The sequence below is a fragment of the Flavobacterium columnare NBRC 100251 = ATCC 23463 genome (genome assembly GCF_002530675.1).
GTDB classification, from domain to species: Bacteria; Bacteroidota; Bacteroidia; order Flavobacteriales; family Flavobacteriaceae; genus Flavobacterium; species Flavobacterium columnare.
In genome coordinates, this window is the sequence record NZ_PCMX01000006.1 from 1 (window position 1) to 57,671 (window position 57,671).

Genomic DNA, 57,671 nt, shown 5'->3' on the forward strand with positions numbered 1-57,671 from the left:
AAAAAAAACTCTTGCTAAAATATTTTTAATTTAATTTTTCTTAATTTATAGCAAAATTTTTAATAAAAAACCTTTTTATTTCAACAAAATAAAAAAATATCGGCTTTTAAGCGAAAAAAAATACATATTTCACAACAAAAGATATTATTTTTTTTAACTTAGCAAGAAAAAAAGGTAATGAGCTTACAAACTATAAGTGACATTGAAATAATTAAGAGCACTTCTTCCAAAATTAATCAAATTGATTTTGATGCTTTAACTTTTGGTAGTGTATTTACAGATCACATGCTTGTTTGTGATTACAGGAATGGTTCTTGGGAAAAACCTACCATTCAACCTTACCAACCTTTTACATTAGATCCTTCTGCAAAAGTCTTTCATTACGGACAAGCTATTTTTGAAGGTATGAAGGCTTATAAGGCAGAGGACAATTCGGTTTGGTTATTCCGCCCACAAGAAAACCATATTCGCATGAATAAATCAGCTGTACGTATGTGTATGCCTGAGGTTCCAGAATTTATTTTTATAGATGCTTTAAAAGAATTGCTAAAAATTGATGAGGCTTGGATTGAAAAAGGAATAGGTAATACCCTTTATATTCGACCATTTATGATAGCTATAGGTAGTGGAGTGATTGCACAACCTTCTTCTCAATATCGTTTTTGCGTTATTCTATCACCAGCTAGAGCTTATTATTCAGGCGATGTGAAAGTAATGATTGCTGATTATTACAGTAGAGCTGCTAATGGAGGAATAGGTGCAGCAAAAGCTGCTGGGAATTATTCTGGGCAATTTTACCCTACTAAACTTGCAAATGAAGCTGGGTTTCAGCAAATAATTTGGACTGATGATGCTACACACACACAACTAGAAGAATGCGGTACAATGAATGTGTTTTTTAGAATTAACAACACATTACTTACAGCCCCCACTAGCGATCGTATCTTGGATGGAATAACTCGTAAAACCTTAATTACCTTAGCTGAAAGTAAAGGTATACAAGTAATGGTACGTCCAGTATTTGTTTCTGAATTAATTGAAGCAGCAAAAGACGGTAGTTTACTTGAAATTTTTGGAGCGGGTACTGCAGCTGTTGTAAGCCCTATAAAAGGTTTTCAATACAAAGAAGAATATTACGAACTGCCTACTATTGACAATTCTTATGCAAAACAATTAAAAGAATCACTAACTTTTATTCAGCATAAAGTAACTAATGATCCTTTTGGATGGACTGTTAAGATCTAATTGCTTATTATGTAAGTCTTTCTTTTAAATTTAAATAAATCATACCTCCTGTTTTTTAAAAATTAGATATCTTTAAAAAGCAGGGGGTCGTTTTTTAAGGTATTTGATTTCTTTTCTAGTGTTTTATATTCTATTTTTGTTTAGAAATATATACAAGTATTAGTTAACTCTTCTTTTTTGGAACCTTTTTACTGTGGTAACTTACAAAGATCTACTAAAAGTACATCTTCTTTTCGTAATTATAGGATTAAAGTTTTTCCAAAGATTTTGTATCGCTACATTTTCTTCTAGTTCAGGTGTCCTGATGCATTTAGTTACCCCTCTTTTAGTAAAAACCTTGTGATACTCTTCAAATATAACCGCTGTTACTCCCTTGCTTTGGTATTCAGGTGCTATTCCTATTAAGTAAAAAACGGCTTCCTTATTATTTTTCTTTGCTTGAAGCATTTTTAAAAAACCAAAAGGAAAAAGTTTTCCTTTTATTGCTTGTTGAGCTGGAGCATAATTAGGCATAACAATAGCAAAAGCAATAATATTTCCATTTGCATCCTCTACAAATTTTATATATTCAGGATTCACAAAGGGGATGTATTTTTTCTTAAAATAGTCAATCTGATCTTTAGTAATAACAACAAATGACTGAAGTTTCACGTATGACTGATTAAACAATTCAAACATTCGATCTACATAGGGTTCTATTTCTTTTGTATTAGTAAAATTTATAGATTTAAAACCGTAACGTTTTTTTACAAGATCCGAGGCTTTTTTTATGGGTTCATAAGGAACCCCATCAAAACTAAATTCACTTTCTATGTATTTTTTTTCCACCTGAAAGCCTAATTTTTCAAAATGGTTTATATAATACGGTTGTGTATGCCAGCCTATAGCAGTACTCAACTGATCAAATCCTGTGGTAAGAAATCCTACTTTATCTAAATTAGAAAATCCCATAGGTCCTTCTATATGATCCATTTGTTTTTTGGTCCCTAATTCTGTTACTTTTTCAATTAATAGCTTGGTAACTTCTATATCATCAATAGCTTCAAACCAACCAAAACGTGTTTTTTTTCTACTTAATTGTTCTACTTCGTCCCAATTAATTATGGCCGCTACACGTCCTACTATTGTATTGTTTGAATAAGCTAGATAAAAGTAGGCTTCTGCATTTTTAAAAATGGGATTTTTCTTTTTATCAAAGGTTTCCATTTCATCACTAATTAATGGTGGTACCCAATAGGGGTTGTTTTTATATAATTGAAATGGAAATTTTATAAATTCCTTTAGTTGTTTTTTTGTTTTAGCTTCAATAATTGTTATCATATATAAAACCGCTTAGTTACCTGAATCTTCTAAATCATCAACACGTTTTTTCTTTTCTTCTACAGGCTTTACTTCTTCTATTTTATTTTTTTCGTTTTTTCGTTTTTGTTTTTCTGCTTTTTCAGCGGCTTTATCTAATTCTTCTTCTGACAAAATACCTTTTTTTGATTTTCTTTTTTCTTCTTTTTTAACTTCTTTAACCTCTTTGCCGTTTTTAATTTTTGGATCTTGATGCTTTTTATCAAATCGCCAAGAAACTCCCAATCCTCCATATAATAAATCAGGTGTGCTTTTTATATTTTTACTAATAGAAGCGTCTAATTGGAGGTTTTTATTTAACAAATAAGTTACCCCTGTAGTAAAAATACCATCTGAGTAATAATTCCCTTTAATTCCTTTATTTTCAAGCATTGCGGACCATTTTTCGTTAATCCCATAGGTTACAGTTATTACATAACCATAATTAAATGCTTTGGAAATAATTTTATCGGCAAAAAAGTTAGTCACGATTACCCATCTTCTATCCAGATGATGCTGTGTAATCAAAACTGCTTTAGGAGAAAAAGCTAATTCATCTGGTATGGCATAATCATTATTCATAGTATAATTTACACCTACATATCCTGATATAGCAGGGATTAATCGTTTCCAATCAAATTTATGATTGGCCCTCCAACTATATATGTTAGGTTTTTTTTCACCTTTTTTAAATGGATCATAAAAAAGATATTTGGCTCCTAGGTTGTTTGACGTAAACCCTTTCTATTCTTATTAAAGATTCCAGCAGTATAGTGATCTATTTGATATTGCAAATCAAGAGATACCTCTAATTGTTCTTTTAAAAGTCCGTAACGAGTGGTTAAGTCTGCTCCAAAACCATTGGCCTCATAATTTAATACTGAATGTGATTCGTTAGCATAGTATAAACCTCCTTCTATCTGCAAAACGTTTTTCCCAACCGAAAAAGCACCTGCTGAATTACCGGGTCTATTGGTATTAATTTCATCTGTATATTGCGCAATTATCTGATTAGAAACGACTAAACAAAGCGCTATAAATAAATATTTGATTTGCTTCATGACCTATATTCTATAGTTTCAAAAGTACTATTTTATTTTAAAGAAAAAAGATTTTTTAAAACAAGGCTCTTAAATTATGATAGTATTTCTAATTCTGCTAAAAAATAAGTTAAAACCGTTCAAACGTGTAATGAATCTTTTTATTTTTGAAAAAAAAATAAAAATGCAAGAGGCTTCTATATCTGGTTTATTCAAGACCATTATTTACATTTTAGGTTTTTATTATCTGATAAAAATTCTAAGTCGTATTTTTCTACCGATCATCATGCGAAAAGTGATGGACAAAGCTCAAGAAAACCTTAATCGTCAGTATCAAAAGGGAAACTTTGAACAATCTGAACAAGAAACAACCTATAGACAGGAGGGATCTAATCGGGATTTCAAAAAACCAACGAAACAAGTAGGCGAATATGTGGATTATGAAGAAGTAGAATAGATTTTACTATTTTTAATATTGGATGTTATACATATATAATTAACACGTTTTCTTTTAACGATCCCATAAATTGGACTAATAGGCTGGAATTGCTTAAAACCATAGGCTTTTATTGTTTCTTTATACAAACGGATTAAGACTTGCCTTGGAAATATAGTTAATGAATATTAGCAATAAGTTTGGTTAAATGAATTTCTAACCCCAAAAATCTAAAATTTTACTATCTTCACGCCTTATTTTGATTGACTTTCATTTATGAATAATTTAAAACGTTTTTATCCGCACGCACTAGCCATTATAGGTTTTGTACTGATTGCTATTATCTATTTTTATCCTGTTTTAAGTGGTAAAAAAATTCTGCAATCTGATATTGTTCAATATACGGCAATGGCTAAAGAACAAAATGATTTTAGGGCACAATACAACGAGGAACCTTATTGGACTAATAGTGCTTTTGGAGGAATGCCTACTTATCAATTAGGTGCTAATTATCCACATAATTATATTAAGAAAGTTGATTCTATTGTACGCTTTTTACCTAGACCAGCTGATTATTTGTTCCTTTATTTTCTTGGTTTTTATGTTTTATTAATGGCATTAAGAGTAAAACCATTAAAAGCTTTTTTTGGTGCATTGGCTTTTGGTTTTTCTACCTATTTAATCATTATCTTAGGAGTTGGGCATAATGCAAAAGCTCATGCAATTGCTTATATGCCTATGGTAGTAGCTGGTGTATTAATGGTTTTTCAGAAAAGATGGATTATTGGTGGAGTTCTAACAATGATTGCTGCAGCATTGGAACTTAATGCCAATCACTTTCAAATGACCTATTATTTATTCATTTTCTTATTGGTTTTAACTGCTTATTATGTTTACAAAGCTATCAAAGAAAATGATTTAAAAGAATTAATCTATAGTTTTGGAATATTTGCAGTAGCAGGCGTTGTTTCAATTGGAGTAAATGCAACGGGTATATTAGCTACTCAAGAATATGCTAAGGAGAGTACACGTGGTAAAAATGAATTAACTTTTAGCCCTAATGGCAAAAAAAATAATGCTGAAACCTCTATGACTTACGATTATATAACTGAGTATAGTTATGGATTAGCCGAAAGTTTAAATTTAATATCCCCTAGAATTTTCGGGGGTTCTAATAGCGAAAATATAGGAACCAAATCAGCTATGTATAACTTCGTTTTATCGCAAGAAGTTCCTGAGGATCAAGCTAAAGAAATAGTAAAAGGATTGCCTACTTATTGGGGAGATCAACCCATAGTTGCGGCTCCTGCATATATAGGTGCTATTGTGTTCTTTTTGGCTGTTTTGGCTTTATTTATTGATAAGAGAAACATTAAATATGCTTTTCTAACAGGTGCTATCGTTTCATTAGTCCTATCATGGGGCAAAAATTTTCCTTTATTAACGGATTTTTTCATCTATCATGTTCCTTTTTATGATAAATTTAGAGCAGTATCTTCTATACAAGTGGTTTTAGAACTTTGTATGCCTGTGTTGGCTGTATTAGGACTACAGGCTTATTTTATATCTGAAGAAAAAGAACAAAAAGAAGGTCTTATGAAAGCTAGTTTGTTCAGCATAGGAACGCTTTTATTAATATTACTTTCTAAGTCGTTATTTAGTTTTTCAGGTTCAGGAGATAGTTATTTCATTGATTCTTATGGCCCTGGATTTGTTGATGCTTTAAAAGAAGATAGAAAAGCACTTTTTACATCGGACTTATTACGTTCCATGGTTTTAATCCTATTAACTGCTGGAACATTGTTTTTAAGTTTTAAAAAGACTATTTCTCATAAAGCAGCCACTTGGGTTGTAGGTTTATTAATGGTAACTGATTTATTTTTGATTGCTAAAAATTATGTAAATTCATCGGATTTTGTTAATGCTTCTGAAGTAGATACCCCTTTTATCATGGCTCCTTTTGATGAGGCCATCTTACAAGACAAATCGCATTACAGAGTTTTTGAAGTTTCTCAAAATGTAATGAGTGATCCTCGTGCATCCTATTTTCATAAATCTATCGGAGGATATCATGCTGCTAAACCAAGAAGAATGCAAGAGCTTTTTGATTATCAAATTGCAAAAAACAATATAGAAGTATTAAATATGCTCAATGTAAAATATTTAATACAAAAAAATGAAAAAGGAGAACAATTTCCTATTCGTAATCAACAAGCAAATGGTAATGCTTGGTTTGTAAAATCAATTAAATTTGTTAAATCAGCAGATGAAGAAATGAAGTCTTTAAACAACTTTAATTCAAAATCGGTGGCTATTTTAAATACCATTTCTGAAAAAAATCAACAATTTAAAGAGGCTAAAACGATTTCAAACGAAAATGCTAAGATTACATTACAATCATACAAATCGAATGATTTAAAATACGAGTCCGTAAATCCAAAAAATGGTTTTGCGGTATTTTCTGAAATGTATTATGGCAAAGGTTGGAATGCTTATATAGATGGAAAATTAGTTGATCATTATCGTGTAGATTATATTCTAAGAGGCTTGCCTATTCCTGCGGGTAAACATAGTATAGAATTTAAGTTTGAACCTCAAGTTGTAAAAACAGGTAGCATTATAGCATTGGTAAGCTTCATTTTAATGATAGGACTTATCATAGGGGGTATTTATTTAATTAAAAAGAAATCAATAAACTGAAATCAATATTTTATATAGGACTTGGAGGAGGCATAGGTAGCATTTTACGCTATCTAGCCTCTCTTTTTTTTAATCGGTTTGTTGTAAGTGGTTTTCCTACTGGAACTTTTATGGTAAACAGTATAGGTTGTTTTTTAATTGGCCTTTTTTTTGGTTATTTTGAAAAACAAATCTATCATACAACTGAATTGAGATTTTTTTTTATGACTGGAATTTGCGGTGGTTTTACTACATTTTCTACCTTTTCTAATGAAACCATTCAACTATTACAAAATAATCAAATAGGAATTGCTTTCTTGTATACTTTTTTAAGTATAGCCCTTGGTTTTGGCATGACTTACCTAGGTATTTATTTAGTAAAAAATTAGCCCTCTTTTTTAAAAAAGTATTGTAATGAAAAAAGTATTAATCATAACTTATTATTGGCCTCCTGCTGGTGGCCCAGGCGTTCAAAGATGGTTGAAATTTGTAAAATATTTACCCGATTTCAATATTAAACCCATTGTATACATACCTGAAAACCCTACTTATCCTTTACTAGATAAAAAGTTAATAGAAGAAGTGTCTTCTACTACAACCATCCTAAAAAGACCTATTATAGAACCTTATACATGGGCTTCTCTTTTTTCGAAAAATAGTACCCAAAAAATAAGTTCAGGAATAATTCCTACACAAAAAAAACAGTCATTAATACAGAAACTATTGTTATGGATCAGAGGAAATGTATTTATTCCTGATGCACGGGTTTTATGGGTAAACCCTTCTATTACTTATTTATCTGAGTACATACAACAAAATAATATAGATACTATAATTACCACAGGTCCTCCTCATAGCCTACACTTAATTGGATTAGGACTTAAGGAAAAACTAAATATCAAGTGGTTAGCTGATTTTAGAGATCCTTGGACAACTATTGGTTATCATAAAGCATTGAAATTAACTAAGAGTTCTGCTAAAAAACATAAAAAACTTGAACATAAAGTCATGAATGCGGCAGATGAACTAATTGTTACTAGTCCGACTACTAAAAAAGAATTTCAATCTATTACAACAAAACCTATACATATAATTACAAATGGTTATGATGTAGAAAGAATAAATAAACAGACTTTAGATAAAAAATTTTCATTGGCTCATATAGGTTCTTTTCTATCCGATAGAAATCCTCAAATTTTGTGGCAGGTTTTAAAAGAGCTAACTACTGAAAATTTTATTTTTTCTAAGAATTTTGAATTAAAATTAATTGGCGCAACTAGTCAGGAAGTTCTTAATTCTATAAAAGCATTTAATCTAGATTCGTTTGTAAATAATTTAGGCTATGTTTCCCATGAAGAAGCTATTGCTCATCAACGGAAATCTCAAGTTTTACTTTTAATTGAAATAGACTCTGAAGATACAAAAAGTATTATTCCAGGGAAAGTTTTTGAATATATAGTTTCAGAACGACCAATAATAGCTATTGGTCCAAAAGATTCTGATTTTGCATCTATCATAACAGACACTAATACTGGTAGTTTTTTTACGTATAACGAAAAAGAAGCTCTTAAAGAAAAGATACTAGTGTATTTTAATACTTATTTAGAAAACAATTTAAAGGTATATGCTGTAGGATTGCAACACTATTCTCGTAAAAATTTAACAAAAAAACTGGTTGATATTTTGTAAGGTGTTTTAGAAAAAATACTCTAATTTTTTTTAAAGGGCAGTTTTGGGCGTAATGTGTGAAAATAGTACTTAAAAATATTTCAAATTCAAATAAAATAGAAGAAGGTGTTTGAAAAATAAAAACACAACCGCTGATCATGTCACTTCTCCTATCGTTGACGTGACATGACCAGCGTTGTGCGATGTGATTTACTTCGCCTGTTCCTTTAGTCGAAGGACCAGATTACCCCCTTTTCAGACAGCCCTTCTTTGTTTTATCCCAGATTCCGTGTTAGGCCCTTATTATAGATGAAAACAATGTATCTAAAACTAAATCCATACGAAAATTTTTCTTGCATCATTTTCGTTACAAAATCTAACACATAATCCGAATGTTTGTAAAAAACAACAATTCTTTTAATTATTTTATAGAAGATATTGGTTTAACCCATAAAAAAAGTTGTTCTTATTTTCAGAGAACAACTTTTTTGTACATTTAAATATTTTTTTATGTTTTTATAAACTACTTTTATTTAGCTTACTGTTTTTAAATCCGTATGAAAAATAAATTACTAATCCTATTAGTAACCAAACACCAAACCATTTCCAGTTAGACACAGCCATCCCTGTTAGCAAATAACAACAAGATATTAATCCTAATAATGGTATAAGTGATAAATTTTTTAAGAAAGACAAAACAGCCATAACTAAAGTAAATATAAAAAACACTATAAAAGGTAAGTTTGTTGTTAGATTAGTCTCATTTAAACTGAAAGTGGTACTAAAATAATCAGGCAATAAAAAGTTTATAGTTCCTAAAGACAAAACAACTATGATTGGAAAAATCCATTTTGAATTTATATATGGTATCCTAAATTTTCCTTTGGTTGGATTATTCGCTTCTTTTTCATTATGAGGTGCTAACATGAGAACGCCTCCACAAACTAATACAAAAGCAAACAAAGTACCTATACTAGTAAAATCTAGAACAAAATTTTCATCTGTAAAAAAGATTGGTAATCCGACTACGATTCCTGTTACTATGGTAGCAAATCCTGGTGTTTTGTATTTCGGATGTATAGAAGCAAATTGTTTAGGCATTAATCCATCACGACTCATAGTCATCCAGATACGAGGTTGGCCCATTTGAAAAACTAACATAACGCTAGTCATTGCAGCTACTGCAGCAATCGATACGATGAACAACATCCATTTTATTCCTTTTAAGGCAAAAATTTCAGCTAAAGGATCACTAACCCCTAATAGATCGTATTTTACCATTCCAGTCAATACTAGTGCTAAAATAATATATACTATGGTACAAACTACTAATGAATAAATCATTCCTCTAGGCAAATCATGTTGCGGGTTTTTGCTTTCCTCTGCTAAAGTAGAAACGGCATCAAAACCTATATATGCAAAGAAAACGGCTGAAACTCCTGCCATGACGCCTTTAAAACCATTAGGCATAAAAGGAGTCCAATTATCAATATCTATATAAAATGCACCAACTGCTATTACTAGTACTATAACAACTAATTTCAGATATACCATAAAGTTGCTTACATTTTTTGATTCGCTGGTTCCTCTATAAATTAAATAGGTTATTAATACGTTTATTAATACAGCTGGCATATCAAAAATAATTTTTAACCCTGCGATTTCTGGAGCATTTTGCCAAGCTAAGTATCCTTCTCCTGTTTTATTTTCTAAAAAAGCTACATGTGCTGATTTATAGTTTATTGTTAACCATTCGGGTAAATGTAATCCAAAGGATTCTAAAAGGTTAGTAAAATATCCGCTCCATGAAAAAGCAATATAAATATTTCCTATTGAATACTCCATTAATAATGCCCAACCGATGATCCAGGCAAACAATTCTCCAAAAGAAACATAAGCATACGTATAAGCACTACCTGAAACGGGAACTCTTGAAGCAAACTCAGCATAACACATAGCTGTAAAACCACAGGCTATAGCACAAATAATGTATAACAAAATGACACCTGGGCCTCCTGAAAAACAGGCATTGCCTATAGCCGAAAAAGTACCTCCACCAATAATAGCTGCTATCCCAAAAAAGGTTAAATCCTTAACTGTTAACACCTTATTTAATCCCGAGTGTTCTCCATCACCTCCTTGTTTTAAGATTACGTCCAGTGATTTTTTTCTAAATAATCGTGTTAATAACATATTTTTTGATTGATTTTTTTTATTAAGACGAACAAATATATAAAACTTGTAGAATTTTTTTTATTTATCTGTTTTTTTTTATGTTTTTATTTGGTTTTGCATAAAACAGGTTTTGTAATCAAAAAAAAATACATTTTAAGTTAACTACTAACTGAAATGAATACATCTAGAATAGACTCTTAAAAAATATTTTTAGAAAAAATATCTTTATTTCTATTTTTCTATATGCCTTAGACCTCCTTAACTGTGGTATTTTTACATTAGTTTTAAGAATAGAAATAACCCTATCCTTTGTGGTTTTGTTTAAAAAAAGTACTCAACCGTTTTTATTAGATCTCTTTTACTATTTACCCAACATACTTGCGTTGATCTAAAAACGATTGAATACTGAAATTTATTTCTAGAAACAGTACAAAATATTTTTACATATACAAAATAATTAAACCCCTGCTAACTGTTTTAATTCACTCACAAAGCGCTCTGCCAAAATATCGGCTTCTTTTTGTGAAGGTGCTTCTGTATAAATACGGATAATAGGCTCTGTATTTGATTTTCTTAAATGCACCCATTCCGTTGGAAAATCAATTTTTACTCCATCAATTGTTGAAATATTTTCATTTATATATTTTTCTGCTATTTGGTTCATCACTCCATCAACATCTATTTGAGGTGTCAATTCTATTTTGTTTTTACTCATAAAATATTGAGGAAAATCGGCTCTCATTTCGGCAACTGTTTTGTCTTGATTAGCCAGATGAGTTAAAAACAAAGCAACTCCTACTAGCGCATCGCGTCCGTAATGAATTTCTGGATAGATGATTCCTCCATTTCCTTCTCCTCCTATAATTGCCTGTGTAGCTTTCATTAGTTCTACCACATTCACTTCTCCTACTGCGCTGGCTTGATACGTTCCTTTATATTTTTCTGTAACATCTCTTAAAGCACGAGACGAGGACATATTAGAAACTGTATTTCCAGGTGTTTTACTTAAAACATAATCTGCTACGGCAACTAATGTATATTCTTCACCAAACATTTCGCCATCATTAGAAATAAAAGCTAAACGATCTACATCTGGATCTACCACAATGCCAAAATCAGCTTTTTCTTCTACTACTAATTTACAAATATCTCCTAAATGTTCTTTTAATGGTTCTGGGTTATGCGGAAAATGGCCATTAGGTTCGCAATATAACTTAACTACTTCTACTCCCATTTGCTCTAATAATTTAGGAATAATAATTCCTCCCGAAGAATTAACTCCGTCAACTACTACTTTAAACTTTTTTTGTGCAACCGCTTGAGTATCTACTAAAGGTAAATTCAACACCTCATCGATATGAATATCCATGTAAGCATCATTTTCTATGATTTCCCCTAACGAGTCAACCTCTGCAAAATCAAATGCTTCTTGTTCTGCAATTTCTAAAATCTTAGCTCCTTCTGAACCGCTCAAAAATTCTCCTTTCGCATTTAATAATTTTAATGCGTTCCACTGTTTAGGATTGTGAGAAGCGGTTAAAATAATCCCTCCATCTGCTTGTTCTAAAGGTACTGCAACCTCAACTGTAGGAGTAGTAGACAAGCCTAAATCAATTACATCAATTCCTAAGCCTATTAATGTGTTAACTACTAAGTTATGAATCATAGGTCCCGAAATACGAGCATCACGACCAATACATACTTTTAATTTATCTTTTGAAATATTTTGTTTTAGGAAAGTTCCGTAAGCTGAAGCAAATTTTACTGCATCTACTGGAGTTAAATTATCGCCTACACTCCCTCCTATGGTTCCTCTAATTCCTGATATTGATTTTATTAAAGTCATTTTTGTTATATTTATAATTGTAAAACAAATATACTTTAAAGATTTAAGTAAAAAAACTATATTTATAACACTTCTAAAATGATTAAAACATAATAATCTTGAATTTTTTAGCTCATATTTATTTATCTGGTGAAAATGAATTACTCAAAATAGGTAATTTCATGGCTGATGGTATACGCGGAAAAGAGTACACCAAATTTGATATTGAAATCCAGAAAGGTATTCTTTTGCATAGGTTTATAGATTCTTTTACAGATGCACATCCTTTATATAGGAAGAGTAAACATAGACTTCATAAAAATTATGGTCATTATGCTGGTGTTATTATGGATATTTTTTATGATCATTTTTTAGCAAAAAATTGGATCAATTACCATTCTATACCATTAGATCTATATGCTCATGCTTTTTACCAATTACTAAAAGACAATTATAATCTATTGACTCCTAAGACACAAAATATGCTTCCTTATATGATAGCTAATAATTGGCTTGTAAGTTATAGCACACTCACAGGAATTGAAATGATCCTTTTTCAGATGGATTATAGAACGCAACATAGGGTAAATATGCCACAAGCAATATGTGAATTAAAAGAGTTTTATCTACTTTTTGAAGAAGAATTTACTGCTTTTTTTCAAATTCTCATGAAAGAATCTGAGTTAAAACTAGCTACCCTTTAAACGGATTGTTATGATTAAAAAAACAGAAGCTGTTTTTAAGTAATTATTTACCCCAGATTACGCATTAGACTTCGTTGTGAAATCTAAAAATACAATAAAAAGGAGTAAGTGCTTATTTTTGAAGTCGTTTTAGGTTGGAATAGATTTCTAATGTGTAATTTAGTTTAACGTTATTGTTCGATTAACTAGAAAAGGAATCAAGTTATAAGCGTTATGTAACTTGTTTTAGGTGTTCTTTTCTGATTGAGATTACATTTTTTGGGAGCCTTTTTTTATTAAAGCACTACAGAAAAGTATTATGTCAAGACACTTTTCTGTAGTACTTTAGACAATTAAAGTGTTTTTAAAATTTGAGATGTGTGCTCTTTTGTTTTTACTTTTAGAATAATGTCTTCTATGTATCCTTTTTCATCAATTATAAATGTGGTACGATGAATACCGTCAAACTCTTTTCCCATAAATTTTTTAGGTCCCCATACTCCGTATGCTTGAATTATTTCTTTATTTTCATCTGCCAATAAAGGAAAAGGGAAACTAAATTTGTCTGAAAATTTTTTTTGGTTTTTAATATTATCTGCACTCACTCCTAGCAGTACATAATTAAGAGAGGTGAATTTTTCAAAATTATTACTTAAATCACATGCTTCAGCAGTACAGCCTGGGGTATTTGCTTTTGGATAAAAAAATAACACTATTTTTTTACCATTATATTTTTTTAATTCATGCAAATTTCCATTTTCGTCTACAACTGAAAAATCAGGAGCTTTGTCTCCAATTTTTAAATTTATCATTGTTTTACTTATTTTTGGTAAAAATAAAGAATAATGAACAAAGCAGAAAAAGTTAATTTTGTAATTAACACTCTTAAAGAACTCTACCCTACTATACCTATTCCTTTAGATCATAAAGATCCTTATACTTTATTAATAGCTGTCTTACTTTCTGCTCAATGTACTGATGTTAGAGTTAATCAGATTACACCTCTTCTTTTTGCAAAAGCGGACAATCCATACGATATGATTAAATTAAGTGTTGAGGAAATTCAAGAAATCATAAGACCTTGTGGACTATCTCCTATGAAATCAAAAGGGATTTTTGGATTATCTCAAATTTTAATCGAAAAACACGGAGGAATGGTACCTGCTTCTTTTGATGCGCTAGAAGCTTTACCAGCAGTGGGACATAAAACAGCCAGTGTTGTTATGAGTCAAGCTTTTGGTATTCCTGCTTTTCCAGTTGATACTCATATTCATAGATTAATGTATCGTTGGAATCTTTCAGATGGTTCTTCTGTACAACAAACTGAAAAAGATGCTAAACGGCTTTTTCCTAAAGAAACGTGGAATGATCTTCATTTGCAGATTATATGGTATGGTCGAGAATATTCTCCAGCAAGGGGTTGGAGACTTGAAAATGATATTATTACTAAAACGATTGGAAGAAGTAGTGTTATAAAAGAGTACCATAAAAAAAAGGGATCCTAAAAGTAATAAAGATTTAGTTTGTCATTCCAAGAGAAGGAATCGGATAATTGGGGTAGTGTCTAATCCCTTCATCTGTTCACTTGGTTCAGTCAAAGACCTGAACGAAGTGAAATGACAAGATTACAGTTTTTGGGGCTCCCTTTTTAAAAACATTGCCTAATCAAGTACTAGTTGGTAACTAACTCAAATTTATTACCCTCTATTTTTATTATTTTTAAAGCTTTTGAATAACTCAAAATAAAATTTACCGTTTCTCTTTTTGGCATTATTTTAGGAAATTGAGGTGCTTTATTTGTATAAAGTTTCTCCATAATTTCTTTTTATAATTGTTTGGATTATAACGTAAATTTTATCTGTTTTATTATCCTAACTGGCTAAAGTAATATTGTTTTTTTCTATACTTCTTCTCATATTAAGCAAAGCATAGCGCATACGTCCTAGAGCTGTATTGATACTAACTCCGGTTATTTCTGCTATTTCTTTGAAGCTCAAATCATCATATATACGCATTTCTAATACTTGACGTTGATCCTCTGGTAGTTCTTCTATCAAACGGATCAGATCATTCTCTACCTGCTCTGCAATCATCTTCATTTCAATATTAGGTGATCCATCTGTAATTAGAGAGAAAACAGAAAATTCTTCTGTATCTCTACATTTAGGCATTTTCTTCTCTCTTCTAAAAGTATCTATAATTAAATTATGAGCAATTCTCATAACCCAAGGCAGGAATTTTCCTTCTTCATTATAATGTTTTCCAGTTCCTTTTAAAGTTTTTATAACTTTAATAAAGACATCTTGAAAAATATCATTTGCAATTTCGTTGTCTTGTACTTTGGAGTAGATAAAACCGTAAATTTTAGTTTGATGACGATCGATCAATTGAGCTAAGGCATTCTCGTTACCTTCTATATAGCTCTTTACTAAGAGTGCATCTGAAATTGAAGTAGTAGCCATAAACAATACTTTTTAAAAGTTATTCTGATAAAAAACTATAATTAAAAGTATTGTTATTCTATAAGCTCTGGTTTAAATATTAGGTAGCAAAGTTATGACTTTTTTCCTCATAACAATAAAAAATATATTTTTTTAACATATTTACAAAAATATAGTTCTAATTTTATTAAAGTTGCTTTACTATGTTTTAAATATATTATGCCGCAAGCAATGTAAAAATCCAAACGGCTAAGACACTTCCTAGAATAGGTCCTAACACAGGAATCCAGCTATAAGTCCAGTCAGCACTTCCTTTATACCTAATGGGTAAAATAGCATACATAATACGAGGTCCTAAATCGCGTGCAGGATTAATAGCATATCCGGTGGCTCCTCCTAATGAAAGTCCTATTCCTAAAACCAATAAAGCAACGGGCAATGCGTCTAAACTTCCCAAAGAATTTTCTGCTCCTGTTAAAAACAACACTCCTATAACTAAAACAAAGGTGGCTATTATTTCTGAAATTAAGTTGTGTAAAACACTTCTAATTGCTGGTTCATTACAAAAAGTAGCTTTTACCAATCCAGCCTCTTCTGTTTGATCATAATGTTGTTTATAAACTAAATAAACGAGTAATGAACCAAACATAGCTCCCAAAAACTGGGAAAGAATATAAAAAGGCAAATTGGACCACGCTAGTTTCCCTAGAATGGCTAGTGCTAATGATATTACAGGATTTAGGTGTGCTCCACTACTTGAGGCTGTCATATATACTCCTACGAAAACAGCTATTGCCCATCCAAAAGTAATTACAATCCATCCTCCGTTATTTCCTTTTGTTTTATTTAAAACGACGTTGGCTACTACTCCATTACCTAATAATAATACGATCATAGTTCCAATAAATTCTGCTAAAAAAGGATTTATCATTTTTATTTTGTTAAATATTGTTTGGTTAATTGTTTGAATTCTTGTATTTCTTTTTGCATATTTTCAATTGTTATTCCTTTTTCCGTAGCTATTATTTCTGCAACTACTTCTACACATTCCAAACAGGCGAATGCGTCTAAAAATAACAATCGAATACGTCTTGCTAAAACATCTTCTACCGTTTGAGCCATTTCATTACGAAGAAACCATACGACTTCTGCTTTTGTGTAGGGATATTTAGGATGTAACCGAGCGGCTAATCCGCTATTCTTTTGCAGTAATTCTTTTATTTTAGGTCCATCTGCTCCATAAATAGACAAATGAGTAGAATCCTTTAGATGAGTCCAACCATGAATTTTAAGTGACTTGGTTCGGCATTTTTTAAACGGTAAATTAGCTGTTTGAATAGCTACATTTATAGTATGTTCAGCCATGCTCCTATAAGTTGTCCATTTTCCTCCAATAATATGAATTAGTCCAGAAGGAAGAACCGTTATTACGTGATCTCGGGGCATTACTTTAGTAGCAGTTACATCATCTTTTTTTACTAAAGGTCTTAATCCTACAAACACACTCTTAACCTCTTTTCGAGTTATTTTATTTAAAGAATATTTATTAAAATGATTTAAAACAAATTGAATTTCTTCTTCTAAAGCTAAAGGTTCGGCTACAACTTGGCTAACGGCTGTATCTGTAGTCCCTAAAATTATTTTATCATACCAAGGAATTATAAAAAAAACTCTACCATCATCTGTTTTAGGCATCATTAGGGCATGATGTCCTTTAAAAAAACAGGAATCAATAACTAAATGAATTCCTTGAGATGGTGCTATTGTTTTAGAATTAGTATTTTCAGCTAAAGACAAAAGATCATCGGCAAAAACGCCTGTGGCATTAATGACTACTTTTGATTTAAAATAATATTCCTCCTGAGTCAATACGTCTTTTATCTTAACTCCTTTTAGGCAATTTTCTTCCTTTATGAAATCAATTACTTCAAAATAATTAACAATTATTGCTTCTTGTTCAATAGCTGTTTGTGCTAAATTTATTGCTAATCGACTGTCATCAAACTGACCATCATAATACAGTACTCCTCCAAATAAATCTTTTGAATCTAAATCAGGTAGAAATTCTTTTGTTTGTTTTTTTGATAAAAATTGAGTTGTTCCTAGACTTAATTTACTTGATAATAGTTCATATATCCATAATCCAATTCCATAAAACCATTTATCATACCAATGATAAGCAGGCATTACAAAAGACACTTTTTTACAAACATGAGGTGCATTATTTAACAATCTTCCTCTTTCAAGTAAGGCTTCTCTTACTAATCGTATATTTCCTTGGGCTAAATATCGAACGCCTCCATGAACTAGTTTTGTAGCTCGACTTGAAGTCCCTTTGGCAAAATCGTTTTTTTCTATTAATAATGTTTTATATCCACGAGAGGCTGAATCTACAGCACATCCTAACCCTGTTGCTCCCCCTCCGATTATAATAATATCAAAATCATTGGTGGATTTTAGTTTTTGGATTTGATCTTGTCTATTCATCTATATAAATGCTACGGATGCGTTAATAGCTTTTTTCCAACCTTCGTTCAAAGAATTTCGTAATTCAGGTTCCATTGTGGAGGTAAATACTTTTTCTACTTGCCATTGTTGTTGTAATTCCTCTATACTTTTCCAAAAACCAACGGCTAAACCAGCTAAGTAAGCAGCTCCTAGGGCTGTGGTTTCTGTAATGATAGGTCTTATTACTTTGCTATTTAATACATCGGCTTGAAATTGCATAAGTAAATTATTAACTGTAGCACCTCCGTCTACACGTAATTCTTTTATATAAATATGGCTATCTGCTTGCATTGCTAATAATACATCGCGTGTTTGATAGGCTATGCTTTCTAAAGAAGCTCTGGCTATATGAGCGGCTGTAGTTCCTCTTGTCAATCCTGCAATAGTTCCTCTTGCATGCTGATTCCAATAAGGTGCTCCTAAACCAGCAAAAGCAGGCACTACATAAACCCCTTCTGTAGTTGGTACTTTTTCAGCCAATGTTTCTACATCTTCTGAAGATTCTATAATACCTAAACCATCGCGCAACCATTGAACAACGGCACCCGCAATAAAAACGCTTCCTTCTAATGCGTAATGTGTCACTCCATTTATTTTCCAAGCAACGGTTGTTAACAAATGATTTTGGGAAGGAATTAATTCTTTACCTGTATTCATTAACATAAAACATCCTGTCCCGTATGTATTTTTGACCATTCCTGGTTGAATACACATTTGACCAAATAAGGCTGCTTGTTGATCTCCTGCTATTCCTGCTATTGGAATAGTAATTGCTGAATCTAAAACATTTGTATAACCATAAATTTCGCTACTGCTACAGATTTGAGGCAAAATACTCGTTGGAATATCTAATATTTCCAATAATTCTTCATCCCATTCGCAATTATGAATATTACAAAATAGGGTACGGCTTGCGTTACTTACATCGGTAGCATGAACTTTCCCTTGAGTTAAATTCCAAAGTAACCAAGTATCAATAGTCCCGAATAAGATTTGTCCTTGTTCAGCCTTTGTTCTTGCTCCTTCAACATGATCTAGAATCCATTTTACTTTAGTTCCACTAAAGTAGGAATCAACTACTAAACCTGTTTTTTGTTGAATTATATTATTGAGTCCTCTAGACTTCAAGTCATCACAAAAAACAGCTGTTCTTCTATCTTGCCAAACGATTGCATTATAAATAGGCATCCCTGTGGTTTTATCCCATAATACTGTGGTTTCGCGCTGATTGGTTATACCTATGGCTTTTATTTCTGAACTTTTAATTTGTGCTTTTTCTAACACTTCAAAAATAGTTGTAAGTTGTGATTCCCAAATTTCTATAGGATCATGTTCTACCCAACCTGGTATAGGATAAATCTGAGAGAATTCTTTCTGAGATACCGCTACAACATTTCCTTTTAAATCAAATAAAATAGAGCGGCTACTTGTAGTTCCTTGATCTAATGATAAAATATAATTTGACATAATATGCGCGCATAGTTTTATCAAATATAACAAAATCAAAATCTAGTTTTTGAAAAAATATTAAAAAATGTAGTTTTTGTATTTTTATAACTTTTTTTTATATCTTAAAACCCTTTTAACCCAGATTACGCATTAGAAATGTATTCAGATAAAAATGACTTTGAATCTAAATTTGATCTTCATCACAAAATCTAACACATAATCTGGATTTGAAATAATTAATTTCCTTTAATATTATCCTGATTTCTGAAAACCAAATGATTATCAAAACAATCTAAAAGAATCATACTTTCTGTGGTTATTTTTCCTGCTAAAATTTCTTTAGATAATTGATTTAAAACTTCTCTTTGCACCACTCGTTTTACGGGTCTTGCACCAAATTCTGGATCAAATCCTTTTTCTGATAAGTAAGTAATTGCTTCAGGCGTTGCATCCATTGTTATATTTTGATGTGCTAACATTTTGGTTACACTTTTCAACTGTAAGGCTACAATTTCTTTAATATTTGCATTGGTTAATGGTGTAAACATAATGATTTCATCAATTCTATTAATAAATTCTGGACGAACTGTTTGTTTAAGCAAGCCTAACACTTCTATTTTTGCTAACTCTGTAGCGGCTTCTATGGATCCTCCTAAATTTTCAAATTTTTCTTGTATTATTTGACTTCCGATATTAGAGGTCATGATAATAATGGTATTTTTAAAATCGGCTAGTCGTCCTTTATTATCGGTTAATCTCCCTTCATCTAGAACTTGTAGTAAAATATTGAAAGTATCTGGGTGTGCTTTTTCAATTTCATCTAATAATACTACAGAATATGGTTTTCTTCTCACAGCTTCTGTTAACTGTCCGCCTTCATCGTATCCTACATATCCTGGAGGTGCTCCAACGAGTCTACTTACACTATGGCGTTCTTGGTATTCGCTCATATCTATACGAGTCATGGCGTTTTCATCATCAAAAAGATATTCGGCTAATGCTTTTGCTAATTCTGTTTTTCCAACGCCTGTTGTACCTAAAAACAAAAAGGATCCAATTGGTTTTTTAATATCTTGTAAGCCTGCTCGGCTTCTGCGTACTGCATCACTAATAGCTTGTATTGCTTCTTCTTGTCCTACTACTCTTTTATGCAGTTCGTCTTCTAATTTTAACAGTTTTTCGCGTTCGCTTTGTAACATTTTTACGACTGGTATTCCTGTCCATTTAGCTACTACCTCTGCAATATCATCTTGTGTAACTTCTTCTTTTATTAAAGAATTATTCCCTTGTTGGTTTTCATTTAATTCTTTTTGTAAGTTATCTAATTTTTCTTGAGCTTCTTTAATTTTTCCGTATCTAATTTCGGCTACTTTTCCATAATCGCCATCTCTTTCGGCTCTTTCGGCTTCTAACTTGAGTTCTTCTATTGTTCGTTTTACAGTTTGAATAGCATCTACTAAATCTTTTTCTGATTTCCAACGGGTAAAGATCTCATTTCGTTCTTCTTTTAGATTAGCTAAGTCTAAACCTAATGATTTTAATTTTATTTCATCATTTTCTCTTTTTATGGCTTCTATTTCTATTTCTATTTGCATAATTTTTCGATCCAAAACATCTAATTCTTCTGGTTTAGAATTGATTTCCATACGCAATTTTGAAGCCCCTTCATCCATTAAATCAATTGCTTTATCAGGTAAAAAACGATTTGTAATATAACGTTGAGACAATTCGACTGCGGCTATAATAGCATCGTCTTTGATACGTACTTTATGATGTGTTTCATATTTTTCCTTAATTCCTCGTAATATAGAAATAGCACTTTCAGTATCAGGTTCATCAATATTTACTTTTTGAAAACGACGTTCTAATGCTTTATCTTTTTCAAAATATTTTTGATATTCATCTAAGGTAGTGGCTCCAATGGCTCTTAATTCTCCTCTTGCCAAAGCTGGTTTTAAGATATTCGCTGCATCCATTGCTCCTTCTCCTCCTCCAGCACCAACTAATGTATGTATTTCATCTATAAATAATACAATGTCTCCTTCTGCTGAAGTTACTTCTTTCACAACGGACTTTAGACGTTCTTCAAACTCTCCTTTGTATTTAGCTCCTGCTATAAGAGCTCCCATATCTAAAGAATAGACTATTTTATCTTTTAGATTTTCAGGGACATCTCTATCTACTATTCGGTGTGCTAATCCTTCTGCTATGGCTGTTTTTCCTACTCCAGGTTCTCCTATAAGCATTGGATTGTTTTTTGTTCGTCTGGTTAGTATTTGTAATACTCTTCTTATTTCTTCATCCCTTCCAATGACTGGATCCAATCTTCCTGTTCTAGCTAATTCATTTAAATTTTTAGCATATTTATTTAATGAATTATAGGTTTCTTCTGCAGATGCGGATGTAACACGTTCTCCTTTTCGAATTTCAGCAATAGCACTTTCGAGCCCTTTTTCAGTAACACCTTGGTCTTTTAAAATCTGAGCTACTTTACTTTTTGATTTGAAAATAGACAAAATTAGGTGTTCTATTGAAACGTATTCATCATTCATTTTTTTAGCTATGTTATTTGCTTCAATTAATGATGTGTTTGCTTCACGAGAAAGCATTAGATCACCACCTGATACTTTAGGAAAATTCTGAATTGTATTTTCTAATATCTTTTTAAAAAGGGCTAAGTTTACATTTAGTTTTTTTAATATAAAAGGTGCTACATTTTCATCAACCTCTAGAATTCCTTTAAAAATGTGTTCATTTTCTAGTTGTTGTTGCCCATTGCCTTGCGCTATTTGTTGTGCTTGTTGTAAGGCTTCTTGCGATTTAATTGTTAAATTATTTAAGTTCATTCTATCTTTGTTTCAAGTTCAACATTTTAAGTCCAATCTTCCTCTTGATCTTAGAAGGTATTTTTAAACTTTTATTTGTTTTCAAACAAACAATTTATATTCCATTGTAAATCTTAAGACAAAATGTCTTTTATTGAAACATATAGCTTGTATAAATCGGTAAAAATGACAGAATTGTATTCTTTTTTTTAAAAAAACAGGTAATTATAACGAAATTAGGTAAGGGGTAAAAACAAGATGAATTAACAAAAATGAGTTTGACAAGTGTTATTTTGAATAAAAAAAGTATGTTCTCTTTTCAAAAATAGTAGAAACTCTATTGCAAAAAGAAAAAAGCTCTCTTTTTCGAAAAGAATGATGTTTTAGAAAAAGAAGTAATTTTCTTGAATTGTTTAAAATAAGTGAAAAATGTTTTATTTTTAAAAATTAGTCGTTTTTAATATACTTCCAACTCTTTTTAGCAATAAACAATGGGCATATACTTATACGTACCGAAGCCCATAGAAATAAGAAGCTTGAATGAACGAATGCAAATAAAATTCAATTTACATTAAACATCTAAATCAAACAGTTTTCTTAAGGTATCTAAAGCTGGATTTATATCACGCATTAATTGATATTTTTCTTCTGCTGTAAATGCTTTTTTTGATTCTATAGTTTCGTTAAGCTTAACTTCTAAATTAATGGTATGGTTATGTAGCTTTCCTCTTAGATATCCTAACAAATCGTGTTTTTCTCCTTCAAAATCTATTTTCGAACTTTCATTTGGTAATTCATGAATAATGGTAGTCCCTTCTAAGACAGGATCATTAATCAACATTAAGGCTTCTAAAATCTTATATCCTTTGTTCCCTAATTTCTGGGCATACTTTAACCATTGTTCCAGCATTTCTGTTTCAGTAAACGGCTCTACTGGCAGTTCGTCATGATGCTTTTGTTCGGGTTTTAACTGAGCTTCTAGATCTTTTTTTACCTTGATACTAGACAATGATAAAGAGGATACTTTAGGTCCTGTATTCTGACTAGGTGCTAGTTTAGATTCCGCTTCTAGTTGAGGTGATGAGCTCTTTTTTTGTTCGTTTTCTAAATTATTTCCCGTATTCGTAGAATCAGATCCCTGAGCCGTAATAACTGGTTTTAGTTCTGTAATAGAAAAACTAGAATTTCTATAATAAGTGGGAGGAATTATAAATGAGTTAGCTTTTTTTTTTCTCCATCAAAAGTGATAGAGGCTAACTGCATTAAACACAATTCAACTAAAAGACGTTGATTTTGGGAAACTTTGTATTTTAAATCACAATCATTAGCTAATTCAATGCCTTGCAATAGGAAATCTTGTGATGCTTTTTGAGCTTGCTCTCCATAAAGTTTTTGCGCATGTTCCCCTGCTTCTAGGAGTACTAGGGTTGCTGGATTTTTGCAAACTAACAAATTCCTGAAATGAGAAGCTAAACCTGCAACAAAATGATGACTATCAAATCCTTTTGCTAAAATTTCATTATAAGCTAACAGCAGATCAGGAATTTTGTTTTCCAAAATTAGATCTGTTACCTTTATATAATATTCAAAATCTAGGACGTTTAAATTTTCAGTAACAGCAGTCCTTGTTAAATTTTTCCCACAGTAAGAAACCACTCGATCAAAGATAGACAAAGCATCGCGCATAGCACCGTCTGCTTTTTGAGCGATTATATGTAAAGCATCGTCTTCAAATACTATATCTTGACTTTTTGCTACTTCTGCTAAATGTTCTTTAGCATCTTTAACTGTTATTCTCTTAAAATCAAAAATTTGGCAACGAGATAAAATCGTGGGTATAATTTTATGTTTTTCGGTTGTAGCGAGTATAAATATTGCATGTCTAGGAGGCTCTTCTAATGTTTTTAAGAAAGCATTAAAAGCCGCAGTAGACAACATGTGTACCTCATCTATAATATACACTTTATATTTACCAGTTTGTGGAGGTATTCGTACTTGATCAATCAAATTACGAATATCATCTACCGAGTTATTAGAAGCTGCGTCTAGCTCGAATACATTAAAGGCAAAATCTTCATTAGGATCATCATATCCTTCTTGATTAATTTTTCTTGCTAAAATTCGAGCACAAGTTGTTTTTCCTACTCCTCTTGGCCCTGTAAATAATAATGCTTGGGCTAAATGATTATTATCAATGGCGTTTAATAAAGTATTAGTAATAGCCTGTTGCCCAACAACATCTTTAAATGTTTGGGGCCTGTATTTACGAGCCGATACAATAAACTGTTCCATAGATCAAAATGAGTTACAAATATAGTAGATTAAATTTGTAGTTTCCAAAGGGAAACTTCTATTTATTTCTATAAACTTTTTTGATTTGAAACGATAAATACTATTTTAAAAAATTAAGTTTTTTTTAAGAGAGAAAGTAACGATTATGTCTTTACTATTTTTAAATTTGCAGAGCAGGTCGCCTTATCGCTTCCCAAACTTATTTAGGAAGAGGAAAGTCCGGACACCATAGAGCAAGCGTAGCGGGTAACACCCGTCACTTTGAAGTAATTCAAGGGAGGACAAGTGCAACAGAAAGAATGTACAGGTAATGCTGTAGTGAAATCAGGTAAACTCTATGCGGTGAAATGCCATGTATATCAGTAGTTAAGGGTTGCTCGCCCGTTGCTGAGGGGTAGGCAGATGGATCAAATTAGTAATATTTTGACTAGATAAATGATAAGGACATATTTTTTATGTACAGAATCCGGCTTACAGATCTGCTTTTTTTCTTTTTAATAAAATTGATTTCAACCGAAGTCTGCATAATTCCCAACTTTTGTCCTTGATCCCTTTTGTATTTGATCCATAATAAATCACTACAAAACCATATTGAACTATTTTGATAATAGAAACGCATCAGCAGAATCTTTCAACGCTAAAATAAAAGCTTTTAGAAGTAAATTTAGAGGTGTTAGAAATATAGAACTATCCTTTTTAGAGCAACCAATTTGTTTGCTTAATTTATCAATCCCACAGGTTTTTGACCTGATCCCCATTTTTCAGCTAAAGATAAGTACCGCCCAAAAATGAAAGAAAGCACCTCTATTCTTGGGGATAAGAGGCACTTCTCAATCAAATAAACAAACTAAAAAACTAAACTATCATGAATTTATTTTCAGATCTTTAAAACTCTAAAAACAAATATTGTTTCGATTTCTTTTACAAATATAGAAAAAGTTTCGATTAAAGAGCAAATAAAATCGACAAAAAACGTGTTTTTTATTAAAAAATAAGAAAAAACTTACAATAATGGTCGTTTTTAAGGAGATAAACGATTTATTTCCCAAGTAAAATCTTCTTGTAATTGGTATCTAATTCGATCATGTAAACGATTGGGACGTCCTTGCCAAAATTCTACTTCTTTGGGTTCTACTAATATTCCTCCCCAATAGTCAGGTCTAATAATATTTTTTCCTTCTAAACTTATTTCTAATTCTTGCAATTTTTGATCTAAAAATTCTCTACTGGGTATTATTTCACTCTGCTTTGACACTATAGCTCCTAATTTACTCCCATCGGGTCTTGAATCAAAATAAGCATCGGAAACAGAAGATGTTACTTTCTTGGCAATTCCTTTTATAATAACTTGACGCTCCATTGAGTGCCAAAAAAAAGAAAGACATATATGAGGATTATTAGCTATTGCTTTTCCTTTTTCTGATAAATAATTGGTATAAAAGATAAATCCTTCTTCATTGTACTTTTTTAACAATACAACCCTAGCTTTTGGAAAGCCATCTAAACCTATTGTAGAAACGGTCATAGCATTTACTTCATCTATTCCTCCAAAATCTTCAACTTCATGAAACCATCGATGAAAAAGATTAATTGGGTCTTCTGGAATGTTTTTTTCTAATAACTCACTTTTTTGATATACTTTTCTATAATTACTTAGATCTTCCATTTTTTATCTTTATTTTTTTTAGTTAAGATAAATAGTTTCATTTATAAAAAAATTACCCCTTTTTTTTATTATTCCTTAGTTATTCATTGACCGGAATAACTCCATAGGAGCTAATTAGTTTTACAATGGACTCTATTCTTTTCTATAGCACTCTTTTTTATGTCATAAAAAGTAAGGATAGAAATCCTAAAATCATTAAACTTTTTAAATTATTGAATGAATTTTATAAAAAAACAGTTAAAGCTTTCGTTTTATCTAATTTTAATTTAGATTCCACCTTACAGATATTCGAGTAGGGTGTATATCGTTAACAGATTTAAAAACGACTCACCCCTTCTTGCTTTTTTAAATTTTACTATTTAGATGGCGAATATGTATTTAAAAGAAGGTTTTTTTTCAGAACGTATATTTAGGAATTAACAGGAACTCTGCTATTTTTTCGAGTAAAATTTCCTATATTTATTTCTTTTCAGGATTAATTTGCAATTCTTTTGTTTTAAAATTCAAAATTAGCTCCATCATCTCCCAATAAAACATTTTTAAATACTAACTCTGCTTCTTTTTTAAAAAGTTTTATAGATTCGTAACGAGTGGAATAATGTCCTAGAATGAGTTTTTCTACATTCGCTTGTTTAGCTATTAATGCCGCTTGTTTAGCTGTTGAATGCATTGTTTTTTCTGCTAAGTGTTCTTCTGCATTTAAGAATGTAGATTCATGATAGAGAATTTGTACGTCTTTTATAAGGGGGACTATGCTTTCGTCGTATTGTGTATCTGAACAAAAAGCGTAACTTTTGGGTTTGGGTGGATCAAAACTTAAAATATGATTTGGTAGTACTCTCCCATCGTCTAAAGTTATATCTCGCCCGTTTTTAATATTTTGAAAATAACAACTTTCTATTCCGTATTCCTGTACTTTGTCTATATTTAGTTTTCGTTCTTTCGTTTTTTCTGTAAATAAAAAACCATTGGTATAGACTCTATGCTTCAAAGGAATTGTTCGCACTATTACTTTTTTATCTTCGTATATAATTTCAGATTTTTTAGACTTGAGTTCTACAAAATTTAATTCATACTGAGGCCATGAGTTTGCCAAACGGAGTTGCAATTTAATAACCTCTTTTATACCTACAGGTCCATAAATAGTTAATGGATTATGCCTGTTTAGTAAGCTAAATGTAGAAATTAATCCAATCAATCCATAGAAATGATCTCCATGCAAATGAGATATAAAAATTTGATTAATAGCTGTAAAGCGAATCTTTTTTTTTCTTAATTGTGTTTGTGTCCCTTCACCACAATCAATTAAAAATAAGCGATTATTAATCTCTAAAACCTGCGATGTAGGATTTGTAAATGTCCTTGGGGTAGCAGCATAACAACCTAAAATAGTTAAATTCATCTAATTATAAATATCCTAAATATTGCAGTTTGATTTTTAAAACTGCAATATTTTTATTTTTTATTTCTTCTGTTTCTTTCTTTTTTTATCAATGTAAGCTCTCTACTTGTTTGACCTGCTACTGATGTGTTTTCTTCTGCTCTTCTAATTAAATAAGGCATTACCTCTTTAACTGGACCAAAAGGCAGATATTTAGCTACATTATAACCGTTAGCCGCTAAGTTGTAGCTAATATTATCGCTCATTCCGTATAGTTGACCAAACCAAACTCTAAAATCATTTTTAGCAACTCCTTGATGTATCATCATTTCCATTAGTTTGTACGAACTCTCTTCATTATGAGTTCCTGCAAAAATGGCCATTTTATCAATATGTTCCATCATATAAGCTACTGCATCGTTAAAATTAGAATCTGTAGCTTGCTTAGATTCACATATTGGACTTTTATATCCTTTTTCTTGTGCTCTTGTATTTTCTTTTTCCATGTATGCACCTCGAACTAGTTTCATTCCTATATGAAATCCTTCTTTTTCGGCTTGAGCATGTAATTTTTTTAAATATTTTAAACGATCCCAACGATACATTTGTAATGTATTATATACGATAGCTTTTTCTTTATTATATTTTTGCATCATTTGAGCCACTAAATTATCAGCAGCATCTTGCATCCAACTTTCTTCTCCATCAATTAATAAAGCAATATCGTTTTCGTAAGCTAACTTACAAACTTTATCAAAACGCTCTTCTACTCGCTTCCACTCAGCTTGTTCTGATTCTGTTAGTACTTCTCCTTCTCCTATTTTTTGATACAACTCAAATCGTCCAAACCCAGTAGGTTTAAAAACAGCAAAAGGGATGGCTTTTTTTTCTTTAGCAAAAAGAATAATTTTTAATGTCTTATTCATTGCATCGTCAAAAGCTGTTTCATCTTCTTTACCTTCTACAGAATAGTCTAAAACAGATGAAACTCCTTTTATGAACATTTTATCTACTACTGGAATACAATCCTCTTCAGAAACACCTCCACAGAAATGATCAAACACCGTAGCTCTAATCAATCCTTCTACTGGTAGTTTTGCTTTTAAAGCAAAATTTGTAACAGCTGTACCTATTTTAACTAAAGGCTCTGAATCAATTACTTTAAACAAAAAATGGGCTCTCTCTAACTCTGTATCGCTTTTTAAACTAAAAGCATTTTGTGTATTGTCAAATATTTTTTCCATTTTATTTTTTTTGTTATGCAAATATAAAGTCATGACTTCATAATTTATATAGTATTTTTTATTTTATTTTGCACAAAAAACTTAATTCTCAAAAAATGCAGGTTTCTTCTTCAATACACTTCGTAAATGATAACTATTCTATATTAAATCTTTTTCTAAAGAAAAATCATTTTTCTAAAATTTTCATTCTAGTAGATGAAAATACGAACGAGTATTGCTTGCCGCGTTTTTTACCTTATTTAGAAACCGAAGTATCTTTAGAAATAATAGAACTAGAAGCTGGTGAAGAAACGAAAACAATTGACACTTGTGTGAATGTCTGGGAAGCTTTAACTGAATTGGAAGCAGATAGAAAAAGTTTAATTATTAACATCGGGGGAGGTGTCATTACAGACATGGGAGGATTTATTGCTTCTTCTTTTAAAAGAGGGCTTTCTTTTATAAACATTCCTACAACACTATTATCTATGGTAGATGCTTCTATTGGAGGAAAAAACGGAGTTGATTTAGGTGGACTCAAAAATCAAATTGGAACTATTACACAACCTGACATGGTGCTCATTGATACTCAATACTTACATTCGTTATCACAAAGAGAACTTCGTTCCGGCTTAGCTGAAATGCTTAAACATGGACTTATTGCTAACAAAAATCATTGGAACCACTTTAAAGATATTTCTCGTATTAATTTCCAAGATTTTGATTCAATCATTGAAGAATCAATAGCTATAAAAACAAAAATTGTAGAACAAGATCCAAAAGAAAAAGGCATTAGAAAAACCCTAAACTTTGGACATACATTGGGACATGCTATTGAAACTTATTTTCTAGAACATCCTAACAAAGAACGATTACTTCATGGTGAAGCTATTGCCTGCGGTATGATACTAGAGGCTTTTTTGTCATTTAAAAAAGAACTTTTATCTGTAGATGAATATCTAGAAATAAAAAATTTAATCCGTACCCTATATGACTCTATTTCTTTTGATACGGATGAAATTCAAGCCATTATGAATTTATTAATTCACGACAAGAAAAACGAATTTGGAAAAGTACAATTTAGCCTTCTAAATTCTATTGGTCAATGTGTAATAAATCAAATAGTAGAAGAGGTTGATATCTTAACCGCTTTTAATGATTATAAAAATTGATTTTTTTAAAAAAAATCTTTGGAGTAAAAAGTTATTATTTTTTATTTTTGCCAGCTATGGATGAACCCCTTTACACTGAACTAGAAATCATTTTTGCGAATATTCGTATTTGAATAAATTGTATAGAGTTTTTTTTATTAATTTTAATTACAATTTATTTATAACTAAATGAATACAAAATATTTCGACTTAATCAATCAAACCTTTTATTTTCCTCAAGAAGAGTTCACTTTAAGTAAAGATCATCTACAATTTCATGGTATTGACCTAATGAAGTTGGTAGAGCAATACGGAACACCTCTAAAGTTTACTTATTTACCTAAGATTTCACAAAACATTAACAAAGCTAAAATGTGGTTTCGTAATGCCATGGAAAAACATGGATATGAGGCAAAATATTATTATTGTTATTGTACTAAAAGTTCACATTTTGAATTTATTTTAAATGAAGCTTTAAAAAACAATATTCACATTGAAACTTCTTCTGCTTTTGATATCAATATTGTTGAAAAATTAATGGAAGATGGAAGAATCAATAAAAACACTTTTGTTGTTTGCAATGGTTTTAAACGCGGACAATATGTAACCAATATTGCCCGACTAATCAATAATGGCCATAGAAATACAGTGCCTGTAATTGATAATTTTGAAGAGTTAGACCTATTACAAGAAGAAATAGATGGTAAATTTAAAATAGGAATCCGTATAGCAGCAGAAGAAGAACCTAAATTTGAATTTTATACCTCTCGTTTAGGAATAGGTTATAAAGATATTGTCCCTTTTTACAGAAAAAACATTCAAGACAATAAAAAAGTTGAATTAAAAATGCTTCACTTTTTTATTAATGCGGGTATACGCGATACCGCTTATTACTGGAATGAGTTATTAAAATGTATGAAGGTTTACATTAATCTAAAAAAAGAATGCCCTACTTTGGATAGTTTAAACATTGGAGGAGGATTTCCTATAAAAAATTCGTTAGCCTTTGAATACGATTATCAGTACATGGTAGATGAAATCTTAAACCAAATTAAAATTGCTTGTGACGAAGCAGAAGTTCCTGTTCCTCATATCTTTACTGAATTTGGTTCTTTTACAGTTGGAGAAGCAGGAGGAGCTATCTATCAAGTATTGTATCAAAAAAAGCAAAATGATAGAGAAAATTGGAACATGATAGACTCATCTTTTATCACAACACTTCCTGATACATGGGCAATCAACAAACGATTCGTTATGTTGGCCGTAAATCGTTGGAATGACACTTATGAAAGGGTCTTATTAGGCGGATTAACCTGTGATGGAGACGATTATTATAATTCTGAACAACACATGAACGCTATTTATCTTCCTAAATACAATAAAGAAAAACCTTTGTATATTGGCTTCTTTAATACAGGTGCTTATCAAGAAACCATAGGGGGACACGGAGGTTTACATCACTGCATTTTACCACAACCTAAACACATCTTGATTGATAAAGATAAAAATGGCATTTTTGCAACAGAAGTTTTTTCAGAAGAACAAAAAGCTGAAGAAATTTTGGAGATCTTAGGCTACAATAAAAAATAATCATAAAAATACAAACACAAACGATAATAAAAATGAGTAAAGGACCTATTAGTCAATTTATTGAAAAACATTACCTTCATTTCAATGCAGCTGCTTTGGTAGATGCTGCTAAGGGATATGAAGAGCATTTGTTAGACAATGGTAAAATGATGATTACTTTAGCAGGAGCCATGAGTACTGCTGAATTAGGTAAATCATTAGCAGAAATGATTCGTCAAGACAAAGTACACATCATTTCATGTACTGGTGCTAACTTAGAAGAAGATATTATGAACCTTGTTGCTCATAATTCCTACAAAAGAGTCCCTAACTATCGTGATCTATCACCACAAGAAGAATGGGACTTATTAGAAAATCATTACAATCGTGTAACAGATACCTGTATTCCAGAAGAAGAAGCATTCCGTCGTTTACAATCACATTTATACGATATTTGGAACAAAGCTGATAAATCTGGCGAAAGATATTTCCCTCATGAATTCATGTACCAAATGATTAATTCTGGTGTATTAGAACAATACTATGAAATTGATCCAAAGGATTCTTGGATGGTGGCTGCTGCCGAAAAAAACCTACCTATAGTAGTACCAGGATGGGAAGATAGTACAATGGGTAATATTTTTGCTTCATATTGTATTAAAGGTCAATTTCAAGCAACTACTATGAAAAGTGGTGTGGAATATATGATGTGGTTAGCAGACTGGTACACTAAAAACTGCGAAGGAAAAGGAATAGGATTTTTCCAAATAGGAGGTGGTATTGCAGGTGATTTCCCTATTTGTGTTGTTCCTATGTTATACCAAGATATGGAAATGCACGACGTTCCTTTCTGGAGTTATTTCTGTCAAATTTCCGACTCAACCACTAGTTACGGTTCATATTCTGGTGCTGTCCCTAATGAAAAAATTACTTGGGGTAAATTAGATATTACAACTCCAAAATTCATTGTTGAATCCGATGCAACTATTGTTGCTCCACTAATTTTTGCATACGTTTTAGGTCAATAAAAAAGATTATCCCCAATTTATGAAAAGAGTTATTGTAGATTATTCAAAGCTTACGAGTGAAATTTTAAACCTTTTAGTAGAGAAATTCCCTGAAGGTTATGATGATTCTGACATCATTCGTTTTAAAAATGCTAAAAATGAAACAATCGAAGCTGTTGAAGTTAGAACTGAAGACACTATTTATTTAGTAAAAGTAAGCACTAAATTAGCCGATCGAATTGTGAATTTTGACGACGATGACGATATCGATGGTGATGACACACTAGACGCATTAAAAGATTTAGAAATCGACTCTGACGCTGCATCAGACGAAGAAAAAGACGAAGAAGATTCTGATGATCAGGATTCTGATGACGAGGACGAAAGTGAAGATGACAGTGAAGATGAAGAATAATTATATAAGAGGGCTCTTTTGAGCCCTCTTTTTATTCTTTCCCTCTTGTTCTTGTTTTATCTACATCCCTTTTAAAAGAAGGATTATTATTCTTTAACCCAAATTACGTATTAAATGTTTTTTATAAATTTCTTAAACAAATTCAAACGTTCTCAATTCTTTTAGAAACAAAAACAAACCTACTTAATTCGTTTTTTATTATTTTGGCTAAGCCCTTTATGCGCTTTGTAGTTAAACAAAACAATATAAATAAGTTTTGAAACTTTATTTTTTAGAATCATATATACAAAAATTATCTCTGATAGATATCCTGATATTTTAGCAATGAAAAAAAGGCTGTCCTAAATTTTTAGGACAAGTTCTTGTTTTTATCTTGTTCTATAAAAAAACTAGAAACCCAAATCCCGTTCTATCTCTTCCATTTCTATTATATCATGTGCTTCTAATAAAGTAGGAACCACTAAAATAGTATCAGGAATTTCATTAAAATCAATTCCTTCTGCTACCAATACAAACGATTTTTTTAGTGCCTTATGCTTATCTGATAACCCTATAAAAGAATTAATGGCCGCTAAATCAACCGAATGATCATGTGTAATATCAATAATTAAATTAACATCTTTAAAGGTATTGTATTGACTTATCAATTTTTGTAAAAAAACATCTGAACTCCCCTCTGTATCTTTTATAATGGTAGTATGCCCTTTATGATCAACTTTCATCACTTCTTTTTTTATTAAATTAAGTATTTCTTAAATAAAAATGACAATTCTTTTTATTTAATCTTTGAGGCTAATAAATAGATCACAGCCATACGAACTGCCACTCCATTTTCTACCTGATTTAAAATAACCGATTGTTTAGAATCAGCTACATCACTCGTAATTTCAACACCTCGATTGATTGGCCCCGGATGCATGATTACTATTTCTTTATTTAGAGAATCTAATAATTCTTTATCCAAACCATATTGCATAGTATATTCTCTAGTAGATGGAAAATAATTTATATCCAAACGCTCATTTTGTACACGTAACATATTAGCCACATCACACCATTCTAATGCTTTTCTTAAATTTGGCTCTACCTCTACTCCTAATTCACGAATATACTTAGGAATTAATGTATTAGGACCACAAACTTTTACCTGAGCGCCTAACTTTTGCAGGGAGTAAATATTTGACAATGCAACGCGCGAATGTAAAATATCTCCTACTATAACCACTTTTTTTCCTGCTACATCCCCCAAACGTTCTCGAATAGTATATGCGTCTAATAAGGCTTGTGTAGGATGTTCATGTGCCCCATCACCTGCATTTACAATACTTGCTTTTACATTTTTAGATAAAAAAACAGCTGCTCCCGGCGAAGAATGACGCATCACGACCATATCTACTTTCATCGCCAAAATATTATTCACCGTATCAATCAGCGTTTCCCCTTTGGTTACCGATGAACTCGAAGCTGCAAAATTTACCACATCAGCCGATAATCTTTTTTGGGCTAATTCAAAAGAAAGCTTGGTGCGCGTGCTATTTTCAAAAAAGATATTAGCAATTGTAATATCGCGTAAAGAAGGTACTTTTTTTATCGGACGATTAATTACTTCTTTAAAATGATCGGCTGTTTCAAAAATCAACTGAATATCTTCTTCTGTAATATATTTTATTCCTAAAAGGTGATTTACACTTAACTCCTTCATTTTATTTGGTAATTATTTCAACTGAATCTTCTCCGTGGATTTCTTGCCACTTTACTACTACTTTTTCATTATTAATCGCATCTACTTGACGCCCTCTGTAATCAGGTTGTATGGGCAAATGACGACTAAAACGACGGTCTATCAACACTAAAAGTTCCACCTCTACAGGACGTCCGAAAGATTGCATAGCTTGTAAAGCGGCATTGATACTTCTACCGGTATACAAAACATCGTCGATAAAAATGACCTTTTTCCCTTCAATCAAGAAATCGATTTGTGTTTTGTTGGCTTCCAAAGTTTCGCCACGACGAAAATCGTCACGGAAAAAAGTAATATCTAAGAATCCTAAGGAAATATTTTTTACTTGATATTCTTGTTCAAGTATTTGAACCAAACGTTTCGCTAAATACGTTCCTCTGGGCTGAATACCGATTAAAACCGTTTCATAAAAATCGAGATGATTTTCAATAAGTTGACAAACCAAACGATGGAGTATAATATTTACTTCCTTAGAAGTCAGGAGCGTTTTATGACTCATATTGTGTTATTTCGTTTGGAATGTAAATTTAGTGCTTTTATTTGAATTTGAACACATTTATGATTTAAGAAATTCCAAACCATCCAATAATTGAGTAACTTTTTATTCATCTATAAAACTTACTTATAAAATTTTCCTGTGATCATTTTTTTATAAGGATTGGGCTTTAAAAATTTTAAAGAAACTGTTTTTTAAAAAAATATTTTTTACATTGTTTTGATAAAGATGAAAAGGCTAATCAAGATAAAAATACACGTTTTTTTTTCTAAAATACGGATTTGTGCATTGTGTCTAAAAAACACATCCTATTGGCTTAAAAAATGCAATCATAGGACTCTTATCAAAAGAATCTTACAACAAAAAAAACCCGCAAATGCGGGTTTTTTTATATAAAGAAATGAAAGATTATTTTTCTCCTCTTTCCATTTTAGCTTTTAATTCAGCTAAAGCGTCGATATCACCTAAAGTTGATTTCTCAGATTGATTAGAAGTAGTTTTAGCTTCTGCTTCTTTAACTACTTTTTCTTCTTCCTCGCGGAAGATAGCTGTATGAGACGCTACTACTCTTTTGAATTCTTTGTTGAACTCAATTACTTTGAAGTCAGCAGTATCCCCTTTTTTCAATTTTTTACCATCTTCTTTTTCTAAGTGACGTGTAGGGATAAATGCTACAACATCATCACCGAAATCTACAGTTGCTCCTTTGTCAACCATTTCAGAGATCGTACCATTATGTACAGTTCCTACTGCAAAAGCATCTTCATGCTTATCCCATGGATTAGCAGTAGTTTGCTTGTGACCTAAAGATAATTTACGTGCATCAACGTCTAATTCTAATACTACCACGTCTAATTTGTCACCTACGTTAACAAATTCAGATGGGTGTTTAATTTTCTTAGTCCATGATAAGTCAGAAATATACACTAAACCATCAATACCTTCTTCTAATTCTACGAAAATACCAAAGTTAGTAAAGTTTCTTACTGTACCTGTATGTTTAGAAGCCACTGGATATTTAGCAGTAATATCTGTCCAAGGATCATTTGTTAATTGTTTGATACCTAAAGACATTTTTCTTTCTTCTCTATCTAAAGTTAAGATAACTGCCTCTACTTCATCACCAATTTTCACGAAATCTTGAGCTGAACGTAAGTGTGTAGACCAAGACATTTCAGAAACGTGGATTAAACCTTCAACACCTTCAGCCACTTCAATGAAAGCACCGTAATCAGCTAAAACAACTACTTTTCCTTTTACTTTATCCCCAACTGCTAAGTTAGCATCTAAAGCATCCCAAGGGTGAGCGTTTAATTGTTTTAAACCTAATTGGATACGTGTTTTCTCATCATCAAAGTCTAAGATTACTACGTTTAATTTTTGGTCTAATTCTAATACTTCAGATGGGTGATTGATTCTTGACCAAGATAAGTCAGTGATGTGGATTAATCCATCTACACCTCCTAAGTCAATGAATACACCGTAAGAAGTGATGTTTTTAACCACACCTTCTAATACTTGACCTTTTTCTAATTGGCCAATGATTTCTTTTTTCTGAACTTCAATATCAGCTTCGATAAGCGCTTTGTGAGAAACAACAACGTTTTTGAATTCATGGTTAATTTTAACCACTTTAAATTCCATCATTTTGTTTACATACTGATCGTAGTCACGGATAGGTTTCACATCAATTTGAGAACCTGGTAAGAATGCTTCGATTCCGAATACGTCAACGATCATACCACCTTTAGTTCTACATTTTACGAAACCATTAACGATTTCACCAGACTCGTTAGCAGCGATAACTCTATCCCATGCTTTGATTGTTCTAGCTTTTTTGTGAGATAATACTAACTGACCTGATTTATCTTCACGGATATCAATTAATACTTCTACTTTATCACCTACTTTTAAGTTAGGATTATAACGGAACTCGTTTAAAGATATAACACCTTCTGATTTTGCATTGATGTCAACAATTGCATCTCTTTCAGTAATTCTAACAACAACCCCTTCAACAACTTCTTCAGCACCTGTAGAAATGAAAGTTTTTGCTACTAAATCTTCAAACTCTTGTAAATTTTTAGCATCTACTGCATCAATACCTTCAGCATAGTTATGCCAGTTAAAATCTGCTAAAAATTGTTCTTGTTCTTTTGTAATTTCAGACATGATCTGATTTTTTAAATTTGTATTCTGTTTCTTCGGTGTTTCATTAAGCAGTAAAAAACAGAAGCGTTTTACATATAATTACTTGAAATCCTTTTAGATACACCTACCGCTAAAAGGTCTGCAAAATTACACATAATTAATTAACTAACAAATAGTTTTCTCTTTTTATAAACAAAAAAAGCCGATTTTTAGTAAAATCGGCTTTAAAATAATTTATTTCCTCTTAGTGCGAGAAAGACTCAACATCTTTAGGATTATGTTTGTGCTTAAATAAAAAGGCAAAAGCAATTGCTATAATTAACGCATATATAGCAAAAGAAAACCAAATATTATGCCTATCTCTTTGACCATTGATTGTAAAATAAGCATCTATTACTTTGCCACTAATTAATCCTCCAAAGAATGATCCAAAACCATTTGTCATCATCATAAACAATCCTTGTGCAGAAGAACGAATAGAGGAGTCTGTTGTTGTTTCTACAAATAAAGAGCCTGAAATATTAAAGAAATCAAATGCCATTCCGTATACAACACATGACAAAATAATCATCCATAATCCACTTGCAGGATTTCCATAAGCAAACAATCCAAAACGCAACACCCATGCTAGCATAGAAATTAACATTACTTGCTTAATACCAAAACGTTTTAGAAAAAAGGGAATGGCTAATATAAATAATGTTTCTGAAATTTGAGAAATAGACATTATTAGGGTCGAGTTTTTAACTATTAAACTATCTGCATATTGAGGCATATTTCCAAATTCTGACAAAAACACATCTCCGTACATATTAGTCAATTGTAATGCTCCTCCTAAAAACATAGAAAAAACAAAAAACAATGCCATTTTATAAGTTCCAAATAATTTAAACGAGTCTAAACCTAATTTTTTAGATAATGTAGCATTTTCATCAATTAAGTTTTGAGGTTTACAAGCTGGTAGAGTAAATGAATACACGCCCAAAACCAAGGCTGTTAACGCTGAAATATAAAACATATTAGCAGATGCTTTATTTCCTGTTAAATTAGTAGCCCACATGGCTAAAATAAACCCTACAGTACCCCATACACGAATAGGAGGAAATACCTTAACTACATCGAAATCATTTTCTTTTAAAATTGTGTATGCTACAGAATTGGATAAGGAAATAGTAGGCATATAACACATCATTGCAGCAAAAATAACCCAATAAAAAGTGGTTGGATTATCTACTTGTGGGAGATAAGCTACACACAATCCTCCTAATATATGAAGTATTCCGTATAATCTTTCAGCATTCATCCATTTATCAGCCACAATTCCTGTAATAGCTGGCATAATAATAGAAGATATTCCAAGTGTTGAAAAAATGGCTCCAAACTCCGCTCCGCTCCATTGTTTGGTTCCAAACCAGTAATTCCCAACTGTAATTAACCAAGCTCCCCACACAAAAAACTGTAAAAAGCTCATTAGGGTTAGTCTAATTTTTATATTCATACGTTTTGATTTGGTTATTATATTCTAAAAAGCGAGTAAATCTATGAAAAAATCAGTACTTTATAACGATTCTATAAAAAAATATCCGTTTTTTTTATATTTTCTCTTTAATAATATTCATAACCCATTCAAATTGTTCTTCCCGTGTTAATTCTGAATTATCAATTTCTATAGCATCATTTGCTTTAACTAGTGGCGAATCTTTACGTGTGGTATCAATATGATCTCGTTGCAATACATTTTCCAACACCCGATCATACGAAACCAACTGTCCTTTTTCAGTCAGTTCGTCAAAACGACGTTGCGCACGAACATCTGCTCTGGAAGTCATAAATAATTTAACTTCTGCATCTGGAAAAACAACAGTTCCTATATCACGACCATCCATTACGACCCCTTTATCAATCCCCATTTGTTTTTGTTGATTTACTAACAGAGTCCGAACTTCTGATATTTCTGCAATTTTACTCACATAGTTAGAGACCTCTAATGTGCGTATTTCTTTTTCTATATTAATTCCATCCAAGTGCATTTCTGCAAACCCAAGACTTGGATTAAACTGAAAAGTTAAATTTAACGTTGGTAAAAGTTCTATTAAATGCTTAACATTAAATTCTAACTCATCAATTAAATTCTGTTGCATAGCAAAATAAGTAACAGCTCGATACATAGCTCCTGTGTCTACATACACATATCCTAATTCTTTTGCTACTTGTTTCGCTAAAGTACTTTTCCCTGTAGAGGAAAATCCATCAATTGCAATTGTAATTTTTTTCAATTTTTAAAGATTTATAGTTAATCCAAACATAGAAGTATTGGACGCTAAAGTATACCTTGCGTAAGAATAATCAAAACGAAATTTAGAAAAACGAATCCCTATTCCTGCTGAGAACCCAGAAAAAGTGCGTTGTTCTAGTATTTTAAGTTCAGCTGCTCTTCTAAAATTATAACTTATTCTAAAATTAATTCCTTTATCTGGTAAAATTTCAGCACCTAAGATTACATGGCGTATGGCATTTCCTAAAAAACCTATTTCTTCTTCTTTTACTGTTCCGTCTAAAGTTTGTTCGCTTCTTGCAGGATTAGAAAATGCTAGTTGCCATTTTTGTAGATTATCCAATGTTAGATGCCAACGTATTGGTAAATGTTCTAATTTTTGAGAAACTCCTAACATTACTTCAAACGGTAAGTTTTCTTGTATTCCGTTATAGGTTGTTATCTGAGTTCCAAAATTCTTAATCAATAAGGCGTAGTTTACAGATTTCTGCTCGTCTAAATAAGTAACTCCAATATCAGTAGCTATTCCAAATGATTGATAATTTTCTAAAGAAGAAGCAATTAGTTTCGCATTTACTCCTAAGTACCAATCGCTTCTAGGAATATTATATGCATAACCTAAAGACATGGCTAATTCGTTAGCAGTGAAATTACCTGTTTGAGTACCTAACTCATCTCTTCCATCAAATTTACCATAGTTAATATAAGATATTCCTCCATGAATTGTTTGAACGTGTCTATCATAGATCAAGGCATAAGATGCTGTTCCATAACTTATATCTCCTAAATAGCTACCATAATTAACCGCTAACTTTCCATCCATTTCTTGATTAATAGAGGCTGGATTCAAGATAGGCTGATTTACATCATTATCGTATATTGTAATTGCTTTTCCTCCTAAAGCTACTTGTCTAGGCGATGTAGTCAAATTTAAAAAACGATATACACCATTCCCTCCTATTTGTGAATAGATAGAAGAGGAAAAGATATAAGCTAAGAATAGGAATTTAAGTCGCATCAAAATTTGCGTTAATTAAAATATTTATAACGCAGGGCGAAGATATTATTTTTTCATAAAAAAACGGCTATTTTAATGTAGCCGTTTTTTATCTTATAATGTTTTTGGATTTTTTACCTTTTCTTTTGTAATTGCTATTTCGAGTACTTCGCTCATTTCACTCACATAATGAAAGGTTAATCCTTCTAAATAATCAGAGTTAATTTCATCTATATCTCGTTTGTTTTCTACGCATAGGATGATTTCTTTGATTTTAGCTCGCTTAGCGGCTAATATTTTTTCTTTTATACCTCCTACTGGCAATACCTTCCCTCTTAAAGTTATTTCGCCTGTCATTGCCAATTGTTTTTTAACTCTTTTTTGTGTTAATAAGGAAACCAAAGAAGTTAACATGGCTATACCTGCACTTGGTCCGTCTTTAGGAGTAGCTCCTTCTGGAATATGTACATGAATATTGTATTTAGTAAAAATTTCGGCATCTATACCTAGACTACTTGTATTAGCTTTTACATATTCCATGGCAATTGTAATGGATTCTTTCATTACAGTTCCTATATTTCCTGTAAAAGTGAGTCCTCCTTTACCTGCTGAAATAATTGATTCGATAAATAAAATATCTCCTCCCACACTAGTCCATGCTAAACCTGTAACAACTCCTGCGGTTTCATTATTTTCATACTTATCACGTTCCATACGAGGAGCGCCTAATACTTTTATAACATCTTCATCGGTAGCTTTTACATTGTACTCCTCTTCCATCGCTATAGATTTTGCTGCATTACGAATCATCTGTGCGATCTTTTTTTCTAAACCACGCACCCCTGATTCACGCGTGTAGCCTTCTACAATTTTTTCTATTTGTTTTTTACCAATAGAAAATTGTTTAGGATTCAATCCGTGGTCTTTTATTTGTTTTGGAACTAAATGTTGTTTTGCAATTTCAATTTTTTCTTCAACGGTATACCCTGTCATGGTTATAATTTCCATACGATCTCTAAGAGCGGGTTGTACGGCTGAAATATTATTAGAGGTAGCAATAAACATGATTTTAGACAAATCAAATCCCATTTCTAGAAAATTATCATAAAATTCTTTGTTTTGCTCAGGATCTAATGCTTCTAACAAAGCTGATGAAGGATCGCCATTATGACTATTTGATAATTTATCAATTTCATCTAAAATGAAAACAGGGTTTGATGATTTTACTTTTTTTAAATTTTGCAAAATACGTCCAGGCATTGCTCCTATGTATGTTTTTCTATGCCCTCTAATTTCGGCTTCATCACGCAAGCCACCTAAAGACATACGTACATACTCACGGCCTAAAGCTTCTGCAATAGAGCGTCCAATAGACGTTTTCCCTACTCCTGGAGGTCCTGTAAAACACAATATCGGAGATTTCATATCATTTCGTAATTTTAAAACAGCTAGGTGTTCTATGATACGTTTTTTAATTTCTTCCATACCATAATGATCACGATCTAATATAGTTTGTGCCCTTTTTAAGTCAAAATCATCTTTGGTATATTCATTCCAAGGTAATTCTAGGAAAAGTTCTAAATAATTACGCTGAATACTAAAATCTGGTGAGTTCGGATTGGTTCTTTGTAACTTTTGCAATTCTTTTTCAAAATGCTCTCCTACTTTTTCTTCCCATTTTTTAACTTTGGCTTTTTTGCGCATTTCTTCTATCTCTTGCTCTGCAGAATTCCCCCCTAGTTCTTCTTGTATGGTTTTCATCTGTTGTTGCAAGAAATATTCGCGCTGTTGCTGATCTAAATCAAAACGAACTTTTGATTGAATATCATTCTTCAATTCTAATTTTTGAAGTTCAACATTCATGTGCTTTAATGTTTCTAAGGCACGTTCTTTTAGATCATGTATTTCTAATAGTTTTTGTTTTTCTTCTGCTGTTAGATTCATATTAGAAGAGACAAAACTTACCAAGAAAGGATCACTTTCAATATTTTTGATAGCAAAAGTAGCTTCTGTAGGAATATTCGGGCTTTCCTTGATTATTTGAATTGCTAGCTCTCGGATCGAATCTATAATTGCATTTAACTCATTATCTGTTTGGAATGGACGAATTTCGGGGACTTCTTTTATCGTAGCTCTTATATAAGGTTCTGTTGTAGTTACAGTATCTATTTCAAAGCGTTTTTTACCCTGTAAAATAACGGTAACATTTCCATCTGGCATTTTTAAAATTTTTAAAATGCGGGCTACTGTACCTACTTTATTGATTTGATCTTCCGTAGGATCTTCGTCTTCTTCATTTTTTTGAGAAACTACCCCTATAATTTTATTCAAACCATTTGCATCATTCAATAATTTTATTGATTTATCTCTACCCGCAGTAATAGGAATTACTACTCCTGGAAAAAGCACCGTATTACGCAAGGGCAAAATAGGCAAATCTTCTGGAAGACTTTCTTTATTCATTTCTTCTTCATCTTCAGGTGTTAAAAGAGGAATTAATTCTGCTTCATGATCTATTTCTTGAAGTGACATATTGTCTAGTGTAATGATTTTTTGTTGTGACATATTGTAAACTAAGCCATTTTGACATTAAAAAAATTTCATCTGTTTAGTCTTTATCATAATAAACAGTGTAAAAAACATTGATTTACAAAGCCCTAAATACATATCAGGTTTTATAAACCGGGTTAGACTTTCAAGTTCTATGCCATTTCTTTTAATAATTTAAGTATTTATCCTTGGGAACTCTTAAAAGCAGTAGAAGACCTATTATAAAGAATACAGCCAAAAATAAAACTGAATTCCTCATGGTTCCTGTAATTTGATCAATAATACCGTAAATAGACATTCCTATGACAATACCTATTTTTTCTGTTACATCATAAAAACTAAAATAAGAAGCAGTATCTGTAGTTTCTGGTAAAAATTTTGAATAAGTAGAACGAGCTAATGATTGAATTCCCCCCATTACCAGTCCTACAAAACCTGCTGTTCCATAAAATTGAACGGGTGTTTTTACATAAAAAGCGACTATACATAAAATAGCCCAGCATGCGTTTAAGAAAATCAACACTTTGATATTCCCTAACTTACGAGAAGCTCTAGATGTCAAATAAGCTCCTATAATTGCTACTAATTGAATTAATAAAATACTTACTATTAATCCTGATGTTTTTTGGCTGTCTGTTTTCCAAGTTATTTCCTCAGCACCAAAATAGGTAGCTACCAACATTACTGTTTGAACAGCCATAATAAAAACAAAATAACTAGCTAAATACCGTTTTAATGCTAGATTTTTTTTTAATTCTTTCCAAACTAATTGTAATTCTCGGAAACCATCTAAAATTACAGCTCTTGTTACTCTATGACCTGTACTAACTCCTTTGGGGAGATAATAATAGGTAATATGACTAAAAGCGATCCACCAAATACCTGTCATTACAAAAGAATAGCGCATCATTTCAATTGCTTCTCCATTAGAATCAGCACTCATTACCATCCCCAAATTAACTAATAGCAAAAGAGTACTCCCTAAATATCCCATAGAAAATCCACGTGCACTTACGGCATCTTGCTGTTCAGGGTAAGCTATATCTGGTAAATAGGAATTATAAAACACTAAGCTTCCCCAGAAGCCAATTAGCCCTAAAAGATATATTGTAAAACTTAACAATAAATTACTTGAAGTAAACCAATATAATGCCATACAAGCAACTCCTCCCATATAACAAAAGAATCGAAGAAATGCCTTTTTATTTCCAACATAATCTGCTATTCCTGATAATATGGGTGAAATGAGGGCTACTACAACAAAAGCTATTGCTGTTAAAAAAGAAATGACAGCGGTATCTTTGAAATGATATCCAAAAATAGCAACAAAATGATTTCCTCTAATCTTAAAAATAGCACTGTAATAAATAGGAAAGATAGCAGAAGTTATAACTAAACTATATACTGAATTTGCCCAATCATAAAAAGCCCAAGCATTTAACAACTTTTTATCTCCTTTTTGAAGTGGTTGCATTTTTTTTTTGATTTAAATTAAAAAATAAAAGCCCCTTACGGGGCTTCTAAAGTAGTCTTTTTTATTTAAATACAACACCAAATTTAGCGGCTTCTATTTTTACATTAGGAATCCATTGTTTTAGATTCGTAATACGAGTTTCGTTACTAGGGTGTGTACTCATAAATTCAGGCGGTGCTTGTCCTCCTGCTTTAGCTGACATACGCTCCCAAACATATACTGCATTTTCAGGATTATAACCTGCAATAGCCATAAGTAACAGTCCTATTTGATCTGCTTCTGATTCATGTGCTCTACTAAAAGGGAGCATTCCTCCTACTTGAGATGCTAATCCGTAATATTGCATAAACTCAGCTTGTTGTTGTTGTGATTTACTACTCGTAGCAATAGCTACTCCTATAGCTCCTGCTTGTTGTAATAAACCTGCACTCATACGTTGTTGTCCATGATTAGCAAGTGCGTGTGCCACTTCATGCCCCATAACTGCTGCCATTCCGGCTTCATCTTTCGTGATAGGCAAAATACCTGTATAAACTACTATTTTTCCTCCAGGCATACACCAAGCGTTTACTTCTTTACTATCTACTAAATGATATTCCCAAGCATAATTTTTTAAATAGGTTGAATTTCCATTTGCATTTAACCATCTCTCCGCGGCTGTTTTTATTTTCATCCCAACATTTTCAACACGCTTTGCGTCAGTAGTTCCTTTTATTACTTTATTTTCAGACAAAAACTGATTGTATTGCTGAAAAGCAGTTGGAAAAATCTGACTATCAGGAACTAATGCCATTGTGTTTTTTCCTGTAAAAGGATTTCTAGCACATGACATTATCAGACATAAAATACTAAATCCAAATACGATTGTTTTTTTCATTATACTATTTTTTTAAAAAAAGTAAAATTACAATTTTTTAAAAAGGCATTCTTAGATAATCAGTAGAAATTTATCTATAAAATTTCTTTTTTATTCCTAAATAAATCATGTGAAAATTGAATAGCTATTATTTTAAACACCTATACTATGATTAATTTATTTGTATTAATTTAGCTCTAAAAACGATTCTATTTTGAAAAAGAAAAAACAAAATGGTATTACCGTACCTAAAATAATTATTTATACGGCAAAAGGATTAGCCTTTTTTTCTAGAAAATTGACTACTCAATTTTGTATTCGACTATTTACAACACCTACAAAGCACAAAACTCCAAAAAGAGAATGGCAGATGATTGAAAAATCACAAAGAAAATCTCTTTTTGTTCCTAAAATTAACAAATCAATAGAAGTTTATCACTATGGTGATAGTCCAAAAAAAGTTTTACTGGTTCATGGTTGGTCTGGAAGAGGTACTCAACTTTTTAAGATTGCTGACGAATTATTAAAAATGGGATATGCTACAATTAGCTATGATGCCCCAGGGCATGGAAAATCAAAATCTAGTACTACTTTAATAACCGATTTTATAGCTTGTAATTTTGAATTAGAGAAGCAATTTGGACCATTTGATTATGCTATTGGTCATTCGTTGGGAGGTATGTCTTTACTTAATTCTGTTAAAAGAGGACTACAAGTAAAAAAAATGGTTACTATTGGAGCTGCGGATAAAATTATTGATATTTTATATTCTTTTGTTAAACAATTGAATTTAAAGCCAGAGATTGCTGAGCTTATGAAACAACAATTTGAAACTAATTTTGGTGAGCCTATACATAATTATGACGCAGCTGGTGCGGCTAAACAAGTTGCTATTCCTACTTTGGTAATACACGACCAAGAGGATTATGAAGTTCCTCTTGTTTGTGGAAAAACTATTTATAATGAATTGCCCAACGGAACTTTTATTGAAACTAAAGAATTAGGACACAGAAAAATATTGGGAAATGACGAGGTAATAAAAGAAATTATACAGTTTTTAAACTAGTTTTTTAAATCTATATTTTTAGGAACAAAAAACTATTATCCAACAAAAGAGCCTAAAAAAAGGACTATCTAAAAGAAACATCTTAATAGATAGTCCCCATTTTTTATTAAAAAAATGTATTACAAATTCTATTGATAAATTTTTGCATAAAGTTCCTTATATTTTTCCAAAACAACCTTACGTTTTAGTTTTAAAGTGGGTGTGAGTTGTCCTCCATCTATTGACCATACATCTGGTGTAAGTTCGAATTTTTTAACTTGTTCCCAGTTTCCGAATTTAGCATTAAAATGATTTATTTCTTGATAAATACGTTTAATTACTTCTGTATTTTGAATAAGTTCTTCGTTTGTAGATCCAATGTTTATGTGATGAATATGAGCCCATTCTCTTATAAACTCAAAAGCTGGCTGGATAATAGCTCCTGGCATTTTTTGCCCTTCTCCTATAACCATTATTTGTTCTATGAATCGAGATTGTTTGAATGTGTTTTCTAAAATTTGAGGAGCTACGTACTTTCCTCCTGAAGTTTTAAACATTTCTTTTTTACGATCTGTTATACGTAAAAAACCATCTTTATCAAATTCTCCAATATCTCCTGTATGGAAATATCCTCCTTTTATTACTTCATCCGTTTGTGCTTGATCTTTGTAATATCCCATCATTAAGTTAGGCCCTTTGAAAAGGATTTCACCATCTTCTCCTATTTTTACTTCTACATTTTTTATAGGTTTTCCTACAGTCCCAATTCGAAATAATCCATTACGCATATCATTTACACTTATAACAGGCGATGTTTCGGTAAGACCGTAACCTTCCATTACTGGCATTCCTGCAGCTGAAAACACGCGAGTTAATCGAGTTTGTAGTGCCGCACTTCCAGAAACCATTAATTTTACATTTCCTCCTAAGCCTTCTTGCCATTTACTGAATATCAATTTACGAGCAATTTTTAATTGAAATTCATACCACCAGCCGTTTTTACCGTATGGTTCATATTTTAAACCTAATTCTACTGCCCAAAAGAAAATTTTCTTTTTAATACCCGTTAATTCAGTTCCTTTTGCATAAATCTTATCGTACACTTTTTCTAATAGTCGAGGCACAACAGTAAAAACATCGGGCTGAACTTCTTTGAAATTATCTGAAATTTTATCAATAGATTCGGCAAAATAAATTGAAATAGAATAATATTGATAAATGTACAAGATAACTCTTTCAAAAATATGACAGATAGGAAGAAAGCTCATAGCTTTTGCTTGACCTGCTACTAATGGAATTCTATCAGAACTATTCAAAACATTAGATACAATGTTATTATGGGATAACATCACACCTTTAGGTTTACCCGTAGTCCCAGAAGTATAAATAATGGTTGCTAAGTCACTTGGTTTTACATTATTTTTACGTTCTTCAACAAAATTTTGAGTACGGGTATCTTTTCCGATAGTTAACAAATCAGCCCAGTTTTTTTCGCCTGAAATTTCATCAAATGTAAAAACGGCAACCAAGTTAGATAGATTAGCTTTAATTGAATTTAATTTTCTTAAAACTTCTTTATCAGATACGAAGCAATATTTAGATTCAGAATGATTTAGAATATATTCATAATCTTGTTCAGAAATGGTAGGATAAATGGGAACTGTTTGAGCTCCAATTTGTAATACACCTATGTCCATAATATTCCATTCTGTCCTGTTATTAGATGAAATAATAGCTATTTTATCATCTTTTTGCACCCCCATGGCAATAAGTGCTCTTGAAACGGCATTTGCTCTATCTAAATACTCTTGGGTAGACGTTTTAACCCATTTTCCGTTATATTTTGTAACCAACGCATCTGGTAAATTGTTCTGTTCTAGTTGATAATAAGGAAAATCAAATAATCTTGTAATGTTCGTCATTATTAAATGTGGGTAAAGTTATAGTGCAAATTAAATAAATTTAACTTAAAATGCAATTTTTATTAATTTTTTAAAATTAATAAACAAATAATTTATACAAAAAAACTTTTTTGTTTGAATAATTACATTCTTTTTAATATATATATTAAATAATATTCAGATCTATTTAATTTTTTTGTTTGTCTTTTATTTTTTAGATCATGAAATTATCCCCCAGACTACGCATCATAAATGTGTTACAGTTAAAATAACTTTAAATCTAAAAAAAGTAGATTTATTTTAGCAAAATATAGCTGAGGAAAAAATTTTGGTGCTTTTTTATCTTCACCGCAAAGGGTAAGGGGTAATCTAGGTTTGTAATCCCTGTGGATTTACCGTTTTAAAAAATAGATAGTATAAGAAAAAGGCTATTCTAAAGTTTAGGATAGCCTTTTTCTTATTTAAATAGTGTTTGTTTATCTAACTTTTGGGGTTAGTAAACAGGAATTTTTTTATGATATTAATGTGTCTCAAAAAATTATCCTAATATTTCTTTTACTTTTTTACCAATTTCAGCTGGCGAATCTACAACATGGATACCATTTTCTCTCATGATACGTTTTTTAGCTTCAGCTGTATCGTCAGCTCCTCCAACGATTGCCCCTGCATGTCCCATTGTACGTCCTTTTGGAGCCGTTTCACCTGCAATAAAGCCTACAACTGGCTTACGATTACCGTCTGCTTTAATCCATTTAGCTGCATCTGCTTCTAATTGACCTCCAATTTCACCGATCATGATGATACAATGTGTTTCAGGATCATTCATTAATAATTCAACAGCTTCTTTTGTAGTTGTTCCAATAATTGGATCACCACCAATACCAATAGCTGTAGTTATTCCAAATCCTTGACGAACTACTTGATCTGCTGCTTCATAAGTAAGAGTACCTGATTTAGACACAATTCCAATATTTCCTTTTTTGAAAACAAAACCTGGCATGATACCAACCTTAGCTTCTTCTGGAGTGATTACACCTGGACAGTTAGGACCTACTAATCTACAACCTTTTCCTTTAATATAATCGTATGCTTTAATCATATCAGCTACTGGAATACCTTCAGTAATACAGATGATAACTTTAATACCTGCATCTGCTGCTTCCATAATAGCATCTGCTGCAAACGCTGGTGGTACAAAAATAATAGACGTATCTGCACCTGCTTGATCTACTGCATCTTTAACTGTATTAAATACAGGACGATCTAAATGTGTAGCTCCTCCTTTACCAGGAGTCACTCCTCCTACTACGTTAGTTCCGTACTCTATCATTTGCGAAGCATGAAAAGTTCCTTCGCTTCCTGTAAAACCTTGTACGATTATTTTTGAATCTTTATTTACTAAAACACTCATAATATGTGTATTGTTTGTTATAAAATATATGACGCAAAAGTAAACCTTTTACTTTTACTTTAAAATTATTTTTTCAAAAGAATATATGATTTTTTGTATACTTTTTATACTTTATTTATTCTTCGTTTTGATTAAACTTATTAAGTATTTCTGGCATTTTTTTAAGGTTTGCTAATTGCTTAAATTTTTCACGAGATTCCTCTGCGGGTGTACCAAAATAAGCTTTAGATCCTTCAAGTGATTTTGTAACACCTGTTTGCCCCATTATCACTGCTTTTTTACCTATTTTTATACCACTAGCAACACCTACTTGTCCCCACAATGTAACTTCGTCTTCTATAACAACACAACCTGCAATACCTGTTTGCGAAGCGATTAAACATTTTTTTCCTATTATAGTATCGTGTCCTATATGTACTTGATTATCTATTTTAGTTCCTTCACCTATAGTAGTATCCCCTGTTACACCTTTATCAATTGTACATAATGCTCCAATTCCTACATTATCTTCAAGCACTACTCTTCCTCCTGACAATAATTGATCAAATCCTTCGGGTCTTTTTTTATAATAAAATGCGTCTGCTCCAATAATAGTTCCTGAATGAATAATAACATTGTCACCAATAACCGTATGGTCATAAATAGAAACGTTGGGATGAATTAAACAATTTGAGCCTATTTTTACATTGTTACCAATAAAGCAATTGGGTTGTATTATAGTTCCTTCTCCTATTATAGCACTAGAAGATATAGATGTGTTAGAAGCTTGAAAGGGTCTAAAATATTTCGTGAGAAAATTAAAATCTCTGAAGGGGTCCTCAGAAATTAACAATGCTTTTCCTTCCGGACATTGTACTTCTTTGTTTATCAAAATAATTGTAGCTGCGGATTGCAAGGCTTTATCATAATATTTAGGGTGATCTACAAAAACAATATCGCCTGACTGAACGACATGAATTTCATTCATCCCTAAAACAGGAAAACCAGCGTCTCCTATAAATTGACAATTTATAATAGACGCTATTTCCTCTAAACTATATTGTCTGAGAAATTTCATTATTCCTTAACACGCTCCATGTAAGCGCCCGTTGCTGTATCTATTTTGATTTTATCACCTTCATTGATAAATAAAGGTACGTTTACTTGAGCTCCTGTTTCTACTGTCGCAGGTTTTGTAGCATTCGTTGCTGTATTTCCTTTTACTCCTGGTTCAGCATAGGTTACTTCTAAAACTACTGAAGCTGGCATATCTACAGACAAAGGCATTTCTGTTTCTGTATTAATTTGAACCATTACATTAGTCCCTTCTTTTAACAAATCAGGAGCATCTAGAATATCCTTATTTAAAGTTATTTGTTCAAAAGTTTCTTGATTCATAAAATGAAACTCGGATCCTTCGTTATATAAATACTGAAAAGTGTGTGTTTCAACTCTCACTACATCAATTTTATGCCCTGCTGAGAAGGTATTATCTAATACTTTTCCAGAAGTTAATGATCTTAATTTAGTTCTAACGAAAGCAGGTCCTTTCCCTGGTTTAACATGTAAAAATTCAACGATTTTAAAGATATCGTTATTATACTTAATACACAATCCGTTTCTAATGTCTGCCGTACTTGCCATTTTTATTTTACTATTTTTTTTTTTAAATATTTCCTGTATAACCTTTCATAATACCTCTGGATGAATTTCTAATAAAATCAAGAATTTCATCTCGCTCTGGAGTAGCTGTCATTTCTGCTTCAATGATTGCTAGTGCTTGAGTTGTATTATAATTTTTTTGATATAAAATTCTGTATATATCTTGAATTTCTCTAATTTTTTCCGTGGAAAAACCTCTTCTTCTAAGACCTACTGAATTAATTCCTACATACGATAATGGCTCTTTGGCAGCCTTTGTATAGGGAGGTACATCCTTGCGAACCAATGAACCTCCAGATACCATTGCATGATCTCCAATAGAAATGAATTGATGAACTGCCGCCAGTCCACCTATCACAGCGTGATCTCCAACAGTAACATGACCTCCTAGAGCTACCCCGTTTACTATTATAGTATTATTTCCGATATGACAATCATGAGCAACATGGGCTGTAGCCATAATTAAACAATTATCACCTATTATTGTTTGACCAGAGGCTACTGTTCCTCTATTGATAGTAACGCATTCTCTAATAGTGGTATTATTACCTATAACAGCCAAAGAATCTTCTCCTCCAAATTTTAAATCTTGTGGAACAGCTGATATAACGGCTCCAGGAAAGATGTTACAGTTTTTACCTATACGAGCTCCTTCCATGATCGTCACATTAGAACCTATCCAAGTCCCCTCGCCTATTACCACATTATTATGTATTGTTGTAAAAGGCTCAATTACAACATTTTTCGCAATTTTTGCCCCTGGATGCACATATGCTAATGGTTGATTCATTTCTAATTTATTATAAATTTGAACTAGCTAGTGTTTTTCTTTTTTTAAACACTATACACTTATTGATTTTTAACAATTTGAGCCATTAATTCAGCTTCTGCTACTAATTTTCCATTTGCAAACGCGTATCCCTGCATGTGACAAATACCTCTTCTTATTGGGGATAATAGTTCTAATTTAAAAATTAAAGTATCACCAGGTAAAACTTTATGTTTAAACTTAACATTATCAATTTTCATAAAGTAAGTAAGGTAATTTTCAGGATCTGGAACCGTGCTTAAAATTAATATTCCTCCTGTTTGAGCCATTGCTTCAACAATTAAAACTCCTGGCATCACTGGAGCTCCTGGAAAATGTCCAACGAAGAAATCTTCGTTCATAGTTACATTTTTTAGACCTACCACTTGAGTATCCGTCATACTCAAAATTCTATCTACTAATAAAAAAGGGGGTCTGTGTGGAAGCATAGACATTATTTTATGAATATCCATTAAAGGCTCCTTATTTAAATCATAAATGGGAACATTATTACGTTGTTCATTTTTTATGATTTTTGCAATTTTTTTTGCAAATTGTGTGTTTACAAAATGCCCTGGTTTGTTAGCTATAATCTTCCCTTTTATCTTGGTTCCTATCAAAGCTAAATCCCCAACAACATCTAATAATTTATGACGAGCTGCTTCGTTTGGATAATGCAAGGTTAAATTATCTAGTACCCCATTAGGTGTAATTGAAATTTCATCTTTACCAAAAGCAACTCTTAATTTATCCATTGTTTCATTTGATAATTCTTTATCTACATAAACAATGGCATTATTAAGATCTCCTCCTTTAATAAGACCGTGTTCTAATAGCATTTCTAACTCATGTAAGAAACTAAAAGTTCTACAAGATGCTATTTCTGATTTAAATTCAGAAATGCTTTTCATTGAAGCATTTTGTGTTCCTAATACTTTAGTTCCAAAATCAACCATAGTGGTTACTGAATATTCATCTGATGGAATAACCGTAATCTCGCTACCTGTTGATTCATCTAAATAAGAAATAACTTCTTTTACTACATAAACATCGCGTTCTGCGTCTTGATCTACTAATCCTACTTTTTCTATAGCTTCTACAAAATGTTTTGAGGAGCCATCCATGATAGGTAGTTCTGAGGCATTTAATTCAATAATTACGTTGTCTAAATCGCATCCTACTAACGCTGCCAAGACATGCTCAGGAGTTTGAATCATAACTCCTAATTTTTCTAGATTTGTCCCTCTTTGGGTATTTACAACATAATTTGCATCTGCTTCAATAATAGGTTGTCCTTCTAAATCAACACGTATAAAAGTGAAACCATTATTTATAGGAGCGGGTTTAAAAGTCATTGCAACTTCTTTACCTGTATGCAAACCAACTCCTTTTAGTGTAATTTCTGACTGAATGGTCTTTTGTTTAACCATGACTACTACTTCTTTATATTTCTTTTTAGTTCTGTTATTTCTGATACAATTTTTGGTAAGTTTTTAAAATGTACATAGGATTTATTAAAATCGCTATAACCTAAAGCTGGACTTCCTTGTACAACTTCTCCGTCTTTTAAACTTCTACCAATACCTGATTGAGCCTGTATTTTAACATTGTTACCAATAATGATATGTCCTACAATACCTACTTGACCACCTATCATGCAATTTTCTCCAATTTTAGTAGAACCTGCCACTCCTGTTTGGGAAGCTATTACTGTGTTTTTACCTATTTCTACATTATGGGCTATTTGAATTTGGTTGTCTAACTTAACCCCTTTACGTATAATAGTAGACCCTAAGGTTGCTCTGTCTATGGTAGTTGCTGCACCTATGTCTACATTATCTTCAATAATAACATTTCCAATTTGAGGAACTTTGGTATACTCTCCGTCTTCATTAGGCGCAAAACCAAATCCATCGGCACCTATAACTACTCCAGAATGAATTGTACAATTTTTTCCTATTATGGTTTCGGAGTAAATTTTTGCTCCTGCAAAAATCATTGTATTATCACCAATAACAACATTATCTCCTATAAATGAGTTTGGAAATATTTTTACATTTTCACCTATTATTACATTTTCACCTACATAACTAAAAGCACCTAGATAAAAATGATTTCCGTATTTAGTACTTTTTGACAGTAGAGAGGGTTCCTCTATGCCTATTTTATTGTGTTTTATTTGGTTGTAAAATTCTAACAATTTTGAAAAAGATTTGTAAGCATCTTCTACTTTTACTAAAGTAGTAGTCAATTCATTCTCGGGCTCAAAACTTTTATTTACAATTGTTATAGTTGCCTTCGTTTCATATATATAATTTAGGTATTTGGGATTGGCTAAAAACGTTAGTGATCCTTCTGTACCTTCCTCTATTTTAGACAATTTGGAGACTTCAGCATTAGGATTACCTACTACTTCTCCTTCTAATATTCCTGCAATTTGTTCTGCTGTAAACTTCATAATTCTTGCAAAAGTATAAAATTTTACCGAAATTTTAACTTTTATTTAGTTGTTTTGGATAACACAAATAGTATTTAGTTACTTGTTTTGACAAAGCCTTTAAGGACAATTGATCTGACAAAACGGCTACGTCTTCTAATATTCCGTCTTTTTTAAGTATCCTGATGGGTTCTGCTATTTTACTATAGGCTTGATTTTTTATTTTTCCTTTAAAAACAAAATATTTTGCTTCTAGAGTTGATATTTTTTTTAGTTGGGCAAAATCATCTATTAATTGATTTATTTCTTCTGGAGGAAATTTTTCTTCTCCCAATTTTATTTTTAATAAATCTCTATTAATTATAATCCTACTTAACTCACTTAAGGTGTAATCTTCATGATATTGCCAATTTTTTATAGCTCCCACTATATCTGTATCGTCTAACTTTGAAAATTCTTCTAGTATAAAATCATCAAATTTTTCAAAATAAACTTTATTTTTAATAAAAAAGTACAGAGGTTTGCTACACTCTACTTCTATCCCTTTTTGATATAGCTCTTTAGCTCTTTTTAATATTTTGGTTAAAATTTCTTCTGCAACTAAATTTGTTTTATGCAGATATACTTGCCAATACATGAGTCTACGAGCCATTAAAAATTTTTCAACAGAATAAATGCCTTTTTCTTCTATAACCAAAATATCATCTACTACATTCATCATTTGAATTAAACGATCGGAATTAATTTTTCCTTCTTCTACTCCACTATAAAAACTATCTCTTTTTAAATAGTCCATTCGATCCATATCTAACTGACTTGAAATCAGTTGAAGCATAAACTTCCTATGATACTCTCCTTTAAAAACTTGAATAGCTAACGTTAGTTTTCCATCAAATTCCTTATTTAGTTTATTCATAAATAAAAGAGAAATTTCTTCATGATGAACATTTTCTACTATGCTATGTTCCATAGCGTGCGAAAATGGACCATGTCCTATATCATGTAACAATATAGCCACGTATAGGGCATTTTCTTCTTCTTCTGAAATTACCACATTTTTAAACCGAAGCACGCTAACTGCTTTTTGCATTATATGCAAGCATCCTAGTGCGTGATGAAAACGTGTATGATTAGCTCCTGGATAAACTAAATATGACATCCCCATCTGAGTGATCCTTCTTAATCTCTGAAAATAAGGATGTTGTATCAGATCATAAATTAAAGGATTCGGAATGGTTATAAAACCATATATGGGATCATTAAATATCTTAAGTTTGTTTGTATTACTCACAAATGTAGATTTAGTATAACAAAGATAAAAAAACCTGAGAATTTTCATCAACTATCCGTTTTTTTAATTATAGCGATATTAATTACCAAATAATTACTCTATCGTTTTTAGGAATAAACATCTTTGTTCCTTCTTTTATTTTAAATGTTTCATAAAATACATCTATATTACTTAAAGGTCCATTGATTCTGTACCGTGCTGGAGCATGAACATCTTCTATTAATTGTTGTGCTAATGCTTCTGTTTTAACATTAACCATCCAAGCGTAACCGTAGGCTAAAAAGAAACGCTCGTTAGGTTTTAAGCCTGCTATTTTTTGCTTTTTTTTGAATTGTTCTGTTTTTTTGAAAGCTTCATAGCCCATAATTACCCCGCCTAAATCGGCAATATTTTCTCCTTGGGTTGCCTGACCATTTACAAATTTGCCAGGTAATGCTTGATAGCTATTGTATTGTTTTACGATAGCTTTTGTTTTAGCTTTAAATTTTTTCAGGTCTTCAGTAGTCCACCAATTATTTAGATTGCCTTTTTCGTCATATTGGCTTCCTTGATCATCAAAACCGTGTGTAATTTCGTGTCCAAAAGTAGATCCTCCTATAATACCGTATAGCACGGCATCATCTGGCATACGTCCTTTAAAACCAGGAACGATTATATTACAAGCGGGAACGCATATTTCGTTATTACTTGGATTGTAATAGGCATTGTAAGTTTGTGGATACATACCCCATTCTGTACGATCTACAGATTTACCGTATTTAGAAGCCATTTCATTATAATTCCATTGATTTACTGCCATTATATTAGCTAAATAATGATGTTTATCAATTAAAATGGAACTTAAATCTTTCCATTTATCTGGATACCCTACTTTCATAACGATTTTAGATAATTTGAAGAGGGCTTTTTTCTTAGTTTCTGGACTCATCCAATCCAACTTTTTAATTCGATCGGCATAAACAGTTCTAATAGCATTTCCTATTTCCAATAATTTTTCTTTCGTTCCTTTGGGCAAATATTCTTCTACATATACTTGGCCAATGAGCTCTCCAAGAGCTTCATCTGTTTTTTCTACAACTCGCTTCCACCTTGGCTTTTGTTCTTTGACACCACTCATAACAGTTGAATAAAAATTAAAATGTTTTTTTTCAAAATTATCGCTTAAGTAGACAGCATACGAATTCACTAAATTCCATTTTAGATAAACTTTCCAATCCTCAATTGTATGTTTCTTTATCGTATTATTTAGTGCTTTGTAAAACTCAGGTTGTCCCACAATAAGAGAATCTGCCTTTTTAATTTTTAGTTGCTCTAACATAGTATCCCACATCAAATTAGGTGTTAGTTCTTTAAATTTCGTCAGAGTCATTTTATTATAATTAGCTATAGGATCTCTAAGATCTTCCAGTTTTCTTGAATGTTTAGCTAATTCTGTTTCTAGTTTTATAACTGTTTGGGCATCATCAAAAGCTGTCTTTTCAGTTCCTATTAGCTTAAATATCTGTTCTAAATAGCTAAAATAAGCTCCTCGTATTCTTACGGCTTCCTTGTCTGCATTAAAATAATACTCCCGATTCCCCA

The 57,671-nt window shown here is 31.6% G+C and carries 46 protein-coding genes, 1 other RNA gene and 1 pseudogene (1 of these 48 running past the window's edge); 14 read left to right on the top strand and 34 right to left on the bottom strand.

Going from position 1 to position 57,671, the window contains the following annotated elements; translation table 11 throughout:
• Nucleotides 1–177: 177 nt before the first annotated feature.
• Entirely contained in the window at nt 178–1,245 is a 1,068-nt protein-coding gene (locus B0A78_RS01170) for a branched-chain amino acid aminotransferase (RefSeq protein WP_014164229.1), read from the top strand.
• A 201-nt stretch (nt 1,246–1,446) separates the two neighbouring features.
• Here the strand turns inward: B0A78_RS01170 and B0A78_RS01175 are convergent, their stop codons facing one another.
• Both B0A78_RS01175 and B0A78_RS15045 read right to left on the bottom strand, forming a co-directional pair.
• The gene (locus B0A78_RS01175) at nt 1,447–2,565 is read right to left on the bottom strand and encodes a GTP cyclohydrolase (RefSeq protein WP_065213289.1); all 1,119 of its coding nucleotides are present in this window, start codon (nt 2,563–2,565) and stop codon (nt 1,447–1,449) included.
• Between the two features lie 12 nt (nt 2,566–2,577).
• Nucleotides 2,578–3,644: pseudogene (locus B0A78_RS15045) on the bottom strand (transporter).
• A 76-nt stretch (nt 3,645–3,720) separates the two neighbouring features.
• Here B0A78_RS15045 and B0A78_RS01185 point away from each other — a divergent pair.
• The 4 genes from B0A78_RS01185 to B0A78_RS01200 all read left to right on the top strand — a co-directional run bounded on the left by B0A78_RS01185 (nt 3,721) and on the right by B0A78_RS01200 (nt 8,427).
• Nucleotides 3,721–4,080 (top strand): DUF4834 family protein, encoded by a 360-nt coding sequence (locus B0A78_RS01185; RefSeq protein ID WP_225556160.1) that lies wholly within the window; start codon nt 3,721–3,723, stop codon nt 4,078–4,080.
• A 255-nt stretch (nt 4,081–4,335) separates the two neighbouring features.
• Nucleotides 4,336–6,759 (top strand): YfhO family protein, encoded by a 2,424-nt coding sequence (locus B0A78_RS01190; protein WP_097609306.1) that lies wholly within the window; start codon nt 4,336–4,338, stop codon nt 6,757–6,759.
• 14 nt (nt 6,760–6,773) lie between these two features.
• On the top strand, nt 6,774–7,127 hold the full coding sequence (gene crcB / locus B0A78_RS01195) for a fluoride efflux transporter CrcB (protein WP_225556191.1): 354 nt from the start codon (nt 6,774–6,776) through the stop codon (nt 7,125–7,127).
• A gap of 25 nt (nt 7,128–7,152) precedes the next feature.
• Nucleotides 7,153–8,427 carry a glycosyltransferase family 4 protein gene (locus B0A78_RS01200; RefSeq protein ID WP_077225742.1) on the top strand — a complete coding sequence of 425 codons (1,275 nt, stop codon included), beginning with the start codon at nt 7,153–7,155 and terminating at the stop codon, nt 8,425–8,427.
• Between the two features lie 495 nt (nt 8,428–8,922).
• Here the strand turns inward: B0A78_RS01200 and B0A78_RS01205 are convergent, their stop codons facing one another.
• Both B0A78_RS01205 and glmM read right to left on the bottom strand, forming a co-directional pair.
• Nucleotides 8,923–10,599: an amino acid permease gene (locus tag B0A78_RS01205; protein ID WP_249030934.1), complete on the bottom strand. Its 1,677-nt coding sequence runs from the start codon at nt 10,597–10,599 to the stop codon at nt 8,923–8,925.
• Between the two features lie 439 nt (nt 10,600–11,038).
• Nucleotides 11,039–12,427, bottom strand: a complete 1,389-nt coding sequence (gene glmM, locus B0A78_RS01210; protein WP_097609307.1) for a phosphoglucosamine mutase — start codon at nt 12,425–12,427, stop codon at nt 11,039–11,041.
• Nucleotides 12,428–12,525: 98 nt separating this feature from the next.
• On the opposite strand from glmM, the gene B0A78_RS01215 reads away from it, so the two are divergent.
• Nucleotides 12,526–13,110: an acyl carrier protein phosphodiesterase gene (locus B0A78_RS01215; protein ID WP_014164220.1), complete on the top strand. Its 585-nt coding sequence runs from the start codon at nt 12,526–12,528 to the stop codon at nt 13,108–13,110.
• A gap of 332 nt (nt 13,111–13,442) precedes the next feature.
• On the opposite strand, the gene bcp is transcribed toward B0A78_RS01215, so the two are convergent.
• On the bottom strand, nt 13,443–13,901 hold the full coding sequence (bcp, locus tag B0A78_RS01220; protein WP_014164219.1) for a thioredoxin-dependent thiol peroxidase: 459 nt from the start codon (nt 13,899–13,901) through the stop codon (nt 13,443–13,445).
• 33 nt (nt 13,902–13,934) lie between these two features.
• Between bcp and B0A78_RS01225 the strand changes: the two genes are divergently transcribed.
• On the top strand, nt 13,935–14,594 hold the full coding sequence (locus tag B0A78_RS01225; protein WP_014164218.1) for an endonuclease III domain-containing protein: 660 nt from the start codon (nt 13,935–13,937) through the stop codon (nt 14,592–14,594).
• Between the two features lie 366 nt (nt 14,595–14,960).
• Here the strand turns inward: B0A78_RS01225 and B0A78_RS01230 are convergent, their stop codons facing one another.
• The 7 genes from B0A78_RS01230 to dnaX all read right to left on the bottom strand — a co-directional run bounded on the left by B0A78_RS01230 (nt 14,961) and on the right by dnaX (nt 24,604).
• On the bottom strand, nt 14,961–15,551 hold the full coding sequence (locus B0A78_RS01230; protein WP_014164217.1) for an RNA polymerase sigma factor: 591 nt from the start codon (nt 15,549–15,551) through the stop codon (nt 14,961–14,963).
• Nucleotides 15,552–15,747: 196 nt separating this feature from the next.
• Entirely contained in the window at nt 15,748–16,458 is a 711-nt protein-coding gene (locus B0A78_RS01235; protein ID WP_065213940.1) for an MIP/aquaporin family protein, read from the bottom strand.
• 5 nt (nt 16,459–16,463) lie between these two features.
• Nucleotides 16,464–18,017 (bottom strand): glycerol-3-phosphate dehydrogenase/oxidase, encoded by a 1,554-nt coding sequence (locus tag B0A78_RS01240; RefSeq protein ID WP_014164215.1) that lies wholly within the window; start codon nt 18,015–18,017, stop codon nt 16,464–16,466.
• Entirely contained in the window at nt 18,018–19,505 is a 1,488-nt protein-coding gene (glpK, locus tag B0A78_RS01245) for a glycerol kinase GlpK (protein WP_014164214.1), read from the bottom strand.
• 218 nt (nt 19,506–19,723) lie between these two features.
• Nucleotides 19,724–22,333 (bottom strand): ATP-dependent chaperone ClpB, encoded by a 2,610-nt coding sequence (gene clpB, locus B0A78_RS01250; protein WP_097609308.1) that lies wholly within the window; start codon nt 22,331–22,333, stop codon nt 19,724–19,726.
• 550 nt (nt 22,334–22,883) lie between these two features.
• Nucleotides 22,884–23,321: a hypothetical protein gene (locus B0A78_RS01255; protein WP_014164212.1), complete on the bottom strand. Its 438-nt coding sequence runs from the start codon at nt 23,319–23,321 to the stop codon at nt 22,884–22,886.
• Nucleotides 23,322–23,518: 197 nt separating this feature from the next.
• Nucleotides 23,519–24,604, bottom strand: a complete 1,086-nt coding sequence (gene dnaX, locus B0A78_RS01260) for a DNA polymerase III subunit gamma/tau (protein WP_065213285.1) — start codon at nt 24,602–24,604, stop codon at nt 23,519–23,521.
• A 170-nt stretch (nt 24,605–24,774) separates the two neighbouring features.
• Here dnaX and rnpB point away from each other — a divergent pair.
• Nucleotides 24,775–25,094, top strand: an RNA gene (gene rnpB, locus B0A78_RS01265) — RNase P RNA component class A.
• Nucleotides 25,095–25,195: 101 nt separating this feature from the next.
• On the top strand, nt 25,196–25,396 hold the full coding sequence (locus tag B0A78_RS01270; protein WP_231138894.1) for a transposase: 201 nt from the start codon (nt 25,196–25,198) through the stop codon (nt 25,394–25,396).
• A gap of 229 nt (nt 25,397–25,625) precedes the next feature.
• Here B0A78_RS01270 and pdxH read toward each other — a convergent pair whose 3' ends face one another.
• From pdxH to B0A78_RS01285, 3 genes are all read right to left on the bottom strand, one after another.
• Nucleotides 25,626–26,270, bottom strand: a complete 645-nt coding sequence (gene pdxH, locus B0A78_RS01275) for a pyridoxamine 5'-phosphate oxidase (protein WP_065213284.1) — start codon at nt 26,268–26,270, stop codon at nt 25,626–25,628.
• 496 nt (nt 26,271–26,766) lie between these two features.
• Nucleotides 26,767–27,672 carry a ribonuclease Z gene (locus B0A78_RS01280; protein ID WP_014164209.1) on the bottom strand — a complete coding sequence of 302 codons (906 nt, stop codon included), beginning with the start codon at nt 27,670–27,672 and terminating at the stop codon, nt 26,767–26,769.
• 53 nt (nt 27,673–27,725) lie between these two features.
• Entirely contained in the window at nt 27,726–28,895 is a 1,170-nt protein-coding gene (locus B0A78_RS01285; protein WP_014164208.1) for a proline dehydrogenase family protein, read from the bottom strand.
• Nucleotides 28,896–28,990: 95 nt separating this feature from the next.
• Here B0A78_RS01285 and aroB point away from each other — a divergent pair, with 95 nt between their 5' ends.
• The 4 genes from aroB to B0A78_RS01305 all read left to right on the top strand — a co-directional run bounded on the left by aroB (nt 28,991) and on the right by B0A78_RS01305 (nt 33,016).
• Nucleotides 28,991–30,046: a 3-dehydroquinate synthase gene (gene aroB, locus B0A78_RS01290; RefSeq protein ID WP_041253140.1), complete on the top strand. Its 1,056-nt coding sequence runs from the start codon at nt 28,991–28,993 to the stop codon at nt 30,044–30,046.
• Between the two features lie 168 nt (nt 30,047–30,214).
• On the top strand, nt 30,215–31,615 hold the full coding sequence (locus tag B0A78_RS01295; protein ID WP_014164206.1) for a decarboxylase: 1,401 nt from the start codon (nt 30,215–30,217) through the stop codon (nt 31,613–31,615).
• Between the two features lie 32 nt (nt 31,616–31,647).
• On the top strand, nt 31,648–32,622 hold the full coding sequence (locus B0A78_RS01300) for a deoxyhypusine synthase family protein (RefSeq protein ID WP_014164205.1): 975 nt from the start codon (nt 31,648–31,650) through the stop codon (nt 32,620–32,622).
• A gap of 19 nt (nt 32,623–32,641) precedes the next feature.
• The gene (locus B0A78_RS01305; RefSeq protein WP_014164204.1) at nt 32,642–33,016 is read left to right on the top strand and encodes a hypothetical protein; all 375 of its coding nucleotides are present in this window, start codon (nt 32,642–32,644) and stop codon (nt 33,014–33,016) included.
• Nucleotides 33,017–33,405: 389 nt separating this feature from the next.
• On the opposite strand, the gene B0A78_RS01310 is transcribed toward B0A78_RS01305, so the two are convergent.
• The 10 genes from B0A78_RS01310 to B0A78_RS01355 form a co-directional block, all read right to left on the bottom strand.
• Nucleotides 33,406–33,738, bottom strand: coding sequence for a hypothetical protein (locus tag B0A78_RS01310; protein WP_014164203.1), 333 nt, complete (start codon nt 33,736–33,738; stop codon nt 33,406–33,408).
• Between the two features lie 53 nt (nt 33,739–33,791).
• A complete protein-coding gene (locus B0A78_RS01315; RefSeq protein ID WP_014164202.1) occupies nt 33,792–34,718 on the bottom strand; it encodes an aspartate carbamoyltransferase catalytic subunit in 927 nt (308 codons plus the stop codon).
• A gap of 1 nt (nt 34,719) precedes the next feature.
• Nucleotides 34,720–35,256, bottom strand: coding sequence for a bifunctional pyr operon transcriptional regulator/uracil phosphoribosyltransferase PyrR (gene pyrR, locus B0A78_RS01320; RefSeq protein WP_065213282.1), 537 nt, complete (start codon nt 35,254–35,256; stop codon nt 34,720–34,722).
• Between the two features lie 405 nt (nt 35,257–35,661).
• Nucleotides 35,662–37,425 carry a 30S ribosomal protein S1 gene (rpsA, locus tag B0A78_RS01325; protein ID WP_014164200.1) on the bottom strand — a complete coding sequence of 588 codons (1,764 nt, stop codon included), beginning with the start codon at nt 37,423–37,425 and terminating at the stop codon, nt 35,662–35,664.
• Between the two features lie 223 nt (nt 37,426–37,648).
• Nucleotides 37,649–38,902: a nucleoside permease gene (locus tag B0A78_RS01330; RefSeq protein WP_097609309.1), complete on the bottom strand. Its 1,254-nt coding sequence runs from the start codon at nt 38,900–38,902 to the stop codon at nt 37,649–37,651.
• Between the two features lie 94 nt (nt 38,903–38,996).
• A complete protein-coding gene (gene cmk / locus B0A78_RS01335; protein WP_014164198.1) occupies nt 38,997–39,680 on the bottom strand; it encodes a (d)CMP kinase in 684 nt (227 codons plus the stop codon).
• Between the two features lie 3 nt (nt 39,681–39,683).
• Nucleotides 39,684–40,697: a type IX secretion system protein PorQ gene (gene porQ / locus B0A78_RS01340; protein WP_014164197.1), complete on the bottom strand. Its 1,014-nt coding sequence runs from the start codon at nt 40,695–40,697 to the stop codon at nt 39,684–39,686.
• 93 nt (nt 40,698–40,790) lie between these two features.
• Nucleotides 40,791–43,241: an endopeptidase La gene (gene lon, locus B0A78_RS01345; RefSeq protein ID WP_014164196.1), complete on the bottom strand. Its 2,451-nt coding sequence runs from the start codon at nt 43,239–43,241 to the stop codon at nt 40,791–40,793.
• A gap of 151 nt (nt 43,242–43,392) precedes the next feature.
• Nucleotides 43,393–44,700: an MFS transporter gene (locus B0A78_RS01350; protein WP_014164195.1), complete on the bottom strand. Its 1,308-nt coding sequence runs from the start codon at nt 44,698–44,700 to the stop codon at nt 43,393–43,395.
• A gap of 61 nt (nt 44,701–44,761) precedes the next feature.
• Nucleotides 44,762–45,577, bottom strand: a complete 816-nt coding sequence (locus tag B0A78_RS01355) for a M48 family metallopeptidase (RefSeq protein ID WP_041253138.1) — start codon at nt 45,575–45,577, stop codon at nt 44,762–44,764.
• Between the two features lie 193 nt (nt 45,578–45,770).
• Here B0A78_RS01355 and B0A78_RS01360 point away from each other — a divergent pair, with 193 nt between their 5' ends.
• Nucleotides 45,771–46,622, top strand: a complete 852-nt coding sequence (locus B0A78_RS01360; RefSeq protein WP_014164193.1) for an alpha/beta fold hydrolase — start codon at nt 45,771–45,773, stop codon at nt 46,620–46,622.
• A gap of 128 nt (nt 46,623–46,750) precedes the next feature.
• Here the strand turns inward: B0A78_RS01360 and B0A78_RS01365 are convergent, their stop codons facing one another.
• The 9 genes from B0A78_RS01365 to B0A78_RS01405 all read right to left on the bottom strand — a co-directional run.
• On the bottom strand, nt 46,751–48,523 hold the full coding sequence (locus B0A78_RS01365) for an AMP-dependent synthetase/ligase (protein ID WP_014164192.1): 1,773 nt from the start codon (nt 48,521–48,523) through the stop codon (nt 46,751–46,753).
• Between the two features lie 517 nt (nt 48,524–49,040).
• Nucleotides 49,041–49,913, bottom strand: coding sequence for a succinate--CoA ligase subunit alpha (gene sucD, locus B0A78_RS01370; RefSeq protein WP_065213280.1), 873 nt, complete (start codon nt 49,911–49,913; stop codon nt 49,041–49,043).
• Between the two features lie 115 nt (nt 49,914–50,028).
• Nucleotides 50,029–50,970: a UDP-3-O-(3-hydroxymyristoyl)glucosamine N-acyltransferase gene (locus B0A78_RS01375; RefSeq protein WP_065213279.1), complete on the bottom strand. Its 942-nt coding sequence runs from the start codon at nt 50,968–50,970 to the stop codon at nt 50,029–50,031.
• The gene (gene efp, locus B0A78_RS01380) at nt 50,970–51,536 is read right to left on the bottom strand and encodes an elongation factor P (protein WP_014164189.1); all 567 of its coding nucleotides are present in this window, start codon (nt 51,534–51,536) and stop codon (nt 50,970–50,972) included. Before efp ends, B0A78_RS01375 begins: the two co-directional genes overlap by 1 nt.
• A gap of 22 nt (nt 51,537–51,558) precedes the next feature.
• Nucleotides 51,559–52,344: an acyl-ACP--UDP-N-acetylglucosamine O-acyltransferase gene (lpxA, locus tag B0A78_RS01385; RefSeq protein WP_014164188.1), complete on the bottom strand. Its 786-nt coding sequence runs from the start codon at nt 52,342–52,344 to the stop codon at nt 51,559–51,561.
• A 59-nt stretch (nt 52,345–52,403) separates the two neighbouring features.
• Nucleotides 52,404–53,792, bottom strand: coding sequence for a bifunctional UDP-3-O-[3-hydroxymyristoyl] N-acetylglucosamine deacetylase/3-hydroxyacyl-ACP dehydratase (locus tag B0A78_RS01390; protein ID WP_097609310.1), 1,389 nt, complete (start codon nt 53,790–53,792; stop codon nt 52,404–52,406).
• A 5-nt stretch (nt 53,793–53,797) separates the two neighbouring features.
• On the bottom strand, nt 53,798–54,820 hold the full coding sequence (lpxD, locus tag B0A78_RS01395; RefSeq protein WP_065213278.1) for a UDP-3-O-(3-hydroxymyristoyl)glucosamine N-acyltransferase: 1,023 nt from the start codon (nt 54,818–54,820) through the stop codon (nt 53,798–53,800).
• 34 nt (nt 54,821–54,854) lie between these two features.
• Nucleotides 54,855–56,090 (bottom strand): HD domain-containing protein, encoded by a 1,236-nt coding sequence (locus B0A78_RS01400; RefSeq protein WP_065213277.1) that lies wholly within the window; start codon nt 56,088–56,090, stop codon nt 54,855–54,857.
• An 82-nt stretch (nt 56,091–56,172) separates the two neighbouring features.
• A protein-coding gene (locus tag B0A78_RS01405; RefSeq protein ID WP_097609311.1) for a M13 family metallopeptidase crosses the window boundary here: on the bottom strand, nt 56,173–57,671 show its 3' portion. Its footprint extends 541 nt past the window's final position; 1,499 of the gene's 2,040 nt are visible here — the last part of the coding sequence; its start codon lies beyond the right edge, outside the window; the stop codon is at nt 56,173–56,175.

Bases quoted from the DNA above. Each gene is read 5' to 3' on its own strand.
- dnaX (WP_065213285.1), bottom strand. From the start codon at position 24,604: ATGGAACAGTTTATTGTATCGGCTCGTAAATACAGGCCCCAAACATTT.
- B0A78_RS01285 (WP_014164208.1), bottom strand. From the start codon at position 28,895: ATGGAAAAAATATTTGACAATACACAAAATGCTTTTAGTTTAAAAAGC.
- B0A78_RS01280 (WP_014164209.1), bottom strand. From the start codon at position 27,672: ATGAATTTAACTATTTTAGGTTGTTATGCTGCTACCCCAAGGACATTT.
- B0A78_RS01170 (WP_014164229.1), top strand. From the start codon at position 178: ATGAGCTTACAAACTATAAGTGACATTGAAATAATTAAGAGCACTTCT.
- bcp (WP_014164219.1), bottom strand. From the start codon at position 13,901: ATGATAAATTTAAAAATTGGAGACAAAGCTCCTGATTTTTCAGTTGTA.
- porQ (WP_014164197.1), bottom strand. From the start codon at position 40,697: ATGCGACTTAAATTCCTATTCTTAGCTTATATCTTTTCCTCTTCTATC.
- glpK (WP_014164214.1), bottom strand. From the start codon at position 19,505: ATGTCAAATTATATTTTATCATTAGATCAAGGAACTACAAGTAGCCGC.
- B0A78_RS01205 (WP_249030934.1), bottom strand. From the start codon at position 10,599: ATGTTATTAACACGATTATTTAGAAAAAAATCACTGGACGTAATCTTA.
- B0A78_RS01390 (WP_097609310.1), bottom strand. From the start codon at position 53,792: ATGGTTAAACAAAAGACCATTCAGTCAGAAATTACACTAAAAGGAGTT.
- B0A78_RS01230 (WP_014164217.1), bottom strand. From the start codon at position 15,551: ATGGCTACTACTTCAATTTCAGATGCACTCTTAGTAAAGAGCTATATA.
- clpB (WP_097609308.1), bottom strand. From the start codon at position 22,333: ATGAACTTAAATAATTTAACAATTAAATCGCAAGAAGCCTTACAACAA.
- pdxH (WP_065213284.1), bottom strand. From the start codon at position 26,270: ATGGAAGATCTAAGTAATTATAGAAAAGTATATCAAAAAAGTGAGTTA.
- lpxA (WP_014164188.1), bottom strand. From the start codon at position 52,344: ATGAATCAACCATTAGCATATGTGCATCCAGGGGCAAAAATTGCGAAA.
- efp (WP_014164189.1), bottom strand. From the start codon at position 51,536: ATGGCAAGTACGGCAGACATTAGAAACGGATTGTGTATTAAGTATAAT.
- B0A78_RS01365 (WP_014164192.1), bottom strand. From the start codon at position 48,523: ATGACGAACATTACAAGATTATTTGATTTTCCTTATTATCAACTAGAA.
- lpxD (WP_065213278.1), bottom strand. From the start codon at position 54,820: ATGAAGTTTACAGCAGAACAAATTGCAGGAATATTAGAAGGAGAAGTA.
- B0A78_RS01310 (WP_014164203.1), bottom strand. From the start codon at position 33,738: ATGAAAGTTGATCATAAAGGGCATACTACCATTATAAAAGATACAGAG.
- B0A78_RS01315 (WP_014164202.1), bottom strand. From the start codon at position 34,718: ATGAAGGAGTTAAGTGTAAATCACCTTTTAGGAATAAAATATATTACA.
- rpsA (WP_014164200.1), bottom strand. From the start codon at position 37,425: ATGTCTGAAATTACAAAAGAACAAGAACAATTTTTAGCAGATTTTAAC.
- B0A78_RS01375 (WP_065213279.1), bottom strand. From the start codon at position 50,970: ATGAAATTTCTCAGACAATATAGTTTAGAGGAAATAGCGTCTATTATA.
- glmM (WP_097609307.1), bottom strand. From the start codon at position 12,427: ATGACTTTAATAAAATCAATATCAGGAATTAGAGGAACCATAGGAGGG.
- B0A78_RS01305 (WP_014164204.1), top strand. From the start codon at position 32,642: ATGAAAAGAGTTATTGTAGATTATTCAAAGCTTACGAGTGAAATTTTA.
- B0A78_RS01350 (WP_014164195.1), bottom strand. From the start codon at position 44,700: ATGCAACCACTTCAAAAAGGAGATAAAAAGTTGTTAAATGCTTGGGCT.
- pyrR (WP_065213282.1), bottom strand. From the start codon at position 35,256: ATGAGTCATAAAACGCTCCTGACTTCTAAGGAAGTAAATATTATACTC.
- sucD (WP_065213280.1), bottom strand. From the start codon at position 49,913: ATGAGTGTTTTAGTAAATAAAGATTCAAAAATAATCGTACAAGGTTTT.
- B0A78_RS01190 (WP_097609306.1), top strand. From the start codon at position 4,336: ATGAATAATTTAAAACGTTTTTATCCGCACGCACTAGCCATTATAGGT.
- B0A78_RS01225 (WP_014164218.1), top strand. From the start codon at position 13,935: ATGAACAAAGCAGAAAAAGTTAATTTTGTAATTAACACTCTTAAAGAA.
- aroB (WP_041253140.1), top strand. From the start codon at position 28,991: ATGCAGGTTTCTTCTTCAATACACTTCGTAAATGATAACTATTCTATA.
- B0A78_RS01330 (WP_097609309.1), bottom strand. From the start codon at position 38,902: ATGAATATAAAAATTAGACTAACCCTAATGAGCTTTTTACAGTTTTTT.
- B0A78_RS01175 (WP_065213289.1), bottom strand. From the start codon at position 2,565: ATGATAACAATTATTGAAGCTAAAACAAAAAAACAACTAAAGGAATTT.
- B0A78_RS01240 (WP_014164215.1), bottom strand. From the start codon at position 18,017: ATGAATAGACAAGATCAAATCCAAAAACTAAAATCCACCAATGATTTT.
- B0A78_RS01295 (WP_014164206.1), top strand. From the start codon at position 30,215: ATGAATACAAAATATTTCGACTTAATCAATCAAACCTTTTATTTTCCT.
- B0A78_RS01355 (WP_041253138.1), bottom strand. From the start codon at position 45,577: ATGAAAAAAACAATCGTATTTGGATTTAGTATTTTATGTCTGATAATG.
- B0A78_RS01300 (WP_014164205.1), top strand. From the start codon at position 31,648: ATGAGTAAAGGACCTATTAGTCAATTTATTGAAAAACATTACCTTCAT.
- B0A78_RS01200 (WP_077225742.1), top strand. From the start codon at position 7,153: ATGAAAAAAGTATTAATCATAACTTATTATTGGCCTCCTGCTGGTGGC.
- lon (WP_014164196.1), bottom strand. From the start codon at position 43,241: ATGTCACAACAAAAAATCATTACACTAGACAATATGTCACTTCAAGAA.
- B0A78_RS01185 (WP_225556160.1), top strand. From the start codon at position 3,721: ATGATAGTATTTCTAATTCTGCTAAAAAATAAGTTAAAACCGTTCAAA.